Genomic DNA, 57,671 nt, shown 5'->3' with positions numbered 1-57,671 from the left:
CAATCGACCGCGATATTGATTCCACGTATTCGGATGATCACCCGTTTCATTAATAAAGACCTGTCCGCCCGGTTTTTTACTATTCCCAACACTAGCAAATCCACTATTCTGCTCGGCTTCCCATTGAACATCACTCATAGATATACGAGCAACATAATCGCTATTTTCATCAAGAAGCCCAATTTCTACACGCCCCATTTGATCCCAATGCAAGCTTCTTACTCCAACATACGCTTGCATAATAAAATCCTGTAATGGCCCTTGTGGAATATTCTTTTTGGCTATGCAACCATGCCATCCTTTTACTGTAGGTTCACCTAGATACTCAGCCATAAAACGATATCCATCTGTTTTAAACTTCCCTCCACCCGTCATGTCTTCTGTTTTAGGAACATTGGTCCATCCCACGGTAGTTGACATTTCATCCCACAATACGCGCTGATTCCTTTCAACAGGAACTTGATCAGCTTTAAGCGGATATCCAATGCGAAAGTAATTCGTTCCATTCCATACATCAAGAAATGTGGAAGGTTTCGTTACTTCAATTTCTAAAATCGGATTAGATTCCACGCTTCCTTTGTTTTGAACATTTACGATTAACCCTCGGCTTTCTAACTTAAAATCTACTGTTCGGGTTGGTCCTAATTTATAAGGCATTGGACAAATAAACTTTAAAGTACCTTTACCAAGGGTTACAAATTCATCAGGATCAAAGCCTTCATCAATAACAGCTAAATAAGTTCTATCAGGAGTTACGTCAAAGATTAATTCAACAGCTTCTTCTGTAATTAGCCAAGCTGCTATTTCTTCTTTTAATGTTTCTAAATCTGCACCATCTGTCACAATAATTCCAACTGGAACAGGTAAAATACGCATTTCTGTTTGTGTGTTTAATAATCTTGTACCTGGATAACCTGGAACACTTAAAAAATTTCTTTTTAACGGTGCCCATGCTGGTTTTTTCCATCCTTTTTCTATTTGAATAAAATCTTTACGTTCTTTGTTAAATGTAAAAGAACTCATGTTAACACCTCATTTCTTTATAAAATAAAAGAAACCCAAACCTAAAAGTCTGAGTTTCTTTTTGCTTCTCTATCTTGATACTCTGTTGTATATCGATAAGTACCACGTGCAACTTCTCGCCCTTCTAAAATTACAGGTACTTCAATTGCTAATCCACCACCTGGTACTGCAAATTCACCGTTTACTCCTTGCGCTTGATATAATCCATTAGCTTGCACACCTATATTACCCACATTAACTGTTGGTACTGCTGCTTCGCTCATTGCTTGAGATGCGCGGTTTATTATTCCAATTGAATTTTCCATACCAACCGCAAGACCAGCGCCAATTTGTTTACCAACTGCATCGCGCATAAGTCGTGAAGGCGAATGAATATCAAAGAAGTCTGTGAATCCTTTTTTAATGCTACTTCCGATTGAGGCTACTTTATCCCAAACCGCACCAGCCATTGAACCTATACCATTAATTAAACCTTGGATTATATCTTTACCAATGCTTAATAAGTTTACCTGTTTAAGAGTATCAACTATTTTAGGTATTATGTCTGTTACAATTGTAGAACCTAATTGTCCCACCATACTTACAATACCTTTTATTAAAGCCCAAATTAGTTGGACACCAGCTTCAAGGATTTTAGGTAAATTCCTAATTAATTCTCCTGCTAAAGTAACGATTAAATTAAGCGCTGCCCCTATTAATTGAGGTATAACTTGTACAATACCTGCGATTAACATAAGCAAAATTTTGATGCCAGCTTCAAGTATCTTTGGTAGATTTGCAATTAATGTGGATGCTATTTTAACAATTAAATCTAATGCTGCATTAATAAGTTGCGGTAAGACTTGAACTATACCATTGATAATAGCTAACAGTATTTTAACCCCAGCATCGATTATTTTAGGTAGATTCGTAATCAGTGTATCTGCTACTTTTGCAATAAGATTTATCGCTAAATCTATTAATTGAGGTAGAATTTTTATGATTCCATCAATTAAGCTAGTTAAAACTTTAACGCCAGCCTCAATAATCATAGGTAAATTTGCTGTGATCGCTTCAATTAAAGTGGTAATGACTGTAATAATTGCTAAAGCAATCATTGGTAAAGCTTGCGTAATTCCAGTGATTAACGAAACCAATAAATTGATTCCCATTTCAATCAACTGTGGTAAAAATGACATAATTCCATTGATTATTGTTTGGATGATTGTTACTGCAATTGGGATCAACTGTGGAATCATCTGCATAATTCCATTTATTAAGGTCAAGATCAATTGAAGTCCTGTCTCTATAAGTGTAGGTAAGACTTGTACAATTCCAGAGATTAAGGTTTGAACAATTTGGATTCCAGTTTGTACAATCATAGGAAGATAAGTTGCGATCATTTGTGAAATTGTATTTATTATCCCAACTATCGCTTCAAGTATGATTGGAGCCGCTACAACTAACCCATTCACAAGACTTGAAATCATTTGTGATCCAGCTTCAAGAAATTGCGGTAAGGCTGTTGTCACGAAATTAGCTATATTGGTAAAAATATTTGTTATGGTTTCAAGAATAATTCCGGAGTTTGCATTCAAATATTCTGCAATCGCTGGTAAATAACGAGATACAGAGACAAGAACACCAGGAAGCCCACCGATAATTGCACCCGCTATAGTAGGACCAATCATCTTAAAGATTTCACCTAACTGGCTAAAGTCTCCCGAAAAAACAGCTTTCACAGCATCAAAAAGATGAAGACACGCTTCACGTATTTTACTAACTGCTAATCCTATAATCTTTGCTGCATTTTGAAAACCTTCTGGTAAATTTGTAATCCAAACATTCAACGGATCTCCACTTGCAGCTGTCCAGAATAAATATTTACCTAATGAAACAAGTGTATCTATGAAACTTTGTATGCCACTTATCACGCCAGTAATACTATTCTTAAATCCTTCGTTTGTCTGCCATAAATGCCGCATCCAAATGATTAATCCGGTTATAGCCGCGGTGGCGGCTATAACTCCACCTACTACTAATGCTACTGGACCAGCGACAGCCCCAATACTTACACCTACAATTCCAGCGATACTGGACAAGGTTATAAATACTGGGGCTAAAGCCATGCATGCCCCAATTAATATTCCCAGTGTGACAACAATAGTTGTTAATGCTGCGGCTAATGCTGGGTGTGCTGAAATCCAACTCGCAAAGGCTCCAATAATGTTAGCTACTACGCCCAAAAGTGGCTCAAGTGCCATTTTCAAATCGCCCATTGCCTTTTGGAACTTTATAGCTGGACTTGCATCCATTTTCTTTATCATTGCATTTAACTCTTCTTGGCTCACGTTTAAATCAATAACTTTATCTTTTGCGTTTAACAATGTATCTATAATGTTTTGTCCTTGGTCTTCAAACATTGTCATTTTGTTATCGTAAAGGTTTTTTATCCTCTACTTCTTGCACTTCATATTAATGCAAGCTCGGCATACGTTTTCACTGTTAAAGTGTCGCGGTCTCGTGGAGGGATTATATCTTTTCACCCTCTATGCTCTGCCCCTGACTACACTTTGCATAGCCTTCGGTTCAAGTTAGGAATCTCACCCTCCTTGCTTAATACCGCGATTTTATTTCGGCACAATTTATCATCTACCGAAAAGCTTAACACCAATCTCGTTTCGCTTCGTTTCATCTTCAATCTGATTTAACGCTTTAGCAATGTCAGTCATAGCGGCCGAGCCTTCTTTACCGCCCTTTGCTACAGATTGTCCCCATTTTTGCAATTGATCTGCTGATATATTAGTACCTTCAAGAGCTTCTTTCATAGCTTTATCGACACCTTGACCAAATTCAGCCGCTTTAATACGCCCTTCTTTTAGACCCGATATGTTCAACAAGATTCGCAACATCCTGCCAGTTCTCTTATGAACTTCTATATATCACTATACAGACCAGACTATATCATCATCTTTATATAAGATGCTCCCCATTTCGGATGTCATTAGCTTACACCCTACGCTTTTCAGCTAGTCGTTGCACGTTCCTTTGTTAAAGGCTTCGCTCAGTATTGTCTCTTTTGAGAGTTCCACTGAATTAAAAGAGTTTTCTATGAATGTCACCACTCATAGGGACAATTTTTTATCCAATAGGTTGTCAATATTCCAGGTACCTGTATCAACGCCAGCTGCCATAATAGCCTGTACTTCCTCAGCTGTATACCCAGCTCTTGTTAGTTGGCCACCGTATTCAGCAATAATATCTAATTGCTCCGGTGGAAATCCCATTTTTAATAAGGCATTTGTTAAAGCTAAAGCACTTTCGTTGGTTATCCCTAATTCACTACCAACTTCATTTGTCTCTTGGATTAATTCCGTAAAATCTATACCAGCATAAGAAGTTGCTATTGCTGAAGCGCCTTTTACAATAGCTGCATTCGTTTCATCGCTAACATTTTTATTTAAGGCCCATTGTCTACGGGTTCCTTCAAGAGCTTCTTCCACATCTACACCGTATGCTTCAACCCCACGAACTGCTTGTTCAACCGATTTCCTAGATGACTCAGGGACTTCAAAAGTTACATCAATTTTTGTTTTTAGTTTAGACGTATCAAGAGCTTTTTCGATTACACCGGAAATACCACCAGCTGCCATCGCCCCGCCGAGCATATTCTCTAAACCGATGTCTAACTCTTTGAAGCTTTTACCTGCTCTTTCAGCTTCTCGTGAAAGGTCTCTCAAATCATTTCGAACTTGTTGTATTGAATTACCGTCATCCACAGAACGAAGCGTACGTTGTAACTTTTCAATATCAGCTTCTGCTCCCAACGCTTCACGACCAATAAGACCAATTGCCTGGTCTAACTGTCTACTTGTAGCCGTGCCGCTTTTAATTGCATTCACAAGACGATTTCCTAACGCTCCTGCAAAATCATCGACGCTTTTTCCTGTAGCACTAAATAAGGTTTCTAATTGTCTTGCCGAACTTGCTATATTGTCCTGTTCAGCTTTTAATCCAGCAAGTTTGCCTTTTAGACCATTAAGCGATCCTTCTGTAAATTCAATTTCACGCCTAAATGCACGATACTGTTCTTCAGAAATCTTTCCATTTTGAAATTGAGCTTGGACTTGTTGCTCCGCTGCTTTCAATTTGTCTAGCTTTTGTGTTGTATTTTCAATTGCTTGTGTGAGTAATTGTTGTTTTTGAGCTAATGCTTCAACATTACCTGGGTTAAACTTCAAAAGACGTTCAACATCTTTTAATTCTTTAGTCAAATCATTACTATGTTTATTTACATCTTTTAAAGCATTTTGAAGTCCTGTGGTTTCTCCATCAATAGAAATAGTAATTCCTTTAATTCTTCCTGCCATTTCCTCACCTCACTTCTTTAGAAATTGTTAAAGTCTTTTTGCGTTGCTTTACGCGTTTTTTCTTGTGGTGGCTTCTGCATTTCTAAATATTCATCGATATAATCAAGGCACATACCAATAGTCATATCCTCTAAATCAGCTTTTGTAAGTTTGCACTTATAACACAAAACAAGGAACGTCTCAGTGGTGAATACATCACCCTGATTCGCTCCTTGTTGACTATTATTATTGCTATCTACAACTTTTTTTTAGATTGAATCGTGGAAGCTATCATATCTTGAATATCTTCTAAGATTTCAATGATTGGAAATTCATCAAATGAATCTAACCACACCATCGGCTCTGGTATTTTTGGATCAGCCGTTTTCGCCATAGTCCAAACCAGATTATAAAACACCTCAAAATCTACACTATCTAACTTACTTGGATCTAAATTTTCCATATCGATTTTACCAAGCGGCGCTAACTTGAGAAGTTGCGCGAAATAATCTTTTCCGAATTGCGCTTTAAATCGGACTGGTGTTCCTCCTGTGCTTTTCAAACGAACATCTTTACCATCTACAACAATTGTTTTTTCCATTTACTTACGCTCCTTTTGGTGCTGCTGGTGTTTTTACATATACTTTTTTGTACCAGTCGTTATAAATTGCTTGTGTTGTTTTAGCAGTCGTTTTCGTTTTAACCATCGGTCTTCCTCCTGGTGCTAAAACAATTGGGCTAGAAACAAACTTCAGTTCATTTGTATTTGGTTCAGCTGAATTTGTTTTTGTTTTAGATGCAATCGTAGGACGACTTGCTGAACAGTTATACATAACATGACGAGTCGCGTTCACATCGCCATCGAATTCAAATAGTAATGCAAATGATTTTCCTTTAGCATCAGCTAACTCATTTAATACACCGTCTGTTTCATCTAATTGCTCGCCTAATGCATCGATAGCAAATTGTTCCGGAATAGTTGCAATGGATAGCGTTCCATCATAACCTTGGTTATTACTTGCTGCATAGTAAAGCATGTCATCTGCATAGAATTCAATTAAATCACCGCGTGGTTCGAAAGTTAATTCAACTCCACCGGGTAGTGGAATTGGTGTACCAAACTTCACTAAAAACCCTTCAATATCAATTGGCACATAATGTACATTCTTCAAACCGAATGTCACTTTGTTTTCCTTATTCATTTACATCAACCTCGTTTCATATATTTTTTGATACATTTTCTCAGATTCAATAAGCCCCTCAATTGGTGAATCATAAGGAATCTCATGATCGTCTAGGACTTTTTCAAACTTTGCTTCCGCAACTAAATCTTTTCTAGTTGTATAAAGTTCAATATTTAAATCATTTATCTTGTGATAAACCTTGTTATCAGCCATGAGATTGGCTGAACCGTCCACAAGAAAACAAATATAAGGTGGTGCCGGAACAGGATTAGTTGGCGTTGCTGTGAAATGCGAATAAGCCACAGGATAACCTGTAGCTTCAAGAATTTTTGTTAATTCACCTAATTTCATTGCCCAATCGTCCTTTCGATACGTCTTGGCAATTCGTCAATTACATACTCTTCAACTGGACGAATATGCACTTGCGCTGGTACTCGACCACCACCAACTTTCGTATGCCCATTTTCTAAAAGATGTGTTAGTTGTCCTTGTGTATTATGAAGAACAACACCTTTACCTTCTTTTTTCTTGCGCCAACCTTTACGATAAGCACCTGTTTTTTTAGGACTATTTTGCTTTAATTTACCTACAGCAATATCTCCTATTTCATCGATTTCATTTTCTAATTCTTCTTCCACAACATTCGCATATCTTTGTAATTCCCTAGCAAGATCACTCGCAAAATCATTCATACTAAACATGCTCCTTTGCGATAATGGTCAATGTTTGATACATTTCATCATCATTCATTGGCGGTTCGATAATATCAAATATACGACCCTTCATATTGATTCGCATTAATTCTGTGATACCTGTTGTATAAGGAATTATAAAACGATACACCAAAGTAGCCTGTGAAGCCGAAGCCTCAATGTACTCCGAACCTTTTACTGTTTTTATCATCGCCCATGCTTTTTTTACTTCCTTCCAATTATCTGTTTCAACTTCTTGATTCAATTCATCTTTTATTACTTCAGGTTGTTCAATGATAATTCGATTCCTAAAATCACCTGTATTTAATGGCTTTTTGTATTGAAAAGGACGCATTTTAATCACCGTCCAGTTTGATTTCTTCTAAAGCTTTTTCGATACTTAAACTATTAATCTGACTTAAAAAATTCTTGTCAAAATACTCTAAAGCATCGTTATAAACATAACGAGAGCGTTCAAAGACTAACTCCTTGAACACCTCGTCATTGTTTATATCATAATCGCCACAAACCCTGATCAAATCTTTATTGGATGCAAATAGGATGCGTCTTAGGTTATCATCTTCATCATCGCCTAACCGCATCCTATCTTTGAATTGCTGTAATATTTCATTTGAAATTACTGTATCCATTCACATCATCCTTGTGTCGGTGGCGTTACTTCTTCAAGTTTCAATGTATAAACTTGTGAAGTGTATTTATCTTTCGGTTTACCTGTAGCATATTGTTTAGCAATATAAACTGTTGCATCTTCTAAAGCCAGTGTTTCTTCATATTTTTTGATTGGCTCTGTTCCACCCATCGCTGCAACATATTGACCCTTAACAAAGAATAATACTTTCCCTTGAGGTACAAACACCGATTCTGTAAGGATCGGATTAAATGGCAAGCTAGTTACATATACTCCAGCTGCATTTTGAATTGTTGCGTTCGCTTGAATATCAAAAGTATCAAACGGATTAGTTACCATAACTACTTTACCAGCAATATTTTTTGGTCGATCTGCATCCGAACCATCAGCATTTAATTTTTTAGCTAGTAGTTTAACAACACCTTTTAATTCATTGATTGTTTTACGACCTGGTTCAAACGTTAAAGTGCCTACTGGCTTTTTATCTGGATATACTCCATTTACAACACTTCCGCTTGGATCTTTTAATAACCCAATAGGTTCATTTTTACCTGTACCAGCTACAAATCCACGTTCTAAACCTACTTTCATTGCTTCTGTAATCATTGTACGAATATAACGTTCGACCCATACAGGCCCAAGTTTCAACATGTCGTTTGCTAATGGAATAAATGCCGTTAATTTAAGTTGTGAAATGCTATCTTTACGGAATGTAGCATTTAATTGACCTTTAATACCATCAAATAATGGTCCCCATACTGCTGCGCCTTCTGGATCTCCGTAAATAAATTCTGTTACAGCCCCTAAATTTTCTAAACCAATATGTTGTAAGAAAGGATGATCTTCAACTAAATCATCAAAGATTCGTTCTTGAGTTGTTTTAGGTAAAGTTTCAGTAGACTTAAAGCCACCTTCTTCCACAACTGCATTAAAGAACTTCATTTCCTCGCTTGTTAATACATTAGCGCCGCGAGATTGCATAATAGAACGATCTACCATTGATTCATTTACCTGATTCAAAATATCCGAGCGAACATCTATAGCAAGGGCTTCAATCATAGAATTTAATGCTGCCGATTGTTCTTCTGTTGTACCTTCCTGTGTTGCTTTCGCAAAAGCTAATTTCTTCTCTTCAAAGTTATTGAATTTAATAACCATATTTTAATTTCCTCCTAAAGTTAAAAAGAGCTTACTCAGATTCTGTTTTGTATTAACAGGTTCTGGAATAAGCTCTTTTGGATTTGTATTCGTTTGTAAATCATTCAGGATTTCGCTTTTTAACCCTGATAATGCTGTATTTAAATCTTCTTTTGTAATTCTTTGACCTTTGCCCATTGTTCCATTTCTAAAACCATCAATTACTTTCTGCGGGATCATAGTATAAGTGGCACTTGAAGCTGTCATTTTAACTGGATTCTCCATGAACATGATTTCATCTACAAAATTATTTTCTAATGCTTGTTGTGGACCCATCCAAGTTTCTTCAGCCATCATATTAAGTAGTTCTTCTTCTGATTTACCACTTTTAATGACATAGGCGTTTACAATTGCTCGATCTGTTATTTTTAACATCTCAGCCGCCTTTTCCATGTCACGATGATCACCACCATTCCACATAGAAGCATTGTGAATCATGATTTGTGCTGTTGGAGAAATGCGGACTTTATCGGCAGCCATTGCAATAAATGATGCTGCACTTGCTGCTAAACCAACAATTTGAACTTCTACATGACCAGGATAATTTTTTAATGCCGTGTAAATCTCTGAACCTTCATTTACATAACCACCAGGACTATTTATTGATACAACTAATTCCTCGCCATTTGCATTTTCAAGTTCTTTTGAAATCTTACCTGGGCTTGTAGCATCCATTTCAAACCAATCATAAATCCAAGCTTCATCATTAGAAATAATTGGTCCTTTCACGTCAATTTTCACCGTCATTTTCTTTCTCCCCTCCTTCAGATTCATTTAATTTTGTATAGTTCTTCGTAATATGGTGGATATTTAGGTTTGGATCATCAGAATCTTCATAATCTACTTCTGATCGAATCTCATTTCCTGTAAATGCACTTGAAGAAATGAGTTTATCAATACTTGTCGCAAGATCAAATATACTTTGATAGGAAACAGCCTTAACCTCAATTCTTTGCCCCAAAAGATATTCACTCATCTCAAAGAATTTAACGTTCGCTTCATCAGATAGCTTTTTTAATAATGGCCGTACTGTAAAAAGCATATAATTTTTCGTTTGCTTTTCTACATCAGCCATTTCCCCATATATCAAAGCTGTTGGAATACCAATTGCCATAGCTACTTGATTTAAGAAACCATTTGTTACTTTATTGATTTCTTCCACACTTGGACCATTCGCAACACCGTTGTATATCTCGTTATAATTAATACCCTTTTGTTGTGGAACAATAGCTATATCTTTTGAGCCAATCGACTTATACATGTTGTCTATAAACTCTTGTAACTTCGCTATTTGTTCTTCTGTTTTAGCACCAATCATATCCATATCAACTGTGCCACGAACTTGATTTTTACGCTTCTGTGAGTTTAATATCCTACCAAATAAATCACCGTAATCTGCAAATAAACCATCAATAAGTGGAGATAATTTATCATTTCGATACTTTAAATGAATTACTTCGCTTTGTTTAAAACTTCGCTTAAACGTGTAATCTTTTACTGTTACATCTGTAAAAGTATCTTCATATACAGCATATTCGTTATGCTGAAATCCATCAGCAATAAGCAAATCACCATCATCCGCCTGTACAACTAAACACTCATTATCATAAATGAGTTTACGGATAAATCTTTCCCAGAAGGTGCTGGCCGTCATATTCTTATTCGGTCTAATATTTAGGCGATAATAAAGCTCATTCTTCTCAAATGTTTTACCGTTTCTTACCCTGAATTCAGATTGACTAATCGTTCTTCCTAGAAAAGATACGCATGTATCAAGTGCTAATCGTTTCATGTGAAGCCTGTTTGCTGTATCAGCAATCAAATCCAGATCTAGCATAAATTCTAGTTCTTTATTTCTTTTAAATACTGAACCTAACCATCCAATGGTTATCACCCCCCTTTATTAGAATTTAATGTTACCTATAACAAAATCAGTTGCTTCTTGTATCTCATCCGCACGATAAAGAGCATGAACAAAACACTGAAACCCATCTGTTTTTCTACGTACAGGTTCTTTCTTTTCATATATTTTATTTCCATCACCTTTGATAACAACCAACACATTTTGCGTATACCAACGCATTAGCGGATTATCATCAAAAACAATTTGTTTATTTGCAAATGCCATTTCAATACGTGGAGCTAATAAACTATGAATTGCTTTTGGGTTTCGTATAACTTCTATTTCAAACCCCTCTGCTACTAATAATGGCCTTATTGCTTCCATTCTGAAGTTATCAGCTATAATCTTTTTAATTCCATATTGTTCTCGCATTTCTACAAACCAATCAACAATGTGTTGAGGATTAATAGTTGGTTCATCCACAACTGTTAGTAAACCTTGCTCTTCCCACTCTTTTATAGGAGCAAATTTCTGCTTTTTAAATTCACCTGCTTTTTTAGAATATCCGTAATAGATATCAACAAATTCTTTTCGAACAAAGGAATGAGTTTTAAAAATGTATTCACCATTTTGTCTAAATAAAAGACCACATGCTGCAAAGTCTCGAATACTTGCAAAGTCTAATGCCCCTATGCATTCTTGAGCATATAAATCAGGAAATGGACGATTTGTAGCAAGAATTTCTGACCATTTCGCAACAGATCGCTCCAAATTTGTAACCGGCAAGTTCATTCGTTTTGTCATGAACTCCTCTCGGTTGCTTGGATCATCCTCTAAATCCTCGTATTCTTCTTTTATCGTTTCAAGTAATCCCTCAGCATACTCACTTAAAGGATGAGATAACATTGGATTCGCCATTTCCCAATTATCGATATCATCGACTTCTTTTTCATCATTTAATTTACAAATGAACGGAAAGATAGCATTTGGACGGGCTTCACCATTTAAAACTTTCATTGCTTTTTCTTTTTGCTTATCTAGAAATCCGTCTCGTACATACCCGTCTGTACCAATGTAAAATTCGCGTGGGTTTTTCTTTTTCCCTAAACCACTAATGTGGACTCGAACATCTTTATTGCTTTCATATTGATGTATTTCATCAAATACAACCGCGCCATCACGCAAACCATCTTTTGTATCTCCATTAGACGTTCTAAACTTCAATATACTTCCTGTAGCTTTAGAGACAGTTTGAGTTAATGTGGTTTTAAATGCTCGTTGCAATATTTCATTTCGTTTGACGCATTTATGAACTTCATCTGGACTGGTTTTCGCCTGCTCTTCACTGTTTGCAACAACGGAAATGTTATACTCCGTAATACCATGCATTTCACTAATTAAAAAATGAATGATGACTGATATTAATCCGTTTTTACCGCCACCACGTCCTAGCATCCACAAAAATTTCCGGTAAAACACGCGGCCATTTTTCTTATAAAACAAAAAAACGAATGCTATTAAGAATTTCTGAAATGATTGTAACGGGAAGTACCATTTCTCTCCAAAGCGGATACACTTCTCTATCATTTCATCATCAAAATACAAATCGTCTCTGTTCAAAACATATTTTTCTAGATAGTCAATTAACAGTTCTCTTTCTTTGTTGAACTTTATTTTTCCACTTCTATAAAGCTCAATATATTCATCTACATGCTTTTGCCTAATCATATTAAATCACTTGGACTGTATCCCGTATTAGAAGCACCAACTTTAGGAACGAATTTTATATCTCTTCCTAAAGCAATTAAAGAACTATTAATTTTATTCCTCTCACTTATAAGAGGGTGGGCTTTAACAAAAACTTGAGAACCATTTTTTACTGTTACAGATTCACCTTCTTTATTAATGGTCTTATTTATTTTTCTAAATGCTTTGACTAGATCAATGTATCTTTCTACTTTTTCAACTTCGACTAAATCTGTGATATCAATACTATTCATGAGCTGTTCTTTTAACCTCACAATACTAACAGCCATCTACCCACCCCCCCTTACGTGCGTAAAATCGAAAAAAATCTGACAGTTAACCCCCTCCTCCGGTGCCCCTTAGAGCAATTTTTGATGAAATATTTTAAGGGGGGGATTATTATTGCCGATTCATTTTTACCACTTTTCATCATTTTCCCATTTGTTGATTTTCTTTTTGAATGTTCTACCGTGTTCTTTATTATGGCAATCCACACATACTGTTTCGAGATTATCTTTTTGTAATGCAAGTTCTGGATGATGTTCGAGTTCTTTTATATGATGGACAACGAGTAGAATCTTCTTACGCTTCGCACGCTCACTGTATTCATTCGTGTCTGTTTGAACGCGACCGTTTCGTTTACACTCTTGGCATTCATAGTTGTCACGCTTCTTTACTTGCTCGCGTATACACTTCCACTCACCACTGTCATAGAATTTGCGCTTCTGTTGTTTGGTTTTATATTCATTCACTATCCTTTACCTCAACCACACCTGTATCAATCCGCTTCTCTCGATGTTGAATATCAAGGCACTTCTCACAGTAGAAAGTAACGGATACATCTACACCATAACGATTCGCATCAGAATAGAAAGTAGTAGTCCCATTATCTAACACTTGGTACTTATGATCACACATCTATCCTCACTCCTTACTCTTTAAGAATCCATCCATTGTTTTATCTAGCAAACTATTCATCGCTTCTCTCTTTTGCTTTGGTGTTGTATTATCTTCCAACTCATTAAATATTGGGATTGCACTTTCTAATTTCTTTTTATCAATACGTTCGTTTACAAGATCCTGCCCTAACATTGCAATGAATGTTCCGATCACAGCCGCTTGTTCTTGTTTGTTTAATTTAGTTAGATCCATCCTTCATCCCTCCAAAATAAAAAGCGCTCAGTTAATTTGAGCGCTTAATTTTAAATATTTATTTAACTACACCGTGCACAATTCTGTTTCTGTAACTATTAATAGTAGATAACGAATATCTTCTTCCTGTTTCACTTTGTATTATTGTTCTTATCTCCTCAAGATTCTTTTCCTGATTATCTCTTATAATTTGGAAAACTTCCTCGCGCACTCTTTTCTGTTCTTTTTCCCGTTCTATTTCACTCTCTAAAATATTTCCCCTTTTACCCCAATATATTTTTTGGGAATTTTCTTTGTTTTTTTCTTGAGTTAGGATTTCACCAATATTTAAAGTTATATCTTTACTCACTCTATTAATAATTTTATCAACTTCATCTTTTGTATATGTATCTTTTTTCTCAATCTCTTCACTATATACTTGTGCCGTTTCTTCACCAACGCTATTTACTATTGAAGGATCTAATTTTGCGTCTACACTTTTCACATCTATTTGTATATTATTTAATAAATCTACCAAACGGTCATTTACTTGTTTATTATCACTGTCCTGTTTAAGAGCAATAAATATTGCTACACCAGCAAGTGCTATAGAAACTGAACTAGAAATAAATGAAAATAGATTTATTACATCCTGATTATCTCCTAATCTAATAGTTAAAATTAAGATAATGATGCCAGATAAAATCCCTACTACCCAAGCCCAATCTCTATTACTCCACCTTTTATTCTCCATAAGTTATCGCCTCCAAAATACATTATGCGACAATTTGAAATTTTTATCTATAAATTTTTTTATACAAATTTATAAAACCGTTCAAAACATCACCTATATAATAAAAAGCATCTACTATGCGAACACTTCATGTTATTATGATTAAGCTGTATAAATCAGATTGATATGTATGTGAAACGAATGGAAAACAAAGAGTTCCCTGATAAAATTAGCGGTCGCTGTGATAATTGTGACAATACCGCATTCAAAAGTTCCGTTAAAGATTTCATCTTCTTAAGAGAATATCGTCAATGTGGTATAAAGAAAATCATATAGCCATCTCCATGGCTTTTTTCTTTGTAAAATAAAAAGCAGCCGAATGGATGCTTTTATATCAATTATTGATTTGTATTTTATTTACGGTAAATGAAGTTTTATTCTTCTTCCAATCACTTAATGTCGCTACATTCATCTGTGCCAACAATAATAAGTAACTGGAAGAAGAGCAAAAGCTCTCCTTAATAACGGTATCATTCAATCATTACCATCTGCTGGTTTCGGATTTTATGTGCCGTCATTATGAAACCGTTTAGACAACATATAGATTATAAAGGAATCTTTATGAGTTGTGTTTTCCGCCACTTCTCACAATACAAATATATCACGATGATTCCAAAACAGCCGGCACATTTCCTGCCAAAAAGCGGTCACGACTCTGCCACTTATTTTATTCCATACTCATAGCTATCTCTTTTAAAAGACTAGGAGTCCCTGTATTTAATTCATCTTCATCATATTTTTCATTCATCTGTTTTTTTAATTGGTTATATTCTTTAACTACTAACATCGTTAGATCATCTACATATACATACGGACTAACATCAAATGGATTAAGTTTATTTCTTTTATATGCCAATTTTTCAACTAGTTTATGTACTTCTAATAAAAGTTCACTGCTCGCATAACGTGAGTTTTTCATTATAAATTGTATATATTCTTCAGTAGACAGATACCCAGATTCTATCTTAATACAGAATCTAATATCTTCCATTCTACGATCTGATGGAATATCTACTAGCTTAGCTAAAGTCATTGTATATAACGGAGCATAAAGATTTTTAAGTTTTTCTTCTCTCTTCCTTTTCTTTTCTTTCCGTGGCTCGATAAATAAATGTAGGATTGCAAAGGTAATTATTGATGTAATTACAGCACTCGTGATTGCCATTCAATCTACTCCTTATCCATAAAATTTGCAATTCAATTACGGTACGTGAAGTTTTATCCTTCTTCCAGTCACCTAATGATGCTATATCTGCATCAACAATATTAAGTAAATGGAAAAAGAGCAAAAGCCCTTCTCCGTTTACACAACGTGAATTGCAATTGAATGTGAAAACAAGAAACAACTATTCATCCAATTTGCAACCATTTTCATTTCACTTTAATTTAGGACTTTACTTTTCGTGTTTGAACCTAAGCTAGTAATAACTGTCTTATTTCTAAACCGCCTTTTTACATAGACACTTTCTATGATTTTTTCCGCTTCCCCATCTTCCCTAATTGTTTTGCTCTCATATGTCATAACTTCATTAGCTAATGTGTTATATGTAACTTTGATGGTCTCTGTGAAAAAGTCTACGGTATCACTGGAAATCAACGGGATATATACCTCTTCATCTGCTTGTAACATGTAGATATCAAATTTCATACTTTGAATTTCTTTACTTTCGGATACTACGCGCACTTCTACTATAGGTCCAAAACAGTGATTTGACGTTATGTTTTTTATTTTTAAAAATGCACATGGAATTTCATTTAATGCTTTTTTAGAAGTTGGAAGTTTATCATATATAGAACGGATTTCTTCGTAGTTCTTAGTAATAAATAACTTTGAACCTTTCTTATAATGATAACCATCCAGTGCGAAATTTCCCGATATTAAGTCTGTAGTTATAAATGCTCTCAAACTCTTTTTCTTATCTTTATTTGCCATAAATTGATTCACTAGCAGTGTGATCATAGTTCCAGTAAAAGCTAACAATGGCCCATTTTTTACAAGGTAACTCCATAATTGCGCCCACATAATAACTATCCTCCTATCAATATATTATCTTCAAACCAACATTTCAATATTACCATTTATTATATATCTCAACATACAAATATCTTTCTCACTTACCCATATCTTATATTTTGTGTAACTAAGCCAAATGCTATAACTCTTGGCATTCCTAAGTTTATAAGATATTTTATTTCGAATTACACCACACTAAAATTATGTATAACTTCAACAAGGAATTTGGCATACGCTAGGTAATAGACTTACAATTTTTGAAAATGATGTTAAAATATTTATAATATTTATCAAATTGAGCAACATAAGGAGCTGAATAGTATTGATAGAATCAATCATTTCTGATGCATTACGCTTTGCTTTAAATCCAACAGGTATGCTTATAGAAAAAAGTACCCAAGCATTAGTCAATAAAACTAATAATTTACAAGAAAATGGAACTATCGAACAATTGAAAGAAGAATCTCTTAAACAAGAATACGTAAACCAAATGTCTGAATCTCAAGCCCGTGTGTCCCAAGAACTAGCTATTGCTCAACGTATCAGTACAGCTGAGGAAGTAGAGATTGAAGAATTTTATGAAGGGAATCGTTCTGGTGGTGTTGGTGTTCAGACTACTGATGTCGGAATGAATTTAGGTGCACATGGATCTGGTCAGAAAGTTACTAGAAGAATTTATAGATTTAAAGGGTGGCATGATGGTGCAAAAGAAATATTAGAACAACTAAATCAGGCCAATTCCCAAACCCCACCTCACCCTCAGGAAAAGTAATAAAATTTAAAGAGCTCAGATTTTTAGTCTGAGCTCTTTAAATTTTAAATCTAGTCATCGCTTTGTCCATTGCATCTTGATTAACACCTATATATCTTAGTGTTACTCGTTCCGATGAATGATTAAATATCTCCATTAGCAAGGCTATATTCTTTGTCTGCATGTACATATGATACCCAAATGTCTTACGGAGTGTATGTGTTCCTATTTCGTCTAAACCAAACTTTTCTGCCGTGCTTCTAAGTATTTTATAAGCCATACTACGCCCAATTGGCCTATTCTTGCCCTCACGACTTTTAATCAAATACTCCTTGTCTTCTCTTTCGTCAATATACCAACGTAATTCTCTTTTTAATGCTGGTGTCAATTGAATACGTTTCTGTTTACCCGTTTTCTTTTCTCTCATTGAAATATGACTACCCTTTAAATCACCTATTTTAAGCTTTAGAATATCACTTATACGCAACCCTGTATTAATTCCCATCACAAACAAAATATAATTACGTTCATTGTTTTCCTTTAGGTATTCTTTAATATGTTGTATTTGCTCTGGATCACGAATAGGTTGGACAAAGTTCATAGATTCTCCCTCCTATTCTGCTCTTCTGTCTCATATACTTCTAATCTAAGAGCGAAAGCTAGTTTATAAAAAGCATTAGATTTATTTCTTCTATATGTACGTTCACTCATACCAATATCGTTATAAACCATATAATCAAAGACTTCCTCATCTTCCAAATAGCGTTTTACAATGATGTCTCGTTGATTTTTACTAAATCGACTTAACGCTTTATCAATTTGAAAAGATAAACGTTGTAATTTTAATTCTCTTTCACTCATTGCAACATTTGCTAAAGCAACATCTTCAGCTGGCTTTCCTACTATGTTTGTTGGACCGTGATATCTTGCCTCACAAGAGGCTGTAACCTTCATCTCATTTCTAATCATCCCAAATTTTCTATAAATACGAACATTTTCAAGAATCTCTTCCAAACGAGCCTGTGTTGCTTTGCGATCAATTTTAGGTAGGAAAGTTAATTGCGTCATATATAAAAACACCCCTTATCTATTTTGTTAAAAAAACAAAAAAGCGGACACCAAACTACAGAGCAATATCACTAATGCTCTTTATAGTTCGATGTCCGCTGGTTCTTCCAGTAAGACTAAATGTTTAATTGCTATTATTATATCATTTTCTTACGTTTTTTCGCCTTTTACAAGATTATATAAATTATAAATCATTTATCCGATCAAAATCCGATGTATGTATATGAATCTACTTTTATATATATTATTTCTTCGACCTTAATAGCTTCTTTACCTACTATAAGAAATTCTTCCCCATTAATTGGATTTTCAATAAATTTAACTAGTTCATGCTGAATCGTTTCTTCTTGTTTAGATTCAAGAGAATTCAGTTGCTGATTAAGTTGAATATCTCTCTTAGTGTGAATACAAATACTATATTGAAATTTTGGATTTTCTACATCCTCAATATGTTTTAATGAAATGATGTCGGTTAATTTTTTCATTATTTCATCCCCTTTGTAGAAAATAGAGTTTTGGTACAACTATGTTCTAGTAATAATATTATCATTTCTTCTTTAAATCTTCATTATTTCTTTCGTACTTTAAAATACAACTTCTAAATCAAAGGATTTTTTGTAAAATACTCATCTTAATCTATTTTTTCGTTATATAATAAGAATTCCGGTATATAACGATGGTTAAACATGTAAACACTGGTGATTATATATATTTATTCTAGACTAGTTGCAGTGTGGACTTAAAGAAGACAAAGTAAAACATTTTTTATTTTAAGAATTTATGAACGTCAAAAAATTTATAAGAAGAGGTGAAAACTATGAATGAAGTAATTTGTTCAAGATGTTGTGGTTTAGACGAAGGATTAGAAATAATAAATTTAGATATAGATGAATTAAACGAAACTCCTCCTGTCTATATTGTTGGATATGCGGAAGAAGGTGAATACTATTGTGAAGATTGTGGCGATGAATTGTCCCCAACTGAATTCTATATTAATTGTGCAACGGAGAAGGAAGAGATAATAAGAATAGTTTCGGAAAAAATAGGAGAACTTCTTTCTGAAAAATTCGATTACTGTTCTCATTGTTCTACAGGGCAAGAAATAGAAACTTTACTTTATGTTGCCGAGAAAGAGGATATTAGCCATATCAATAATGCAGGTGAAGATTTATATGATTTTTTAACTGAAAATGGTGTTACAGAAAAATATTTTGATTTAGTATTAGAGAGCTTAGTTTGTCCAAAATGTAATTATGGAACAGGTCGTGATCCAAGAGATCCAGACAATGGGAATTTCGAGCTGCTGGATAAAGTATATACAAGTGAAGAAATTGATTCCTTTTGGGGATTTGATGAACAAGCCTTTATTGAAATTGCCAAGAAATATAATATTGATATTGACGCATCAAAATTCTCAGAATTCAGGGATTATTTGTTTGAAAAGCCCCTATTAGCTTATAAGCACGCCCTTGGTAGAGAACTATATAAAACACTGGAAAACATTTATTTACAAAAAGACTATTTTAAATTACAAATTGGCGTGGAGTTATTTCGAGGTCGAAATAGAGGTAAAGATAAGAAGAATTACACTTCTGATGCAATGTGGAATCCTCCAAAAGGCGAAACCTCACATGGTAGATATAACCCAGTAGGCATTTCAGTATTATATTGTACGGATGATATAAAGGGTATTCCATATGAAATAGAACCCAAGAAAAACGAAGTTACAGATGTAGCTACTTTTACTAATTGTAAGGTCCTGAATTTATTAGATATTGATGAAATATTCAATGGATTCGAAGGCTTTTTATCATCAGAAAGCGAAGAAAGCACAAATGTTAGAAAAGGATATTTAATTACTAACTTTATTGCAATTTGCTGTATTGAGATTGGATTTGATGGTGTAAAATATAAAGGAGCTAATGGTTTAGATTACTACAATTATGCTTTCTTTACCTCAAACTCTGAAACATTTAGTATAAGTACAATAACTAAAGAATTCAATTTTATCTCAAACTATGATTTTTCTTAAATCGCTTTAAAATCATATTATCGATAACACTTATCAAGGAAGGATGAGGCACAACACCTCGTCCTTTTTATTATTGATATTTATACTTCTCATCAATTAGACTTTTTATATACCTGCATTTCTATATAAAATAAATAACTCCCTACTACCTGTAAAAATGCTTCTAATACAAATCGAATCATGATTTGTATTTATCAAAATCTTGATCTAATTTACATAAAGTGAAATTTCTAAGGAATTAGACCTTTAATATTCTCTAACGTTTCTTCTAACTACAGTAATTCCCACTTTTTCTCCAACATATTTAATTTTTTACCCCCTTCACATTTCACATCTCCTTTTCTATAAAATTCAAATTATATATCACCCTTTCCCAATTCGTTAGGAAAGAATGTTATTGTGATTATATTTCGCCACTTGTGGCGAAGCTTAATAATGTATTAAATTAACTGCGTTTTCCGCTCATCTATACGAATTACTTTCCCAGATTTATATACAAAAGATTGCTCACCATGCCCAGTATCTGGTGGTTCAATCGAATAAACCTGTCCATCTTTCACAACGTAAATCATATTTCCTACTAAAGAAATTTCAGCTTTCATTTTTGCAACATTTTCAGTGATAACTGCCACCATGACCACTCCTAGTTATGTTATAATTACTTTGTCGAATAATTATGTCGGGAGCAATCTCGGCTTTTTTGTTTGACTACAAATATCGCACAACATTTTCTGGAACAAATGATTGTTCAAGTGATAAATGCAGCCGTATTGGAATCGGCTCTTTGCTATCCCTTGCTCGCTTACATATCTCTTCAGCTTCTTCCCAATCAAACTGTTTATCCTCCACTCGCTTATAACGCCAAATCCCAATTGTATAATCCTCAAATAATTCGTAACGATCATCTGGCGCTGTCGCTGGTTTTAATTCGTCAATCGCCTTTGCTTGGCGTGGTATTTGCACAACCACATCTGCATACCGTAATTTTGAATTCAAACGGTGAATGTGAGCCTTCTCAGGATCAAATGATACAACTGGTTCCACGTCAAAAATTGTTAATTGCTTTGGCATTGTTTTTTTTCCTCCAATACCTGTAAGCTCACAAATAAAATTCCTTCAAGCTGCGTTAACGTTAGTTGATCTAATGTTTGTCCGTTAATTTCTGATAATCCCAATCCCAATAATTTACGAATAATTGCTAGTTTTCTACGTTCTACTTCCTGACGTAACAACATAATTAAGCCTCCTGTTGATGACAAAGCTTTCGGTCTAAATTTACAAACTTACTAAATTCTTTAATGAATGCTAGTTCAACAACACCAACTGGACCGTTTCTCTGTTTCGCTAAAATAATTTCCGTTATATTTTTATTTTCTGTTTCACGGTCGTAATAATCTTCGCGATATAAGAATGCGATTAAATCTGCATCTTGCTCAATTTGACCATTCTCACGTAAGTCTGATAGTAACGGTCTCTTATCTTGCCTGCTCTCCACAGCACGACTTAATTGTGATAATGCAACCACACATACATTTAGCTCTCTTGCCATAAGTTTTAGCTTACGACTAATCTCACCAATCTCTTGCATGCGGTTTCCTTTGTGCTTTGGATCACCTACAATAAGCTGCAAGTAATCAATTGCGACTAGCACCTTTTTGTCTGGGTATTTGCGCTTTAGTTTCCTAGCCTTTGCGTAAACCTCTTGCATCGTTACATTTGCTTTATCGTAAATTTCTAATGGCAAATCATTAATTAACCCCATTGCCTGACTAATCTTTTCCCAATCCTTTAAATTACATAGTTTTTTAGGATTCTTTAATTTCGTAGCATCTATATTTCCAGTACTTGAAATCATCCGCTTAAGCAACTGTTCTTCTCCCATCTCTAGCGAAAAGACGCCTGTTGCTGTATGAGCACTCGCTGCATGGAAAGCAATGTTTAATACAAATGCTGTTTTCCCCATCGAAGGACGGGCACCGACAATAATTAAATCACCTTCTTGTAGTCCTGCTGTCATTCTGTTTAAGTCGTCATAACCAGTTGGTATACCGGTTAAATCTCCTACATCAATTTGCATGTTCTTATACAGATCAACTAGGGTTTGCTTTAGATTAAATTCATCTGAATAACCTGTTTCTTCAATAGCGCTTAGTTCATCAATCGATGTACTAATAGCACTTATATCTCTTTCATGCTGAAGACGATTATATAAGTTGCCAGCAACCTCTTGAGCATGTCGCATCTTCCAAGCTTCAATCACTAAACCTTCATGATACGAGAAGTTTTTAGTTGTTGTTACAACTTCTGTCAGGTTTACAAAGAATTCAATTCCACCAATTTGATTCATAAAGCTTTCATCGAATTTCCCCATGAGAGCAACAAGGTCTATTGGAACCTCAGCATCCTCTAATTCTCTCATCGCTTTAAAAATCACTTGATGTGTTGGTAAAGAAAACTGTTTTGTTTTTAGCTGGCAATCTTTAATTAAATCGCCTTCTTGGATAATGCTACCTAAAACACTTTGTTCAGCTTCTGCGTTACGAATCATATCGTTACTCATTGAACCATCCACCCATTTTGTTGATTAAGTGCTGCAAGTTCTTCATCCGTTGGAATGTTTTTCTCCCATGATTGTTGCTGCTGTATTACGTTCTTAGTAGATTCTGATAAGCCTTTTTGTTGATAAGAAGTTTGCGTCGGTTGTTGAGCCTTTGCTAATCGTTGAGTACGAAATTCTTTATCAGCTGCTTCAACATCTGCTACTGTTTTCAATCCTTTAAGATGCCAATCTCGTAAAATCGTATTTACGTAGGACATGTTTCTCGTATTTTTCTCTAAAGCAATCTCCATAGCTTTTACAACTAGCTCTGCATTTAAATCCTCTATCCAAGCGTGAATACCATCTGCGATAAAAGGTGTAATGAATCCGAAGTTCTGCTCGTAAAAAGAAATTGGATTAACCTCAACAACTTCTTCCGCGCCTGCGCGTTCTTCTTGTTGTTGTTCTTTTTCTTCTTCTTTTTCTTTTTCTTCTTCCTTGCTAGGGTCTTGGAAGCCCCTTATAAGCCCCTCCAAACGTACTAATAAATACTCCTTAATTCTTGGAATCTTAAAGTCTTGTTGCACTTCTAATTCCAAGCAAGTTTCATAGAAATCAACTAAAAAATCCTGGTCCTTCACAGATTGAATTTCTTTTAATACACACTTTTCAATGTTCACATTTTTAATCGGATTGAATTTTAACCAGTTGATTAAGAACAGCTCTTTTGTTTTTTGGTTGTAATTAATTTTCCCGTACTCTGCAAAGCGTTCTAATAGTTTCATAACAGTTTCTCGGTTGTACCCTGTATCAGTTTCAATGATACGAAGTGGAAGCTCATAGATTCCTGATTGAGACGTCTTACTGTTTGTCATCAAATATAAGTAGAAATATTTTTCCTCCGGTGTAAGATCTAAAACAAATGAATCCTGCCAAAATGAAACATGTACTGGTCTATAAACTGCCATATTATTCATCCTCCCGTTTACATATCGCGAATCCGTCCTCTACACGTAATAAGCGATAATTCTTGTATCCTATTTTGAGATATTGGTTTACTAAGTAAATTAGGTGTTGCTCTGAGGTCGCTTGCTGAAATACCTTAGGGTTCAGCAACACTCTATGTAATGATTTGTCTAAAAGCATGCAGCACACTCCGTTGTTATACGAATGCTAATTTGATATAATTAATCCTAAGATCATTTGCAAAACCATTTATCTATCACTCTGCCAAGTGATAGATTTTTTATTTTATACGTGTTACTAATGAGGCGTTAACTCCTCTTGCTCTTAAATCTTTAATCACTACACGATAACTCTTCGATACCTCATGTTCTTCTTTTGTATCACGAAGCATTTTAAATTCTTTCATACATCGCTCCAGTTCTTCTTCCCAGCGATTTGATTCTTCGGTTGATTCTGCATTAAACATGTTATGAATACATGCAACCATACAGTTATGAAGTTTATTCGCGAATGAAAAGTCTCCTGGAAGAACTAGATCATGAAGACGATCACATTTATGTGTCATGAATTACATCTCCTTTCTATTTGAATTGATGCTGTACGCATCGTTACAACCAGAAAGGAACATTGTAGGGGGATGTGAGGAACAATCCCTTTCTGGTCATAACGACAAGCACAGTGGCTTGTCTATTTCTATAAAAATATTTAAAAACCTATTATTTTGGTATAATCTTCCTTGAAGGGAGGTGTACTATATGAAAATGATTAAACTATCCGAAATACTATTTAAATACATGACGACTGAGTATAAAAAACACGAAACTGAAATATTTTCTTTCGAAAGATTCCAGGAACTATGTCCTGATGAAACTGACAAATCAATTTCAAAAGCTTTATTTCATTTACAAGAGGAAGGTTTTGTATCTATATATGAAGCAGACAGTATTGCTTATATGACTACTTTACTTTCAGCAGGAATTGCGTATTATGAAGAAAATACTCTTCTAAAAAAAGGATACAAAGCTGCTAAAGAGATAAAATCTTGGATGCCCTAATCAATAACTATCCAATCATCAGCAATTAGATCATCTGCTCGTGGACTCCATGCCCTGCGTGGCTCAACTTCACCAGGATTTAAAGAATAAGTTTTGCATAAATCATACGTATTTGTTGGTTTAAGTTTGACCCTAAAGGTGTTTATAAAATGTACTCGCGAAATATATCTATTTTGCTTTATTGCCAATTTAGTGGCTTCTTGGATGTTCATAATTTCCCACCTCACTTCTTGTTAAATTAATGTTGTGCACATCGTTACAACCAGAAAGGAACATTGTAGAGGTATGGGAGGAACACTCCCTTTCTGGTCATAACGACAAGCACAGTGCTTGTCCAAAATATTTATATAATGTTATAATTGCTTTATCGATATATTTCTGAGCTACTGTTGTCTAGGCGGTAGCTTTTTCTTTTGCCCATTTATGTTTCAAAATGAATGATGCTTCAATAATTTTGATTCGAATCCCCAACAATTTCTTCTCTTGCTTTAATTCAACTGATTTTGAATCCTCACCAAGCATTTTCGCTATTTTAATCTCACCAGCTAGTTTTGCATCATAGCGAATTAGTTCCTTATATTCTCTTAAACTTGGTTTCTTATAATCTACAGTCATTTTCCTTCCCCCTTTACAGCACCTTTGTTAAAGTCATTAAGCTATCCACCGATTGAATAATGACGTTCTCCGCCATAGCCTTTTGCAACCAACTTCTTTGTATTTGTTCCATAATGCCAAAATGAACCTGCTCAAGAGCTTGTACTACACATTGAGTAGCTTGGATTGTATCGAAGATTTCTTTTGCATGAACTGCGTATTCATATTTCTTCTTTTCGTCCAGCTTCCATGACCTTGTTGCAACTTGTAAGTTCATGATTTCCTTCGCTGCTATAATCCCCTCTTCAGCCTGTTTAATGTAGTTCATCAATTGTAGATTTACATCTTGAGTTAAACGTGGATCTGTAGGCGGTAACCCAACACCATAAATATGTTTAATCGCTTGTTGATTCAACTTTGCTCCTGTTGCATGACACCAATCCATCGCAAGCTCAAATTCTGGTTTAGAAAGTCCAGATTCAATACGGGTTAATCTTTCATGTGTAATACCAAGGTACTTAGATAGTCCTTTCTTCGTTTTCAGCTGAACATTATCACAACATTCTCTAGCATTCTGTAATAATTCCCCTATTGCTGAATTGCAGTATATGCTTGTTCCCATATCTGTTCGCCTCCATATTTAGTTTTCAAATGGTTACAATGAATTTAGTACATATGTAACTTGTCTATTTTTCATGTAAAAAGAGAGGAACTATTCCTCAATGTTTTCTTTCACTTGCATTTCTTTGATGATGGCCCAACCAGCCTTGTAATATGCTTGAAGGAGTTTATCAATATCCTTTTGCGATTTTGGCTCAGGAGCCACAACATGGACTTTCGTTTTTCCAAATTCATAAGTCGCTGCATATTCTTCTTGTTGGCTCATGGTGTCACCTCTTGAAGTGCTTTTTATATGTTTATGCGACTGATCTGTTGGTACTGCCATGTTAGTTGATGGCATTTTCTCACCCCTTTGTACACTATGGTTTACATTTTAATTAAAAAAGATCCTCAACCCGCTTATTTAAAACTTTAGCGATTCTAATGGCAGCCCCGACACTAGGTTGTACTTTCAAATTTTCAATATTAGATAAATATGGCCTTGATACCTTCGCTTTTTTAGAAAGTGAGTCTTGTGACATATTCAATTGTTTACGAATTTTTGCTACATGGTTCATTCAATCACCACCTATGTATTCATTTGATTACAAAATAAATTGTACTCCGTTGAATACATTACGTCAACCATGAAGTACATTGTTTTTTTAGCTTTTTTGTAAACGATAGATTACAATTGTATTCAAGGAGGGACAAGATATGAAAACATTAGGCATGATAATACGTGAATACCGTCAAGAACGTAACCTTTCATTAAGAGAATTTGCTACACGTTGCCAACTAAGCCATTCTTATATAGATAAATTAGAAAAGGGTATAGACCCTCGAAATGGAAAACCTGTTGAGCCAACATTAGCTGTCATTGAGCAAATTGCTAAAGCTATAAATAAAGATAAGACAAATTTATTAGAGGAAATTGGTTATCTTAATAAACCAAACGATATTAAATTATCTCCTAAAGATGAACGTGATATTGCACGTGACTTAGAAAAAACATTAAAGGATTTAGAAAACAGTGATGAAGCGTTAATGTTTGATGGAGAACCAATAGACGACCATACAAAAGAAATGATTCGTATTTCTCTGGAGAACTCAATGCGCATGGCAAAACAATTAGCAAAACAAAAATTCACTCCAAACAAGTATAAAAAAGATTGAACGGAGCGAGAAATGGAAATTAAAGAATACGCACTCAAAATCGCAGAAAAACATGAAACAACAAATCCATTTGAAATTGCTAGACGAAAAAATATTATAGTGTTGTTTGAAGACCTTGGGAATACTCTTGGTTTTTACAACACATACAAACGCTTTAAATTCATTCATATTAATAATCAAATCGACGAAACTACTCAACGTTTTGTGTGTGCTCATGAACTTGGACATGCCCTATTACACCCAAAAGCAAATACCCCATTTTTAAGAAATAAAACTCTGTATTCTGTAGATAGGTTAGAGATTGAAGCAAATACATTTGCAGTCGAGCTCTTATTACCTGATGAAATGATTTCTGAATATCAAGATACTAATCTATCAATTCAAGAAATAGCTGAAATCTATGGGATTCCAGAAAATTTTGCTCGTTTAAAAACCTATTAATATGAATTTAAAATACAACTTTATAAGTTAGGAGTTACATAGATGAAAATATTTTTCTCATTTCTATTTGCAATAGCAATGATAGCCACGTTCATTTTACTAATTACATCATTAGTGTTTCGTTTAAAAAAGAAACCAACCACTAAGAAATACTTTAAGCTTACAGGTATAGCTTTTGTTTTATCTATCATTTCATTAATTGTAGTTAACATGAACATTACACCACAAGAAAAACAAGAAATTCTCGCTAAACAAAAAGCTGAAGAAAAGCTAAAGGCCGAAGAAAAACAAAAAGATAAAGAACAAAAAGAAGCTGATGAAAAGCTAAAAGCCGAAGAGAAACAAAAAGCTAAAGAGCAAAAAGAAGCTGATGAAAAGCTAAAAGCTGAAGAGAAACAAAAGGCTAAAGAGCAAAAAGAAGCTGATGAAAAGCTAAAAGCCGAAGAAAAACAAAAGGCTAAAGAACAAAAGGATGCTGATGAAAAGCAAAAAGAGTTCGTGTCTTACGCTAAAAACATCAGAGGTAGCAGCTTTATTAAAGAAATGAAACTTAACAATAATGAGGCTGAAATTACATTCCATGATTCATTTGCATCCTATAAATCAGCTAACCCTACTAGCTTAAATACAGAAGAACAATATAAACAATATTTTTCAACTGGAAATACTATTGAGAAAATATTTGTAAGCGAACCTGCAAGATTACTAAGACAATTTCCAGATTTAAATGCTGTAAAGATGACTCTTCCATATGAAGGAAAAACATACAATATCAACTTGGATAGAAAATCTTTAAATACACACTTAGGCTTTAAAATTGAAGATTTAAAAGTTGAAGACAAATCTTGGGTCAAAAAGTTTGACGATCCATACGTATATGATAAGACAAAACGTAAGGCATTCTTTACGAAATTTGTTACTATTCAATAAAATATCATTTTTATAAACTTCTCCTAGCCAATGAATTTTTTATTAGAGAAAATATAAACGAAAGAAGTGATTATAATGAATCCTAACGACGTTAAATTAACTCCAAAAGAAAAAGTACATCTAGGCATAGAAGCCTGCTTACAACTAATTCCAACTATCGGTGGGGCTATTTCAACATCTTTCTATGGTTATCAAAAAGAAAAGAAACTTAAGCGACTTGAATCTTTTTATAATGAGCTATCAGAAGAAATGATTGCTCTAAAAACTTCCGAACAAAATTCATCGGCAACTCTTGATATGGATGAACTACTAAGTATCATTGAAGATTTAAATGAAAAAGTTGAACGTGAACATGTTGAAGAAAAACGGAACTATTTTAAAACTTATTTCATAAATAACGTCTTACATCCAAAACAAGTTAACTATGATAACAAAAAATTCTTTTTAGATACTTTAGCAAAGATGACTTTAATAGAGTGCAACAGTATCTTATACCTTTTCGATCAATATGAAAGAGTAATTGTAGATTCCGTTATCTCGGGTGCAACGAGTAATTATGAAAAACTAGGTGCAATGCACCGTTTGCAATCATATGGTTTTATTGAAATGGGAGAGCGATTCAAGACAGATTTCACAGGTAAAATGACTCATGATACCTATGTTAAAATTACTGATTATGGAATAAAATTCGTACAATTTTGCTTAAAAAAGGATTAACCATTTCTATCAAACCTTAAATACGCAACAAAAATAGTGCTACAAATTATAATTAACCATAACCACCAATATTTAACTAACAACTGACCTTGAGTTAAATTAATAAAGTCATTAAAAAATTGATTCATAAAAAACCTCCTCTTTTCATTTTATCAAATGAAGGTAAAAATACATAACTTCATAAATATTTATTCATATAAAGTCCCTTTTGGGGGCTTTATATTTTACTATTAAGTACACTTACTTCTTTAGCATCTTAACTTTCTATATAATAACTACTAACAAGGAGGTCTAATTATGAAAACTGCAATCTATCTACGTAAATCCCGCGCCGATCTCGAAGCTGAAGCACGTGGCGAAGGTGAAACGTTAGCAAAGCACCGCTCTACCCTGCTGAAAATTGCCAAGGAAATGAACTTAAATGTTTTAGCTGTCCGTGAGGAAATCGTTTCTGGTGAGAGCTTAGTGAAACGTCCTGAGATGTTAGCGCTGCTTGAAGAAATTGAAGATAACAAATATGATGTTGTTCTTTGTATGGATATGGACCGTTTAGGTCGTGGTGGTATGAAGGAGCAAGGAATCATTTTAGAAACGTTTAAACGCTCGAATACGAAGATTATGACACCTAGGAAGACTTATGACCTTAATGATGAGTGGGACGAAGAATATAGCGAATTTGAAGCGTTTATGGCACGTAAGGAGTTAAAGATTATTACACGTCGTATGCAACGCGGCCGTATCGCAAGTGTAGAGGCTGGAAATTACCTTGGCACACATGCGCCATTCGGATATGATATCCATCGTTTAAATAAGCGAGAGCGTACGTTAACGATTAATTCAGAAGAAGCTTCTGTTGTAAGAATGATATTTGATTGGTATGCAAATGAAGATATGGGTGCGAGTGCAATTAGAAACAAGTTAAATGACCTTGGCTACAAAAGTAAGTTAGAGAATGATTGGAATCCTTATAGTATCTTAGATATATTAAAGAATAATGTGTACATCGGAAAAGTAACATGGCAAAAGCGAAAAGAAGTAAAACGGCCTGATGCTGTAAAACGTAGCTGTGCAAGACAAGATAAATCAGATTGGATTATTGCTGATGGAAAACATGAGCCTATCATACCCGAAAGCTTGTTTGAACAAGTACAAGAAAAATTAAATTCAAGGTATCACGTTCCTTACAATACGAATGGAATTAAAAATCCACTAGCTGGTATTATTAAATGTAGTAAATGTGGTTATAGTATGGTCCAACGTTATCCGAAGAACCGAAAAGAAACGATGGATTGTAAGCATCGCGGTTGCGAAAACAAATCAAGCTATACGGAATTAATTGAGAAGCGTTTACTCGAGGCATTAAAAGAATGGTACATCAACTATAAAGCTGATTTTGAAAAACATAAGCAAGATGACAAATTAAAAGAAACACAAGTTATTCAAATGAATGAAGCTGCATTACGTAAGCTTGAAAAAGAATTAGTGGATGTCCAAAAACAAAAAGGTAATTTACATGATTTATTAGAACGTGGCGTTTACACAGTCGATATGTTTTTAGAACGTTCGAATGTAGTTTCTGATCGCATTACTGAAATTACTTCCACGATGGAAAACTTAAAGAAAGAAATTAAAACAGAAATTAAGAAGGAAAAAGTGAAGAAAGATACAATTCCTCAAGTAGAGCATGTTCTTGATCTATACTTTAAAACAGATGATCCAAAAAAGAAAAACAGCCTCCTAAAGTCGGTTTTAGAAAAGGCTGTTTATAAAAAGGAAAAGTGGCAAAGGCTCGATGATTTCGAACTTGTGCTTTACCCTAAGCTCCCTCAAGATGGCGACATATAAGCGTTTATGCTTTGTTGTCACCTTGTTGGTGTAATTAGATTTACCCCATTAAGACCTAAAGCATCATTCGTCGATACAGCCAACACAACAGGCTTTCCATTTCTAAGCGTCGCCTTCGCCGCCATTAATACTGGAGAATCTGTCATCGCGTTAGCAAATTTACTCATCGAATTTCCAGTTAAAGGAGCAATTACCATACAATCTAGCGGGATTTTCGGTCCTAATGGTTCTGCTCCGACAATTGAATTTATTGCTTTAAATCCCGTTATTTCTTCAATCCTTTTAATCCATTCTGCCCCTTCGCCAAATCTAGTATTTGTTGATTCGACAGTATAAGAGACAACTGGACGCACTTCCGCACCTTCTGCAATTAACTTTTCTAGATGCGGCATAACTTCCTCATACGTACAATGTGAACCTGTAAATCCGAAGCCAATTCGTTTCCCCTTCAAACTCATTTCTCATCCTCCTCCTTTGCACTTGCATCTGCTATTAATAACTGAGAAAGAACATTCGCTAAAATTTGCCCAGCTGTTTTCGGTGCAACAATTCCAGGAAGACCAGGTGCTAATAGTGCCTTCACGCCTCGCTTTTCCGCATAACGAAAGTCCGTTCCACCTGGCTTAGAAGCCAAATCTATAACTAACGTGTGAGCAGGCATCCGTGAAAGTACACTTGCCGTTACCACGAGATGCGGAATTGTATTAATAACAATATCGATATTGCTTACTTCTTTCTCAATGTCTTGCATATGAAAAGGAGAAAACATCATTTCTGTAATACGAGCAATATGTTCCGAACGTCTCGCTCCAACTTTGACATGTGCTCCTAATGATTGAAAGGCTCTTGCTACACTCATACCAGTTCTACCAAATCCTAAAACCATTACATTCGACCCATGAATTGTGTAATCAGTATGTTGAATAACCATCATTAATGTACCTTCTACAGTCGGAATAGAGTTATAGATTGCAACATCATCACGATCAAATAATTTTACCAGTTTGCGATTTGTAGTAGACACGAGATTTTCCAAGTAAGGTGTACCAATACCTGAATATATAGTAAAGTTTTCTGGCGTCTTTTCAATTTGTTCTTTCGTTATGGAAACTTTTTCATTTGAAAAAATAGTATCTACTTCTCCTTTGGCATTCGTCCCTGCAACCGGCAAAATAATCGCATCTAAAGAAGTGAAATCTAAATCTTGTATACTTTCTTTTGCTGCCCCTGTGAAGCCATGATCTAACTGTTCAAACCCTATTAATGAAAGTTTCGCGTCCAGTTCGACTAGCTTGCGAATTACTTCTAGCTGCCGTGCATCTCCTCCTATGACAGCAATATGCATCTCAGTCAACATTCCCTAATTCACCTTCTTTTTCTTTCATTTATAAGAAAAATGCCTACTTTTTCTTTTTCCTCCACATCATATGTAATGTACGAGTTTGAGGTGATTGAAAAGCAAAAAGCACACGTGATTTATGATTGGTGTGGGCTAATAATCAGTGGGGGACGGACAAAACCCCCACTAATTAAAGTTTCACTTTATATAAAAATAAAAAAGACAACCAAAATGGTCATCTTTCACTCCGATTTTGAATGGTTCGTAAGATCACAAAGTATCATATCATGTCCCACCTTCTTTATTTTGCTCCATTCTACTCTCATTTCTTGCTGTTCTCTTTTAAAACCTCCCCATTTCCCAACAGGTATAATAAGCGCTTGTATTTGTCCATCTCTCTCATCAATTTCTAAATCTGTATGACCTAAAACTCCCATTTTTTCTGCTCTTTCTAAATCCACAATCTCTTTGCCACTTAATTCACTTAAACGCATTAAATCTCCCCCTATCCTACTTTTCATGAAGGTTATCCTATAATAAGTACCTATTCTGCATATCTAAAAAAAATAACCGTATCTCATATAAAAGAGATACGGTTATTTCCAAAAGCGAATGAATTACAAAACCGATTAAAGTTTCATTCCTTTTGGCAGTTTTCCATCTGGACTAATAAGTGCTGCAGAGAATTCATCGGTAAACATGTTGCGAATTAATTCGTCTACATTTTGTTTTGTTACAGTATTTACACTTTCAATAATCTCATCAAGAGAACGATGTTTACGAAGAAGCAGTTCGTTTTTACCGTTACGACTCATACGACTATTGGTACTTTCTAAACTTAACATTAAGTTTCCTTTTAATTGTTCTTTACTATTAACAAGCTCTTTTTCTGTAATACCTGTATTTTTTAACGTATCTAACGTTTCTTGCATTGTTTCATACAGTGTATCTAATTGTTGACTGCCTGTTCCACCGTAAAGCGTTAACATACCTGTATCTTCATAAGAAGAATGGTAAGAAAATACTGAGTATGCCAATCCACGTTGTTCACGTACTTCTTGGAATAAACGGCTACTCATGCTACCACCTAAAATATTATTCAATACAATTAAGTTATAAATATCTTCGTGTCCCATTTGCAAGCCTTTATATCCTAAACATAAATGAGCTTGTTCTGTTTCCTTTTTACGTGATACTTTATTAAAGTGGAAAATTGGGCTATGTACTTGTTCACGATTTGTTGTTCCTTCGTAATTACCGAAATATTGTTCCACAGTTTGAACAAATGCTTCATCAATATTTCCAGCAATTGATACAACTACGTTTTCAGGTGTATAGTGATCTTTAATATATTGACGTAACGTATCACCTGTAAATGTTTCAAGCGTTTCCTCTGTTCCTAAAATAGGATATCCAAGCGGATGCGTTTCATATGTTGCTTTCGTTAACATATCATGCACAATATCATCTGGAGCATCTTCGTACATTTTAATTTCTTCACATACGACATTCTTCTCTTTTTTCAGTTCTTCCTCATCAAATGTTGAGTTAAAGAACATATCCGCTAATACATCTAAAGCATATTTAGCATGCTCATCTAGCACTTTCGCATAGTAACATGTATATTCTTTTGAAGTAAAAGCGTTTACTTGTCCACCAATGCTATCAAATGATTCTGCAATCTCTCTTGCACTTCGCGTTTCTGTCCCTTTAAAGAACATATGCTCTAAAAAGTGCGAAACTCCATTATTTTTTTCATTTTCATTTCTTGAACCTGCATGGATCCATATCCCAATTGCAACCGAGCGTACAGTTGGTATATTCTCCATAACAATTCTTACACCATTTTTACAAGTATATTTTTTAATCAAAAACTTTCCTCCTACTGCCAGTTTCTCTAAATAATTGCTATTGTTTAATGATAACAAGTTTACAGATGAATGTCATGCAAATGTATTTAATCCACACGTTTTTCATCTAGTAATTCTGTAATATTCCCCACTTTATATCCTTGTTCCTTCAAATTTTTAATCATAGTATCTAACGCTTCTGTTGTAGATGAAGTAGGGTGCATTAGCACAATAGCACCTGGATGGATTTTTCGCATTACTCTCTGCAATAGTACATCCGGTTCTGGACGCTTCCAATCAATTGTATCTACAGTCCACATAATCGTCCCCATTTGGAAATCATTCGCTATTTTTACTACCTCATCCCGAAAGCTTCCGCTTGGCGGGGCAAACCATCTCACTTTTTGATTCGTAGCTGCTTCTATCATTCGATTCGTTTTTTGTAATTGATCTCGTATTTCATCCGCAGATAGCGTTTTCATATTAGGATGTGTGTAAGAATGATTTCCTACTTCTTGATTTGCATCCACAATCATTTTTGCAAATCGTAAATTTTCTTTCACCCAACGCCCTTCTAAAAAGAAAGTCGCCTTCACATCATGTTTTTTCAATATCTCTAATATACGTGGCAAATACTCATTACCCCAGGCCACATTAATTGTTAATCCCACCATTTTTTTATTTGGATGTCCTCGATAAATGGGAGCTGGTGATAAATCTGCTAAGTGGACACTTGGTGATACTTCCTTAAATTCAAGTTGTTTGTGATCAAACTTCTTGAGCTTCTTCATATTATTATAGGACGCTTCTATATCCACTTGTCTTCCATTATACCCAGGCGTCGCTTTCCAAATCTTATCAATCATCGCATTTTGCGGTAAGATCTCGTACTGTTTTGCATGCTTTCGAATCTCTTCATGCAAGCTATCCTGTGCAAAGACTGAATAAGAGCCAAAACCCACATATAAAGAAAATATAAATATGTATGCCAATATACGAACTTTCATAAAAAACCCTCCCATTAACTATAAAAAAAGAAACCATTTTCTTCTTATCTTTGTTAATTTGAGCGTTATGATGAAAACTATACCTATACTCACATAAAAATCTATATGAATCACATTTTTTACATAACAAAAAAAGCCAGTTAAACTGGCTTTTACTTATTGCTGCTCTTGTTTATTTTCTTCTTTAGCAGCTTCTTTTTCTTGCTCTTCTTTTAGCAATACTTTTCTAGATAGGTTCACGCGACCTTGCTTGTCAATCTCGATAACTTTAACTGTGATCACATCACCGATTTTCACAACGTCTTCTACTTTACCTACACGCTCAAGTGCAAGTTCAGAAATATGAACTAATCCATCTTTACCGCTGAATAATTCAACGAAAGCACCGAATTTCTCGACACGTTTTACTTTTCCTTCGTAGATTTCACCTACTTGTACTTCGCGAACGATATCTTCGATAATTTTCTTCGCTTTGTCATTCATTTCTTGATTTATTGAAGAAATGAATACTGTACCATCTTGCTCGATGTCAATTTTAACACCAGTTTCTTCAATAATTTTATTGATTTGTTTACCGCTTGGTCCAATAACGTCACGGATTTTATCTGGGTTAATTGTCATTGTAATAATCTTTGGAGCGTAAGCTGATAATTCAGTACGTGGCTCTGCAATAACAGATAACATATGATCTAGAATGTGCATACGACCAACTTTCGCTTGTAGTAATGCCTCTTCTAAAATCTCACGAGATAAACCATCGATTTTAATATCCATTTGCAGTGCAGTTACACCTTGTGCTGTACCTGCTACTTTAAAGTCCATATCGCCTAAATGGTCTTCCATACCTTGAATATCAGTTAAAATTGTGTAATGCTCACCAGATTTAACTAGACCCATTGCAATACCAGCAACTGGAGCTTTAAGCGGAACACCAGCATCCATCATTGCTAAAGTACTACCACAAATACTTGCCTGTGAAGTTGAACCATTTGATTCTAATACTTCAGATACAAGACGTACTGTGTATGGGAAATCTTTTTCAGATGGAATTACAGGCTCAAGAGCACGTTCTCCTAGTGCACCGTGACCAATTTCACGACGACCTGGTCCACGCATCGGTCTTGTTTCACCAACACTAAATGATGGGAAATTGTAATGGTGCATGAAGCGTTTTGATTCTTCTACACCAAGACCATCTAAAATTTGCACATCGCCTAATGCACCTAATGTACAAATACTTAATGCTTGTGTTTGTCCACGTGTGAATAAACCAGAACCGTGTGTACGAGATAAAATACCAACCTCTGATGCTAAAGGACGAATTTCATCACCTTTACGACCATCTGGGCGGATTTTTTCAACTGTAATAAGACGACGTACTTCTTCTTTTACAATTTTATATAAAATCTCATTTACTTGTCCTAATGTGTCAGCGTCAGCTTCTTGAGCTTCGTAATGCTCAATTACACGCTTTTTCACTTCGTTAATTGCATCTTCACGTGCATGTTTCTCATGCACTTGAATTGCAGAATGCATATCTTTCTCAGCCATTTCACGTACAGCTTGATTAATATCAGCGTCAACTTCGTAAAGTTTCACTTCTGATTTCTCTTTACCTACAGCTTGTACAATCTCTTCTTGGAATGCAATCAGACGTTTAATTTCGTCATGTCCAAACATAATTGCTTCTAACATTGTTTCTTCAGGTACTTGATCTGCTCCTGCTTCAACCATGTTAATTGCATCTTTCGTACCCGCTACAACAAGGTGCATATCACTTTGTTCTTGCTGTTCTACTGTTGGATTAATAACGAATTCGCCATTAATACGACCAACTGTTGCACCAGCGATTGGGCCTTCAAATGGAATATCTGAAATCGATAACGCTAATGAAGAACCAAGCATAGCTGCCATTTCAGAAGAACAATCTTGATCAACACTCATTACAATGCTGACAACTTGTACTTCGTTACGGAAACCATCTGCGAAAAGCGGACGAATTGGACGGTCGATTAAACGACTTGCCAAAATTGCTTTTTCACTTGGACGACCTTCACGTTTAATAAAACCGCCTGGAATTTTTCCGACTGCATATAAACGCTCTTCATAGTTTACTGTAAGTGGGAAGAAATCTACATTTTTAGCCTCTTTTGATGCAGTTGCTGTAGATAGAACCGCTGTATCGCCATATCTTACTAATACTGCTCCGTTCGCTTGTTTTGCAAGCTGACCAGTTTCAACTGTTAGCTGGCGACCAGCTAAATCTATCGAGAAGACTTGCTTTTCTTGACTCATTTAAGTACCCCTCTCAATTTAAAGTATTCAATTCTTCTATGTAAATGGATAGTATATCACAATATTCTACCTCTAGTATTGCCGAAAATTAAGTAAGCTATAAAGCGTAGAAGATATATTTTTACCTAACAAAAAAGCGGGAATATTCCCGCTTCTTTGACTATCGACGTAAGCCAAGCTTTGTGATTAATTCACGGTAACGTGTGATATCGCTATTACGAAGGTAAGTTAGTAAGTTACGACGTTTACCAACCATCTTTAATAGACCACGACGTGAATGATGATCTTTCTTGTGAGTACGTAAGTGCTCGTTTAGAGTGTTAATTTGCTCCGTTAGGACAGCAATTTGAACCTCTGGAGAACCAGTATCAGTCTCATGAGTTCTAAATTGTGCAATGATTTCATTTTTACGCTCTTGTGTTAAAGCCATCCTATTTCACCTCCTATTAATTAAACCCCCAATTACCTAGCAAGCGTCGGTGAGTCGCAATGCCAAGCAATGGTTGTCATAAAGTACATAACATAGAATACTACTTTTCATTTGAAAAAGCAAGTGTATTCTTTACGCTCGCAAAATATTCTTGGGCAACTTTTTTATCCCGAGCGATTTGTGCAACTAACTCATCAATACCATTGAACTTTTTTTCTTCTCTTATACGCATGTGCCACTCTACTGTAACACTTTGTTCATATATGTCTTTATTAAATTCAAATAGGTGTACTTCAATCGATAATTGACGCTCATTCTCTTTGAAAGTTGGTTTATATCCGATATTACATACGCCATCATGCCACTCATCATGAACTTTCAGCCTTACTGCGTATACACCTACAGGTGGCAACAAATATTCATCACTTAAACCTACATTTGCAGTCGGAAAACCAATTTGGCGTCCACGCTTATCACCGTGCACAACTGTTCCTTCTACCGTGTATGCTCTTCCTAAAATAGATGGAATTTGTTCCATTTCGCCATTTCGAATTAACTTTCGTAATGAAGTAGAACTTACTTTTTCTTCTTGATATTCAACTTTTTCGATCACGGTCTGTGTAAACTCCCCTCTTGCATGAAATGGTAAAGTCTCCATCTTCCCTTTTCCTAAACGTCCATATGAATAATCAAAGCCTGCTACTACATGCTTTACATTTAAACCAATAATATAATCATCGACAAACTGTTGTGGCAATAATCCAGCAAATGGTTCATCGAATTTCACCACATATAATATATCAATTCCTAAACTTGCGACGATTTCTTCTTTAAGGCGCATCGGTGTAATGTACTCCACATGCGCTTCTTTTTTTCCTAATACAACAGATGGGTGTGGATGAAACGTCATGACAGCACTTTTACATCCTCTTTCATCCGCTATTTTTTTCGCTGTTCGAATTACACGTTGATGTCCTAAATGAATGCCATCAAAATATCCTAATGCCATTACAGTAGGTGGTAATTCTATTTTATTTTGTTCATGTGGATGAGTTAAATGAATAAGTTTCACGCTTGAATTCACCTTTTTCTGTAATAATCCTTCCAATAATTCATTATAGCTTTAGTTCTTGATTATTCACAAGTACTTTCATTGGCTTTAGCATACCAGGGTGTTTTGGATGGTGCTCATAAATTGCTAAGCAACGATCATTTTTATCAAATACTGTAATAAATGGTGCTGTTGTTTCTAATTCATTCTTTAAGAACATACCATTTTTTATTTTCTCTGCTTGCTTTTCATCTACAACCATTTTTGGAAACTTACTTAGCGCCTCATCAATTGAAATGAAAATAGACTCTACTGTTCCATTTTGCACGTTTTCTTCAATTTCTTCAAATGATATGCAATCTTCTAGTAAAAATTCACCAGATGCTGTTCTTACAAGGTGAGACATATGTGATGGAAAACCAAGTTTTTCACCAATCATTACTGCTAGCGTTCTTACATATGTTCCTTTACTACACGTTACACGGAAACGGAATGAAACGTTTTCCCCTTCAAAAACTTCATGTTCATCAAGTAATACAAATTCATGAATTGTAATTGTACGAACTGGACGTTCAACTTCTTGTCCTGCTCTTGCATATTCATATAATTTTTTCCCGTTAACTTTTACAGCTGAAAACATCGGAGGCATTTGTTCAATCGTACCTGTTAATTCTGCAAGAACTCCTTCTACTTCTTTACGAGTAATAACACGGTCAACATTTTTTGTTTCCACAACTTCACCAGAAGCATCTTCAGTTGTTGTTGAAAATCCTAATGTCACTTCACCTTCATATGTTTTCGTTTCACTCGTTAAAAACTGTGCAATCTTCGTTGCTCGTCCAACACAAATAGGTAATACTCCTGTTACATCCGGATCTAATGTTCCCGTATGACCAATTCGTTTCTCACGTAAAATCTTTCTTAATTTAAATACACAATCATGTGATGTCATGCCTTTTGGCTTATGTAATAATACTACACCTTCCATATATGTTCACCTCATCATAATTCTTTCATAGTAAATATCCAAAACTTATTTTGCATTGAAAAAATGGATAGACAATTGTCTATCCATTATTCTTCACGTTTACCTTCTTTATTAATTTCATGTAAAAGTGTATCAATTCGATGACCATATCCGATAGACTCATCAAATTCAAAGGAAATTTCCGGTGTTTTACGAAGACGAATACGTTGGCCAATTTCTGAACGAATGAAGCCTTTTGCCTTCGCTAAACCTTTTAATGTACTTTCTTTCTGTTCTTCATCACCTAAAACAGAAATATATACTGTAGCAATTTGTAAATCTCCACTCACTTGTACATCTGTTACTGTAACAAATCCGACACGTGGATCTTTAATTTTACGACTGATGATGTCGCCTAATTCTTTTTTCATTTGCTCGCCTACACGGTTCGCACGTAATTTCATAATTCTTCACCTCATTCAATACCATTCCAATTGTGTTATCGTACGTTCAATTTCAGGAAATGAATCGATATACTCAAGTACACGATTCATTTCTTTTTCACAGACAACACGATTTGAGGATACGGAAACAATTGCAATTTCTGTACGTTGCCATACATCTTGATGCCCAACTTCAGAAACAGCTACATTATAGCGCTGTTTCACACGAGTTAACACACGTTGCAAAATTGCTCGTTTCTCTTTTAAAGAATGCACATCGTAAATCATACACTCGAATGAGAGTGAAGCGATAATCATCGCTTCACTTCTTCCATAATGTACGCTTCAATGATGTCCCCTTCTTTAAGGTCATTATATCTCTCAATTGTAATACCACACTCATAGTTTTGTGCAACTTCTTTTACGTCGTCTTTGAAACGTTTTAACGTATCAAGTTGTCCTTCGAAAATTACTACGCCATCACGGATAATACGAACGCCACTATCACGTGTAATTTTACCGTCTATTACGTAACAACCTGCGATTGTTCCAACTTTTGTTACTTTGAACGTTTGACGAACTTCCGCTTGACCGATTACTTTTTCTTCGAATTCTGGATCCAGCATACCTTGCATTGCTGATTCGATTTCTTCGATTACTTTATAGATAATACGGTGTAAACGAACATCAACGTTCTCTAATTCAGCTGTACGCTTCGCATTTACATCAGGGCGTACGTTGAATCCAATTATAATTGCATTAGATGCAGAAGCTAAAATAACATCTGATTCTGTAATCGCACCTACGCCTGTATGGATAATTTTCACTTTTACGCCTTCAACATCAATTTTACGAAGTGATGCTGCCATTGCTTCTACAGAACCTTGTACGTCTGCTTTCACAATTAAGTTAATTTCTTTTACATCGCCCTCTTGGATTTGTTGGAATAAATCTTCAAGGCTTAATTTAGATTTCTCACCACGTTGTGCAACTAATGCTTCTTGTGCACGTGATTCACCGATTTGACGAGCTTTCTTCTCATCAGCGAATGCCATGAAACGATCGCCCGCTTGTGGTACTTCATTTAAACCTGTAATTTCAACAGGAGTTGATGGACCGGCAACTTTTACACGACGACCAATATCACTTACCATTGCACGAACACGACCGAATGATGTCCCAACAACGATTGGATCTCCAACTCGAAGTGTACCGTTTTGAACAAGTAATGTCGCGATAGTTCCTTTACCTTTATCAAGCTGCGCTTCAATTACAGTACCAGTTGCATAGCGATTTGGATTTGCTTTATATTCTTCTACTTCACTTACAAGAAGAATCATTTCTAGCAAGTTGTCAATTCCCTCGCCTTGAATTGCAGAAATTGGTACGAAAATTGTGTCTCCGCCCCAAGCTTCTGGAACTAATTCATATTCTGTTAATTCTTGCATTACACGATCAGGATTTGCCGCTGGTTTATCCATTTTATTCACAGCCACAATAATTGGTACTCCAGCTGCTTTCGCATGGCTAATCGCTTCTACTGTTTGTGGCATAACACCGTCATCAGCTGCAACAACCAGAATTGTAATATCCGTTACTTGCGCACCACGAGCACGCATCGTTGTAAATGCCGCGTGACCAGGCGTATCTAAGAATGTAATTTTCTTATCGTTTACTTCAACTTGGTATGCACCAATATGTTGAGTGATCCCGCCAGCTTCGCCAGCAGTTACTTTTGAATTACGAATAGAGTCAAGTAAAGTTGTTTTACCATGGTCAACGTGTCCCATAATTGTAACAACAGCTGGACGTTCTTTTAAGTTTTCTTCATCATCTTGCTCATCGATGAATGTTTCAAATTCAGTTTCACTTACAACTACTTCTTCTTCTACTTCAATACCGTAATCAGTAGCAATTAACTCAATTGTATCTTTATCTAAATCTTGGTTAATTGTTGCCATAATTCCTAGCATGAAGAGCTTTTTAATAATTTCAGATGGCTCTTTGCTTAACTTTTTAGCAAGGTCACCTACTGTAAGGCTTCCAGAGAAAGTAATTTTATCTGGTGTTTCTACTATTTGCGTTTGTTGTCTTCCAGCAAAGTTATCTTGACGTTTGTCTTCATTTCCTTTGCCTTTTTTCTTCTTCTTATTGCTGTTCTTTTTACTGCGAACAACTTTCTCTTCTACTTCAAACTCATCTGCAACAGAAGGTTTTTCCGCTCCAGTGTTATATTGATTATCTAATTTGTTTACTACTTCATCTTCTAACATTGTCATATGATTCGAAACCTCGATATTCATCTCTTTTAGTTTTGTCATAAGATCTTTACTTGAGATATTATTTTTTTTTGCATATTCATGTACTCGAATTTTACTCATACCTTCACCCCCGGTAATTTGTATCGAGCATGCTACGTAGCTTTTTCGCAAAGCCTTCATCTAACACAGCTACAACGACTCGCTCGTCTCTCCCAATCGCATGCCCTAATTGTTGTCGATTTTCGACTTTTCTCATTGGTATGTTGTAGTACGTGGTTTTATCAATGATACGTTTTGTAGTGTTCGCTGACGCATCTTCAGAAAGCAATACAAGCTTTGCTTTGCCACTTCGTACTTCTTTTAAAACGAGTTCTTCACCCGAAATAATTTTTCGAGCGCGGTTTGCTAGTCCTAAAAACGATTTCCAATCGGACACTTATTTCGACTCCTTCTCAACAAGCTCAAGAAGCTCTTCGTACAGAGAACTGTCGATTTTCGCTTTTAGATGATGTTCCAAAATATTTTTCTTTTGGGCTTGAATAATGCATTCTTTATCTTTTGACAAATATGCACCTCGTCCTGATTTTTTTCCTGATAAATCAATAGACACTTCGCCCTCTTTGGAACGAACAATGCGAACGAGCTCTCGTTTTGATTTCATCTCTTGCGTCGCAATACATTTTCGTAACGGAACTTTTCGATTGCTCATACTCATCACCTCTACTCGATTTCGTCTTCAACTGAATCGAATCCGAATGCGATTACGCTATCTTCTTCTGTCACAATACCAAGTTGTTTCGCATCAGACTCACTTTTAATATCAATTTTCCAGCCTGTTAATTTAGCTGCAAGGCGCGCATTTTGTCCACGCTTACCAATTGCTAATGAAAGCTGGTGGTCTGGAACAACAACAGTTGTTGCTTTTTCTTCTTCATCTACAAGTACTTTAACGACTTGTGATGGACTTAAAGCATTCGCAACATATTCAACTGGATCATTTGACCAGCGAACGATGTCAATCTTTTCACCTTTTAGTTCATCCACAACGCGTTGTACACGTTGTCCTTTCGGTCCTACACAAGAACCTACTGGATCAACATCGATATTCTCTGCATATACAGAAATTTTAGAACGGTCGCCTGCTTCACGTGCTACAGAGCGAATTTCTACAGTTCCATCATAAATTTCTGGAACTTCCATTTCGAATAAACGTTTTAAAAGACCAGGATGTGTACGTGATACGTAAATTTGTGGTCCTTTCGTTGTCTTTTCTACTTTTGTAATAAATACGCGAATACGATCATGTGGTTTATATTGCTCATTTGGCATCTGCTCACTTACAGGTAATAAAGCTTCTACTTTCCCTAAACTTACATAGATGAAACGAGCATCTTGACGCTGTACAATACCAACCATAATGTCTTCTTCACGATCACTAAATTCTGAATAAATAACACCACGTTCCGCCTCACGAACTCGTTGTGTTACAACTTGTTTTGCAGTTTGCGCTGCAATACGACCAAAATCTTTTGGCGTTACTTCAATTTCTAGTACGTCGCCATCTTGGTAGTTTGGATTAATTTGTCTCGCCTCTTCTACAGAGATTTCAAGACGTGGATCAAACACATTATCAACAACGTCCTTACGTGCTAAAACTTGAATTGTTCCCACTTCTGGGTTAAAGCTCACACGAACGTTTTGTGCTTGGTTAAAATTGCGTTTATAAGCAGAGATTAATGCTGCTTCAATTGCATCAATAATAATATCTTTACTAATACCTTTTTCTGACTCTAATACGAGCAAAGCATCTAACAACTCAGTGCTCATGAAGATCCCCCTTCTTACTAAAACGTAACAGCAAGTCGCGCATTTGCAACTTTATCCATTGGAATTTGGATTTCTTTTTTACGTGTTTTAATTGTTAATAGTAGTGTAATTGTAGTACCGTCGTAGGAAAGTAGCTTTCCTTCAAACATCTTTTCACCATCAATCGGCTCATATGTTTTAATTGCCACTTGTTTTCCTACCGCTTGCTGGAAGTCTTTCTCTTTCTTTAATGGGCGTTCCGCTCCAGGAGATGATACATCCAAAAAGTAAAGATGAGGAATTGGATCCTCTTTATCTAAAGCTTCGCTTAAACGTTCACTTACCGCACCGCATTCTTCAATGTCGACTCCCTTTTCAGAATCGATGAATACGCGTAAGAACCAGTCTTGTCCTTCTTTCACATACTCTACATCTACAAGTTCAAGATTTAACTCTTCAACGATTGGCTGCGCAAATGCTTCTACAACTTCTGTGACTTTCTTATCCATAAACAGCCTCCTTCCTGCCGCCATGTACCATTTACAAGAAAAGATTCCGTTCATAAAGACGGTATATCTTATTCTTTCTCGTTAGCTAACAAAAGCCCCTGCCGTTAAGCAGGGAATATCTGTCTTAGTATTACCAAATTTAAGAAGTAAAACTTGTAACAAAATATGTATATACGACAGAAATATCTTTACTATCTACAGAAATAAAATGTAGATAGTAACACGAAAGAGTGGGTTTCCCCACTCTCTTTTTCACAAAATATACATGACATGGTTATCTCGGTTTATAGTATACCATAGCAAATGTTGATTTGCAAAGACTTTTCCTACCTATTAGAACAGTGACAATTGGTTTTGATCCGGTAAATCTCCTAGACAACCTTGACTATCTAAATACTCAATAATCGTTTTAGAAACCTTACTACGTTGCTGTAAGTCTTCTTTTGATAAGAAATCACCATTTTTACGAGCTTCAACGATACTGAAAGCTGCGTTTGTACCAAGACCAGGCACTGCATTAAATGGAGGAATTAAAGTATCCCCATCAATAATAAATTCGGTTGCATGCGAGCGGTATAAATCAACCTTTTGGAATGAGTAGCCACGTTCACACATTTCAAGCGTCATTTCTAGTACCGTTAATAAACTCTTCTCTTTCGGTGCTGCATCCAATCCTTTTTGTGCAATTTCATCAATTCTTACACGTATGGATGCTGAACCTTTCGCCATCGCCTCTACATCAAAGTCATCTGCACGAACTGTAAAGTATGCCGCATAGAATAAAAGTGCGAAATGTACCTTAAAGTATGCGATACGTACAGCCATAAGTACGTAAGCAGCCGCATGGGCTTTAGGGAACATGTATTTAATTTTCTTACATGAATCAATATACCAACCTGGTACATTGTTATTTCTCATGTCCTCTTCCCATTCTTCTGGTACACCTTTACCTTTACGCACCGACTCCATGATTTTGAAGGCTAATGATGGATCCAAGCCTTGATAAATTAAATATACCATGATGTCATCACGACAACCGATAACTTCACTCAGTGTACACGTACCGTTATAAATTAATTCGTTCGCATTACCTAGCCATACATCTGTACCATGAGACAGTCCAGAAATTTGGACAAGCTCTGAAAACGTCGTTGGTTTCGTTTCTTCTAACATTTGTCTTACGAATTTCGTACCAAACTCTGGTATACCAAGTGTACCTGTTTTACAGTTAATTTGTTCTTCCGTTACTCCTAAAGATTCTGGACCTGAGAAAATCTTCATTACTTCCGGATCATCCGTTGGAATTGTTTTCGGATCAATACCACTTAAATCTTGAAGCATACGAATAACGGTCGGATCATCGTGTCCTAATATATCAAGCTTCAATAAATTATCATGAATGGAATGGAAGTCAAAGTGCGTTGTTCTCCACTCAGCCCCTATTGAATCAGCGGGAAACTGAATTGGCGAAAAGTCGAAAATATCCATGTAGTCTGGCACAACGATAATACCACCTGGATGCTGTCCGGTTGTACGCTTTACTCCCGTACATCCCGCTACTAAGCGATCGATCTCTGCATTTCGAATTGTTAAGTTATGATCATTAGCATAACCTTTTACATACCCATAAGCGGTTTTTTCTGCAACCGTACCAATTGTTCCAGCACGGTATACGTAATCCTCACCGAACAGTACTTTCGTATAGTTATGGGCACGCGGTTGGTATTCTCCGGAGAAGTTCAAATCGATATCGGGCACCTTATCTCCTTTAAATCCAAGGAACGTTTCGAACGGAATATCATGTCCATCTTTCACGTATGAAACATTACATGTTGGACATTCTTTATCTGGCAAGTCAAAACCAGAACCTACAGAACCGTCATTAAAGAATTCTGATTGTTTACACTTTGGACATACATAGTGCGGTGGTAATGGGTTTACTTCTGTAATTTCCATCATCGTTGCAACAAATGATGACCCTACCGATCCACGCGAACCTACTAGATAGCCGTCTACTAACGATTTTTTCACAAGCTTATGCGAAATTAAATAAATAACGGCGAATCCATGTCCAATAATACTTTTCAATTCTTTTTCCAAACGAGCTTCTACAATTTCCGGTAGTTCTTCACCATAAATACTGCGTGCCATTTTATAACTCATATCACGGGTTTCATCATCAGCACCTTCAATTTTCGGTGTGTATAAATCATCTTTTACTGGATGAACATCACCAATTAATGATGCAATCTTTTGTGTATTTGTTACAACAATTTCTTTCGCTGTATCTTCACCTAAGAATGAAAAACAATCTAGCATTTCATCTGTTGTACGGAAATGTACAGGCGGTAATGAATGGCGATTTAACGGATTTGCTCCGCCCTGTGAACTTACTAAAATTTTACGATACATCGCATCTTCTGGATCTAAATAATGCACATTCCCCGTAGCAACAACTGGTTTATCTAACGTCTCACCTAGTTTTACTAAGTTAGAAATAATTGTTTTTAATTGTCCTTCATCTCGAACAAGTTCACGTTCTACTAAATGACGTAACACCTCTGGAGGCATAACCTCAATATAGTCATAGAACTGTGCAATTTCTTCTACCTCTTCAGGTGCTTTTTGCATCATCGCTTCAAACACTTCACCTTTATCACAAGCCGTGCCTACTAATATACCTTCGCGATATTTTTTTAATAATGATCGTGGTACACGTGGTACACGGTAAAAGTAATTCAGATGAGAATAGGAAACAAGTTTATATAAATTTTTCAATCCAACGTCTGATGTGGCAAGTAATGTCATATGACTTGGACGCCCACGTTTATATGCATCCCCTTGCCCCATACTATCGTTTAGTTGATCGTGATATTCGAATCCCTTTTCAATCACATCTTTCAACATTTTCACAAGTAAATATCCCGTTGCTTCTGTATCATAAATCGCACGGTGATGTTGCGTTAATTCGATATCAAGCTTTTTACACATCGTATTTAACCGATGATTTTTCATTTCCGGGAATAAGAACCGTGCAAGTTCTAACGTATCAATAACTGGATTTTTCGTTTTTTCTAGCCCGGCCTTTTTAAAGCCGACATTAATGAATCCCATATCGAAGCTTGCGTTATGAGCAACAAGTGTATGGTCACCCATCCATTCCTCAAACTTCTTAAACACTTCGGCCACTTCTGGTGCATCAGTTAACATATCATCAGTAATACCTGTTAATTCAATAATCGTCGCCGATAATGGTTGATGGGGATTTGCGAAAGATTCAAAGCGATCAATAATTTCGCCACCTTTTACCTTTACAGCAGCTAACTCAATGACTGTGTCATATACAGCAGATAATCCTGTTGTCTCAACATCAAAGACAACATATGTTTCTTCTGCCAGTAGACGATGTGCTTCGTTATAAGCGATCGGTACACCATCATTAACTAAATTTGCTTCTACACCGTATAGAACTTTAACTCCAGCCTTTTTACCAGCAGAATATGCTTCTGGGAATGACTGCGCAACAGCATGGTCTGTAACTGCAATAGCCTCATGCCCCCATTTACCTGCTTGAGCAACAAGCCTAGAAACAGGAGTAACAGCATCCATTTGGCTCATTGGAGTATGAAGGTGAAGCTCTACACGTTTTTCGCCTTCTGGCGCTTTATCTTTACGAGACGGCCCTGTTATTTCATTAATATCATTTGCAATCATTACTAAATCTCGAACGAATGTATCATTTTGAACAGAACCACGTGCTTTCACCCACATTCCTTTTTTCAAGGATTGTAGCATTGGAATATCTTCTTTATCACGAGAGAACATTTTGATCATAATAGAATCCGTATAATCTGTTATTTTTAAGGTTAATAACGTACGACCACTACGAAGCTCTTTTGTTTCTACATGGAAGACATACCCTTGAACCGTTTTTCTTCTTTCTTCATCTTGAATTTCTCGCATCGGTGTAATCTCTTCATCTGGCTTAATAAGATACCCGAGTACAATCGGTCCTTCATGCACAACACTGCTTTCTTCAGCCTGCTTCTTCGCCATTTCTTCCATAGCTTGTATAACACGTTGACGGTCTTCTTGCTGAGTTTGCTCACGAAACTTTTGCATCTCTTCTGCATTTTGCTTTATATGTGTGTCTAACTGAAAACGTGGGAATCCAAAAGCTTCGTATTGATCACCTACTGTTTTCGCAACGTTTTTCTTTAAGGCTGTAGATTCCAGTTCATTATTCACATTTAATAGTAACTTCACGCCATTGACCTGCGGAAGTTGCTTCTTTAAGTATGCGAACATAGGTGAAAATGTAATTCGTTCCGTACAAAGCGGCCAATACGCTTTAACTTCTTCTTCTGTAAATTGTTTATTCTCTGTTTCTAATGCAAATGTTGTTCTTGCAATATGAGAAAATGATTGCTTAAGCTTTGTTTCTAGCAATTCATATAATTCTGTCGGCAAAATACGTGGCACTTGTAAGTCAAAATGCCAACTTTTATTCGCTTTATCAATAACTAGCTTTTCAATACCACCGCCATGTAAATATTGATTTATAAGGTCTTCTGGTATTTGCAACTGCTGGAGCAAAATTTGAAATCGCTCTTGTTGTTCATTTGTTAATGACATAAGCACTCTCCTTCCATTTGCTATTATAAATTGAAACGTACTACAAAGAAAGATTTCTACCTTCTTCTTTTACAAAATACGTTTACAAAGAAAGAGAAGGTACCTCATTACGAGGTACCCCTTCTTATTTTAAAATATTTGCAATATATGTTTGAAGTTCTTCTACTTTCACTTCTTCAGACTCGCCTGTAGCACGTACTTTCACTTCTACAATACCTTCATCTGCTTTTTTACCAACTGTAACGCGGACTGGAAGGCCGAATAAATCTGCATCTGCAAATTTAACACCTGCACGTTCTGCACGATCATCTAGTAATACTTCGTATCCTTGCTCTTGTAATGAGTTGTAGATGTTTTCACCCATTTCGCGTTGTGCATCAGATTTCATATTTACTGGAATTACATGCACATGGAACGGTGCAACAGCTTTTGGCCAAACTAGACCGTTCTCATCATTAAACTGCTCTGCAATTGCTGCCACTGTACGAGATACACCAATACCGTAACAACCCATAATAAGTGGTTTTGTTTTTCCGTTTTCATCTAGGAATGTTGCGTTCATCGCTTCACTATAACGAGTTCCTAATTTGAATACATGACCAACTTCAATGCCACGCGCGAAAAGAATTGTTCCGTTTCCATCTGGAGATTGATCTCCTTCTTGGATGAAACGTAAATCTGTATATTGACTTACTTTAAAGTCACGTTCTGGATTTACATTTACATAATGGAACCCTTCTTCGTTCGCTCCTGAACATCCGTTTACAATTGATGCTACAGCATGGTCAGCAATAATTTCTACATCGCCTGTCACACCAATCGGTCCTAATGAACCAACTTCACAATTTAATAATTCTTTTACTTCTTCATGAGAAGCAAGTTCAACAACTGAAGCGCCGTATACATTTTTCACTTTTACATCGTTTACTTCATGATCACCACGAACAAGTACAACTACTAATTTCTCGTCTACTTTAAATACCATAGACTTAATGCACTTTTCCGCTTCAATGTTTAAGAATGCAGATACTTCTTCAATTGCTTTTTGATCTGGTGTTGCTACTTTTTCAAGTGCCTTTTCTGCTTCGTCACTCTTCGTATACGTAGCTACAACAGGAGCCATTTCAATGTTCGCTGCATAATTAGATGTATCAGAGTATGCAATTGTATCTTCACCAACATCTGATAATACCATAAATTCATGTGTATCTTTTCCGCCCATTGCTCCAGAATCAGCAATAACCGCACGGAAATTCAAGCCACAACGAGCAAAGATGTTAGAGTATGCTTTATATAAGCGATCATACACTTCATCTAAACTCTCTTGCGTAGCGTGGAAAGAATATGCATCTTTCATTAAAAACTCTCTTCCGCGTAATAAACCGAAACGAGGTCTTTGTTCGTCACGGAACTTTGTTTGAATTTGATATAGTGTTAACGGTAATTTTTTATATGATTTTACTTCATCACGTACAAGATCAGTAATTACTTCTTCATGTGTCGCCCCTAATGCAAATTCACGAGCGTTACGATCTTTCATACGCATTAATTCAGATCCGTAAGAATACCAACGGCCTGATTCTTGCCATAATTCTGCAGCTTGCATAGCTGGCATTAATAATTCTACAGCTCCTGCGCGCTCCATTTCTTCACGAACAATACGTTCTACTTTGTGTAATACTTTTAGACCAAATGGTAGAAAACTATAAATACCTGAAGCATTTTGACGCATAAACCCTGCGCGAAGTAATAATTGATGACTCTTAATTTCAGCATCGGCTGGAACTTCACGTAATGTAGGACTGAATACCATACTTTGTTTCATTGATTCGCACCTCTTCATTTTACTCTTACACGCAGTAAAACCCCTCACCTCGAGTTAGGTGAGGGATTTTATTCTACGAGCTTTATTTCATTATAAACTTCATCTTATTTTACAAGAAAAACTTACGGATGTCATTCCATGTTACAACTAACATAAGCAACATTAATAATGCAAAACCAATAAAGTGAACCATTCCTTCTTTTTGACGATCAATCGGTTTGCCTCTTAACGCTTCAATTAAGAAGAAGAACAAACGTCCACCGTCTAAAGCTGGGACTGGTAATAAATTAAATAAACCAAGGTTAATACTTAAAACTGCTGCTAAACTTAGTACACGCGTAAATCCATACTCTACAACTTGATCTGTTAGATTATAAATTCCTACTGGACCTGACAACTCATTAATAGAAAATTGACCCGTTACTAATTTCACAAGAGAATCAAAAATTAGTTTCGTCCATTGGTACGTTTGTTCAAATCCTGATTTGATAGAACCCATCACTGTTTTCTCTACAGGAGAGTAAACACCAATTCTACCAACTTCTTCTTTTCCTTCTTTATCAACCGTTGGTGTTACTTTTACATTAAATTGCTCACTATCACGCTTTACTTGTAACGTAATTTCTTTATTTGGGTTTTCACGAACAATTGATACAACATCTTTCCATGTACTAGTGTTCTTCCCATTAATCGCTTGAATTGTATCATTTTCTTTTAATCCAGCTTGTTCTGCAGCACTATTCTCCATTACTTTTCCGACCATCGGTTTGTCAACAGGAACTCCTTGTACAAATCCAAGAATCACAAAAATAACAAATGCTAGAATAAAGTTCATTGCAGGACCTGCAAAAATTGTTAGAGCACGTTGGCCCAACTTTTTAGAGCCAAATTGTCTATTATACGGAGCGATTTGGATTTCTTCTCCCGCAGAAATGATACGAGCTTTTTCATTCACTCGGAATGTTTGCTGCTCTTCCTCGTACTCTTCATATCCCGAAATTGTAAGATTGTGTTCTAAATCAGCTTGTTCGACTTCAATGACACGAACATTTGGATATTTTTCATGTCCGTCAAAAACTAATTTCACAACTTCGTCTTTTTCATTTAATACAAGGCCAACCTTTTTCCCGGGCTTTAACTCAACTGTATCCGCATCCTCGCCAGCCATTCTTACATAGCCACCAAGGGGCAGTAATCGAATCGTATACACCGTTTCATTCTTCTCAAATGAGAATATTTTCGGACCAAAACCAATCGCAAACTCGCGGCACAAAATACCTGCTCTTTTTGCGAAATATAGATGCCCTAGCTCATGGAAAAATACGAGTGCACCGAAAATTAATATAAAGGCAATCGCTGTATTCAATTCCATAACCACCTTTGCTAAATTTGTTCCATCACAAACCGTCTTGTGGCTGCATCAATTTCCTGAATTTCCTCTAAGCTCGGACGCGCAATGACATTGTGATGGTGCATTGCTTTTTCAATGAGGTCTTCAACCGTTAAGAAACCAATTCTCTTTTGTAAAAAAGCTTCAACAGCTACTTCATTTGCCGCATTCATTACAGCTGGCATACTTCCACCTGTTTTTCCAGCTTCATACGCGAAACGTAGACAACGGAAACGTTCTTGATTCATTTTCTCAAAATGCAATGTTCCCATTTCCCATAAATTTAACTGTTTCGTGTCTGAAAGAGGTAATCTATCAGGATATGTAAGCGCGTATTGAATTGGTACTCGCATATCAGGTGAGCCAAGCTGCGCCATTACACTACGATCTTCAAATTCAACCATAGAATGAATAATACTTTCTTTATGTAGAACAACATCGATTTGCTCATAAGGGATACCAAAAAGCCAGTGTGCTTCAATTACTTCTAGCCCCTTATTCATCATTGTAGCAGAATCAATTGTAATTTTCGAACCCATTGACCAGTTTGGATGACGAAGCGCATCTTCTACGGTCACATGATGCAATTCATCTCTCGTTTTATCACGAAAACTTCCGCCTGAAGCAGTGATAATTAGTCGAGAGATCCTTTTTTCATTTTCACCATTCAAGCATTGAAAAATAGCTGAATGTTCACTATCTACCGGAAGTAACGAAACGTTATGTTTTCGTGCTGCTTCCATTACAAGATGCCCTGCAGTTACTAAAGTTTCTTTGTTTGCAATTCCAATTGTTTTTTTTGCCTCAATTGCGCGGAGTGTCGGTAACAACCCTACGCTACCTACTACAGCATTCACTACAATTTCTGTATCTGGGTGTAACGCTACTTCTAATAAGCCTTCGCTACCATATACGACTTTTGTATTACCAGAAACAGCTTGTAATTTTAAAACATCTTCCTCTCTTTGCACAGAGACAATTTGCGGAGAAAATTCTTGAATTACCTTTACTGCGTAGTCAACATTTTTCCCTACAGAAAAAGCAACGAGACGGAATTGGTCTGGGTGCGAGCGTAACACATCTAATGTTTGTGTACCGATTGATCCGCTTGCACCTAATAAACTAATGTTTTTCATGACTCCAACCCCTCGTTCATTTATTAATTATATTGTAATAAGAAGTATAGAATTGGTAACACAAATAACCAACTATCTGTTCGATCTAATATACCACCATGCCCAGGTAAAATTGTACCTGAATCCTTTACACCATAATGGCGTTTAAATGCAGATTGCACTAAATCACCAATTTGTCCAAAAATAGAAATGATAATCGTCAGAACGATTAAAACTCCTACATTCGCTTCAACTGGGAAGAACATGTTGTAAACAAGTGCAACAACAACTCCGCAAACAATACCGCCTAATGAACCTTCAATCGTTTTATTCGGACTAATTTCTGGCCACAATTTTCTTTTTCCAAATGCTTTTCCTATGAAATATGCACCTGAATCAGTTGCCCAAATGACAAATAGTGCACAGAACACATATTTGATTCCCAATATTCTCGTTTCATTTAAATATAAGAATCCCATTCCAACATATGTCGTTGCCATAAGTAAAAATGAAGCATTGTCAAAAGTAAATGTATTCTTAGAAAGGACTGTATATGATAAAAGTAATAAAACAATCACAAATGTGATTTCTAATTTACCTAATCCAATCCATGTAAACAGCTCTGATGCACTACTTGGAATTAAAATAACCCACAATAATACTGCAGCTAAAACTGTCGGTACCGAAATAAGCGTAAGCTTGTTCATACGAATTAATTCATATAAACCTATAGAAGCAAGTGCATACACTAAAACTGTAAAAGGCACACCACCGTAAATTACGATGGGAATGAATAGCGCGGCAGCAATCACTCCAGTAATAATTCTCTGTTTCACTACCAAACCCTCTCTTTCTACACGCCTCCGAATCTGCGCCCTCTATGCTGAAAGTCTGTAATCGCATTTAGCAAATGTTCCTCCGTAAAATCTGGCCAATACACATCTGTAAACCAAAATTCTGAATAAGCAATTTGCCATAACATGAAATTACTAATACGTAGTTCTCCGCTTGTACGGATTAACAACTCTGGATCAGGTAAAGAACTCGTCATTAAGTAAGAAGAAATTATTTCTTCATTTATTTCTTCAGTACGAATTTTTCCTTCCTCACTATCTTTCATCATATGTTGCACAGCAGAAACGATTTCATCTCGACTTCCATAGTTTAACGCGAAATTAAGAATTAATCCCGTATTCTCTTTCGTATCTTCCATGGCTTTTTCCATCGCTCTGCGCGTATGCGTAGGGAGACGATCTTTTTGCCCTATTACTCGGACTTGTACGTTTTCTTCAATCAATTCTGGTAAAAATGTACCTAGAAATTCTTCTGGAAGTTTCATCAAATAATCAACTTCCTTTTTCGGTCTTTTCCAGTTCTCAGTCGAAAAAGCATAAAGAGTTAATACTTTCACACCAAGTTTACTTGCAAATTTTGTAATTTTCTTCACAACTTGCATGCCTTCATGATGTCCAGCAATGCGAGGCATCGCTCTTCTCTTCGCCCATCTTCCATTACCATCCATAATAATAGCAATATGTTCTGGGATATATCCTTTTTTCACTTCTTCAATGAGATGATCAAACGATGTGACCTTTTTAGCTTTAAAAAAAGGAAACTTTTTAAACATCATTCATACCCTCCAACAAGCAGACGTATGCCTAAAAGTGTAAAAAGACCCCCTTAAGAAGAGGGTCATATTTGCGAAGTTATCGCTATTACACTTCCATGATTTCTTTTTCTTTGTTTTTTGCGATTTCGTCAACTTTTGCAATATATTTATCTGTTTCTTTTTGGATATCTTCAGTATATCCTCTTAAATCGTCTTCTGTAATTTCGCCAGCTTTTTCAAGCTTCTTAAGATCGTCATTACCATCACGACGTACGTTACGAACAGCAACTTTTGCTTCTTCAGCATATTTTTTCACAACTTTTACAAGATCACGACGACGCTCTTCTGTTAATGCAGGGAATGCAATACGAATTACAGTTCCATCATTAGAAGGGTTTAAGCCTAAATCTGCTTTTAAAATTGCTTTTTCAATATCACCGATAGAAGTTTTATCATAAGGTTGAATTACAAGTAAACGCGCTTCTGGAACTGTAATGTTCGCTAATTGCACAACTGGTGTTGGTGCACCATAGTAATCAACTTGTACCTTATCTAATACAGACGAGCTTGCACGACCAGCGCGAACTGTTGCTAATTCACGAGAATAAGCAGCAACTGCTTTTTCCATTTTTTCATTTGAAGACTTCAATACTTGTTGTCCCATATTTATTTCCCCCTTACAACTGTTCCAATATTTTCGCCTAAAACGGCACGTTTAATATTACCTTTTTCCATAACCGAGAATACAATTAATGGAATATCATTATCCATACATAAAGAAGAAGCTGTAGAATCCATTACACCTAAACCTTCTTTTAATACATCTAAGTAAGTAAGTGTTTCGTATTTCGTAGCTGTTGGGTCAATAGATGGATCTGCACTATATACGCCATCTACATTGTTTTTCGCCATTAAAATAACGTCCGCTTCGATTTCCGCTGCACGTAATGCTGCTGTTGTATCTGTAGAGAAGTATGGGTTACCAGTACCTGCTGCAAAGATAACAACACGTTTTTTCTCTAAGTGACGGATTGCTTTACGACGAATGTAAGGCTCTGCCACTTGACGCATCTCAATTGAAGTTTGTACGCGAGTTTGAATTCCAATGTTCTCCAAGCTATCTTGAAGAGCTAATGAATTCATAACTGTTGCTAACATGCCCATGTAATCTGCTCCTGCACGATCCATGCCCATTTCACTTCCAATTTTCCCACGCCAAATGTTACCGCCACCAACAACAACAGCAACCTCTACATCAAGTTCTGCAATTTCTTTCACTTGTTCCGCAACTGACTTAATAACAGCCGGGTTAATTCCAAATCCTTGCTCGCCAGCTAAAGCTTCTCCGCTCAGCTTTAAAACGACACGATTATATTTCGGTGTACTCATAATGAACCTCCAATTGCTTACATCTTTATTTTAAAAAAGGGAACACAATGTGTTCCCTAATCTGTATTAGTTGTTACCTTTTACTTGGTTCATTACTTCTTCAGCAAAGTTGTCTTCGCGTTTTTCGATACCTTCACCAACAGCGTAGCGAACGAATCCTTTTAATGTTCCGCCTTTAGACTCAACGAATTGACGAACTTTCATATCAGGGTTTTTAACGAATGCTTGGTCAAGTAAGCAAATCTCTTCAAAGAATTTGCCAAGACGGCCTTCTACCATTTTTGCAACGATTTTTTCAGGCTTGCCTTCGTTTAAAGCTTGTTGTGTTAATACTTGACGCTCATGCTCAACTTCTTCAGCTGTTACAGCATCGCGGTCGATGTATTTAGGGTTAACTGCTGCAATGTGCATTGCTACATCTTTAGCAGCTGCTTCG

The 57,671-nt window shown here is 35.8% G+C and carries 66 protein-coding genes and 3 pseudogenes (2 of these 69 cut by a window edge); 9 read left to right on the top strand and 60 right to left on the bottom strand.

The window, feature by feature from the left end; genetic code table 11:
* The 19 genes and pseudogenes from BAU28_RS14365 to BAU28_RS14280 all read right to left on the bottom strand — a co-directional run.
* Positions 1-1,023, bottom strand: partial view of a distal tail protein Dit gene (locus BAU28_RS14365; RefSeq protein ID WP_071718903.1) — the 5' portion only. 435 nt of this gene lie to the left of the window's left edge; the window shows 1,023 of its 1,458 coding nt (coding positions 1-1,023); its start codon is at positions 1,021-1,023; the stop codon falls past the left edge of the window.
* Between the two features lie 41 nt (positions 1,024-1,064).
* Positions 1,065-3,431: a phage tail family protein gene (locus BAU28_RS14360; RefSeq protein WP_071718902.1), complete on the bottom strand. Its 2,367-nt coding sequence runs from the start codon at positions 3,429-3,431 to the stop codon at positions 1,065-1,067.
* A 219-nt stretch (positions 3,432-3,650) separates the two neighbouring features.
* The gene (locus tag BAU28_RS14355; RefSeq protein ID WP_244158112.1) at positions 3,651-3,902 is read right to left on the bottom strand and encodes a hypothetical protein; all 252 of its coding nucleotides are present in this window, start codon (positions 3,900-3,902) and stop codon (positions 3,651-3,653) included.
* A gap of 243 nt (positions 3,903-4,145) precedes the next feature.
* Positions 4,146-5,372: pseudogene (locus BAU28_RS14350) on the bottom strand (hypothetical protein); the annotation flags it as partial.
* A 235-nt stretch (positions 5,373-5,607) separates the two neighbouring features.
* Positions 5,608-5,952, bottom strand: coding sequence for a hypothetical protein (locus BAU28_RS14345; RefSeq protein ID WP_071718899.1), 345 nt, complete (start codon positions 5,950-5,952; stop codon positions 5,608-5,610).
* 4 nt (positions 5,953-5,956) lie between these two features.
* Positions 5,957-6,553, bottom strand: a complete 597-nt coding sequence (locus BAU28_RS14340) for a major tail protein (protein WP_071718898.1) — start codon at positions 6,551-6,553, stop codon at positions 5,957-5,959.
* Positions 6,554-6,886, bottom strand: coding sequence for a hypothetical protein (locus BAU28_RS14335; protein ID WP_071718897.1), 333 nt, complete (start codon positions 6,884-6,886; stop codon positions 6,554-6,556).
* Positions 6,883-7,227 carry an HK97 gp10 family phage protein gene (locus tag BAU28_RS14330; RefSeq protein ID WP_071718896.1) on the bottom strand — a complete coding sequence of 115 codons (345 nt, stop codon included), beginning with the start codon at positions 7,225-7,227 and terminating at the stop codon, positions 6,883-6,885. Before BAU28_RS14330 ends, BAU28_RS14335 begins: the two co-directional genes overlap by 4 nt.
* A gap of 1 nt (position 7,228) precedes the next feature.
* The gene (locus tag BAU28_RS14325; RefSeq protein WP_071718895.1) at positions 7,229-7,582 is read right to left on the bottom strand and encodes a phage head closure protein; all 354 of its coding nucleotides are present in this window, start codon (positions 7,580-7,582) and stop codon (positions 7,229-7,231) included.
* A gap of 1 nt (position 7,583) precedes the next feature.
* Positions 7,584-7,877: a hypothetical protein gene (locus BAU28_RS14320; protein WP_071718894.1), complete on the bottom strand. Its 294-nt coding sequence runs from the start codon at positions 7,875-7,877 to the stop codon at positions 7,584-7,586.
* Positions 7,878-7,882: 5 nt separating this feature from the next.
* Complete coding sequence (locus BAU28_RS14315) at positions 7,883-9,034, bottom strand: phage major capsid protein (protein WP_071718893.1); 1,152 nt, start codon at positions 9,032-9,034, stop codon at positions 7,883-7,885.
* Positions 9,035-9,037: 3 nt separating this feature from the next.
* Positions 9,038-9,820, bottom strand: coding sequence for a head maturation protease, ClpP-related (locus BAU28_RS14310; RefSeq protein WP_071718892.1), 783 nt, complete (start codon positions 9,818-9,820; stop codon positions 9,038-9,040).
* Positions 9,804-10,967: a phage portal protein gene (locus tag BAU28_RS14305; RefSeq protein ID WP_071718891.1), complete on the bottom strand. Its 1,164-nt coding sequence runs from the start codon at positions 10,965-10,967 to the stop codon at positions 9,804-9,806. The genes BAU28_RS14310 and BAU28_RS14305 overlap by 17 nt, the downstream gene beginning before the upstream one ends.
* Positions 10,968-10,976: 9 nt before the next feature.
* Complete coding sequence (locus BAU28_RS14300; RefSeq protein WP_071718890.1) at positions 10,977-12,644, bottom strand: terminase TerL endonuclease subunit; 1,668 nt, start codon at positions 12,642-12,644, stop codon at positions 10,977-10,979.
* Positions 12,641-12,952, bottom strand: coding sequence for a P27 family phage terminase small subunit (locus tag BAU28_RS14295; protein WP_000301149.1), 312 nt, complete (start codon positions 12,950-12,952; stop codon positions 12,641-12,643). Before BAU28_RS14295 ends, BAU28_RS14300 begins: the two co-directional genes overlap by 4 nt.
* Before the next feature lie 126 nt (positions 12,953-13,078).
* Positions 13,079-13,414 (bottom strand): HNH endonuclease, encoded by a 336-nt coding sequence (locus BAU28_RS14290; RefSeq protein WP_071718889.1) that lies wholly within the window; start codon positions 13,412-13,414, stop codon positions 13,079-13,081.
* The gene (locus tag BAU28_RS30425) at positions 13,407-13,580 is read right to left on the bottom strand and encodes a hypothetical protein (RefSeq protein WP_165615164.1); all 174 of its coding nucleotides are present in this window, start codon (positions 13,578-13,580) and stop codon (positions 13,407-13,409) included. Before BAU28_RS30425 ends, BAU28_RS14290 begins: the two co-directional genes overlap by 8 nt.
* Positions 13,581-13,586: 6 nt before the next feature.
* Positions 13,587-13,814 (bottom strand): hypothetical protein, encoded by a 228-nt coding sequence (locus BAU28_RS14285; protein WP_071718888.1) that lies wholly within the window; start codon positions 13,812-13,814, stop codon positions 13,587-13,589.
* A 58-nt stretch (positions 13,815-13,872) separates the two neighbouring features.
* On the bottom strand, positions 13,873-14,547 hold the full coding sequence (locus BAU28_RS14280; RefSeq protein ID WP_071718887.1) for a hypothetical protein: 675 nt from the start codon (positions 14,545-14,547) through the stop codon (positions 13,873-13,875).
* 165 nt (positions 14,548-14,712) lie between these two features.
* Here BAU28_RS14280 and BAU28_RS31570 point away from each other — a divergent pair, with 165 nt between their 5' ends.
* On the top strand, positions 14,713-14,862 hold the full coding sequence (locus tag BAU28_RS31570; RefSeq protein WP_420271227.1) for a DUF8096 family protein: 150 nt from the start codon (positions 14,713-14,715) through the stop codon (positions 14,860-14,862).
* A gap of 391 nt (positions 14,863-15,253) precedes the next feature.
* Here BAU28_RS31570 and BAU28_RS14275 read toward each other — a convergent pair whose 3' ends face one another.
* Both BAU28_RS14275 and BAU28_RS14265 read right to left on the bottom strand, forming a co-directional pair.
* Positions 15,254-15,751, bottom strand: coding sequence for a hypothetical protein (locus tag BAU28_RS14275; RefSeq protein WP_131801204.1), 498 nt, complete (start codon positions 15,749-15,751; stop codon positions 15,254-15,256).
* 216 nt (positions 15,752-15,967) lie between these two features.
* Positions 15,968-16,609: a hypothetical protein gene (locus tag BAU28_RS14265; protein ID WP_071718885.1), complete on the bottom strand. Its 642-nt coding sequence runs from the start codon at positions 16,607-16,609 to the stop codon at positions 15,968-15,970.
* Positions 16,610-16,922: 313 nt separating this feature from the next.
* Here BAU28_RS14265 and BAU28_RS14260 point away from each other — a divergent pair, with 313 nt between their 5' ends.
* On the top strand, positions 16,923-17,372 hold the full coding sequence (locus BAU28_RS14260) for a hypothetical protein (RefSeq protein WP_071718884.1): 450 nt from the start codon (positions 16,923-16,925) through the stop codon (positions 17,370-17,372).
* 37 nt (positions 17,373-17,409) lie between these two features.
* Here the strand turns inward: BAU28_RS14260 and BAU28_RS14255 are convergent, their stop codons facing one another.
* The 3 genes from BAU28_RS14255 to BAU28_RS14245 form a co-directional block, all read right to left on the bottom strand.
* The gene (locus BAU28_RS14255; protein WP_071718883.1) at positions 17,410-17,952 is read right to left on the bottom strand and encodes a site-specific integrase; all 543 of its coding nucleotides are present in this window, start codon (positions 17,950-17,952) and stop codon (positions 17,410-17,412) included.
* Positions 17,949-18,419, bottom strand: a complete 471-nt coding sequence (locus BAU28_RS14250; protein ID WP_071718882.1) for an ArpU family phage packaging/lysis transcriptional regulator — start codon at positions 18,417-18,419, stop codon at positions 17,949-17,951. The genes BAU28_RS14255 and BAU28_RS14250 overlap by 4 nt, the downstream gene beginning before the upstream one ends.
* Before the next feature lie 203 nt (positions 18,420-18,622).
* Positions 18,623-18,904, bottom strand: a complete 282-nt coding sequence (locus BAU28_RS14245; RefSeq protein WP_071718881.1) for a hypothetical protein — start codon at positions 18,902-18,904, stop codon at positions 18,623-18,625.
* A gap of 332 nt (positions 18,905-19,236) precedes the next feature.
* On the opposite strand from BAU28_RS14245, the gene BAU28_RS14240 reads away from it, so the two are divergent.
* The gene (locus BAU28_RS14240; RefSeq protein WP_071718880.1) at positions 19,237-20,451 is read left to right on the top strand and encodes an RES domain-containing protein; all 1,215 of its coding nucleotides are present in this window, start codon (positions 19,237-19,239) and stop codon (positions 20,449-20,451) included.
* 440 nt (positions 20,452-20,891) lie between these two features.
* Here BAU28_RS14240 and BAU28_RS14235 read toward each other — a convergent pair whose 3' ends face one another.
* From BAU28_RS14235 to BAU28_RS14210, 6 genes and pseudogenes are all read right to left on the bottom strand, one after another.
* Entirely contained in the window at positions 20,892-21,083 is a 192-nt protein-coding gene (locus tag BAU28_RS14235; RefSeq protein WP_071718879.1) for a DUF3954 domain-containing protein, read from the bottom strand.
* Positions 21,084-21,159: 76 nt separating this feature from the next.
* Positions 21,160-21,522, bottom strand: a complete 363-nt coding sequence (locus BAU28_RS14230) for a cell division protein SepF (protein ID WP_071718878.1) — start codon at positions 21,520-21,522, stop codon at positions 21,160-21,162.
* Positions 21,497-21,686 (bottom strand): annotated as a pseudogene (locus BAU28_RS14225) (hypothetical protein). Before BAU28_RS14225 ends, BAU28_RS14230 begins: the two are co-directional and overlap by 26 nt.
* A 2-nt stretch (positions 21,687-21,688) precedes the next feature.
* Positions 21,689-23,011, bottom strand: a complete 1,323-nt coding sequence (dnaB, locus tag BAU28_RS14220) for a replicative DNA helicase (RefSeq protein ID WP_071718876.1) — start codon at positions 23,009-23,011, stop codon at positions 21,689-21,691.
* Positions 23,008-23,958, bottom strand: coding sequence for a DnaD domain-containing protein (locus BAU28_RS14215; protein ID WP_071718875.1), 951 nt, complete (start codon positions 23,956-23,958; stop codon positions 23,008-23,010). The genes dnaB and BAU28_RS14215 overlap by 4 nt, the downstream gene beginning before the upstream one ends.
* Positions 23,959-24,236: 278 nt before the next feature.
* Entirely contained in the window at positions 24,237-24,521 is a 285-nt protein-coding gene (locus BAU28_RS14210) for a hypothetical protein (RefSeq protein WP_071718874.1), read from the bottom strand.
* A 190-nt stretch (positions 24,522-24,711) separates the two neighbouring features.
* Between BAU28_RS14210 and BAU28_RS14205 the strand changes: the two genes are divergently transcribed.
* Positions 24,712-25,011, top strand: a complete 300-nt coding sequence (locus tag BAU28_RS14205) for a lactate permease (RefSeq protein WP_071718873.1) — start codon at positions 24,712-24,714, stop codon at positions 25,009-25,011.
* Here the strand turns inward: BAU28_RS14205 and BAU28_RS14200 are convergent.
* The 5 genes from BAU28_RS14200 to BAU28_RS14180 all read right to left on the bottom strand — a co-directional run bounded on the left by BAU28_RS14200 (position 25,008) and on the right by BAU28_RS14180 (position 26,783).
* On the bottom strand, positions 25,008-25,223 hold the full coding sequence (locus tag BAU28_RS14200) for a Thoeris anti-defense Tad2 family protein (RefSeq protein WP_071718872.1): 216 nt from the start codon (positions 25,221-25,223) through the stop codon (positions 25,008-25,010). The genes BAU28_RS14205 and BAU28_RS14200 overlap by 4 nt on opposite strands.
* A gap of 181 nt (positions 25,224-25,404) precedes the next feature.
* On the bottom strand, positions 25,405-25,626 hold the full coding sequence (locus BAU28_RS14195; protein ID WP_071718871.1) for an RNA polymerase subunit sigma: 222 nt from the start codon (positions 25,624-25,626) through the stop codon (positions 25,405-25,407).
* 13 nt (positions 25,627-25,639) lie between these two features.
* The gene (locus BAU28_RS14190) at positions 25,640-26,227 is read right to left on the bottom strand and encodes a sporulation sigma factor-processing peptidase (RefSeq protein ID WP_071718870.1); all 588 of its coding nucleotides are present in this window, start codon (positions 26,225-26,227) and stop codon (positions 25,640-25,642) included.
* Positions 26,228-26,317: 90 nt separating this feature from the next.
* Positions 26,318-26,566, bottom strand: a complete 249-nt coding sequence (locus BAU28_RS14185; protein ID WP_071718869.1) for a hypothetical protein — start codon at positions 26,564-26,566, stop codon at positions 26,318-26,320.
* Positions 26,567-26,603: 37 nt separating this feature from the next.
* Complete coding sequence (locus BAU28_RS14180; protein ID WP_070173703.1) at positions 26,604-26,783, bottom strand: helix-turn-helix transcriptional regulator; 180 nt, start codon at positions 26,781-26,783, stop codon at positions 26,604-26,606.
* Between the two features lie 139 nt (positions 26,784-26,922).
* On the opposite strand from BAU28_RS14180, the gene BAU28_RS14175 reads away from it, so the two are divergent.
* The 5 genes from BAU28_RS14175 (at position 26,923) to BAU28_RS14155 (ending at position 31,314) form a co-directional block, all read left to right on the top strand.
* Entirely contained in the window at positions 26,923-27,381 is a 459-nt protein-coding gene (locus tag BAU28_RS14175) for a helix-turn-helix domain-containing protein (protein WP_071718868.1), read from the top strand.
* A gap of 12 nt (positions 27,382-27,393) precedes the next feature.
* Entirely contained in the window at positions 27,394-27,822 is a 429-nt protein-coding gene (locus tag BAU28_RS14170) for an ImmA/IrrE family metallo-endopeptidase (RefSeq protein ID WP_071718867.1), read from the top strand.
* 42 nt (positions 27,823-27,864) lie between these two features.
* Entirely contained in the window at positions 27,865-28,752 is an 888-nt protein-coding gene (locus BAU28_RS14165) for a hypothetical protein (protein ID WP_071718866.1), read from the top strand.
* Between the two features lie 75 nt (positions 28,753-28,827).
* Positions 28,828-29,469, top strand: a complete 642-nt coding sequence (locus BAU28_RS14160) for a hypothetical protein (protein ID WP_071718865.1) — start codon at positions 28,828-28,830, stop codon at positions 29,467-29,469.
* Positions 29,470-29,766: 297 nt separating this feature from the next.
* A complete protein-coding gene (locus BAU28_RS14155; RefSeq protein WP_071718864.1) occupies positions 29,767-31,314 on the top strand; it encodes a recombinase family protein in 1,548 nt (515 codons plus the stop codon).
* Between the two features lie 32 nt (positions 31,315-31,346).
* On the opposite strand, the pseudogene dpaB reads toward BAU28_RS14155, so the two are convergent.
* The 25 genes and pseudogenes from dpaB to tsf all read right to left on the bottom strand — a co-directional run.
* Positions 31,347-31,772 (bottom strand): annotated as a pseudogene (dpaB, locus tag BAU28_RS14150) (dipicolinate synthase subunit B); the annotation flags it as partial.
* Positions 31,769-32,671, bottom strand: a complete 903-nt coding sequence (gene dpaA / locus BAU28_RS14145; RefSeq protein ID WP_002173077.1) for a dipicolinic acid synthetase subunit A — start codon at positions 32,669-32,671, stop codon at positions 31,769-31,771. The pseudogene dpaB and the gene dpaA, both read right to left, overlap by 4 nt.
* 224 nt (positions 32,672-32,895) lie before the next feature.
* Positions 32,896-33,147, bottom strand: a complete 252-nt coding sequence (locus BAU28_RS14140; RefSeq protein WP_048371618.1) for a YlmC/YmxH family sporulation protein — start codon at positions 33,145-33,147, stop codon at positions 32,896-32,898.
* A gap of 135 nt (positions 33,148-33,282) precedes the next feature.
* Positions 33,283-34,524, bottom strand: coding sequence for a M16 family metallopeptidase (locus tag BAU28_RS14135; protein WP_002173079.1), 1,242 nt, complete (start codon positions 34,522-34,524; stop codon positions 33,283-33,285).
* Positions 34,525-34,610: 86 nt separating this feature from the next.
* Positions 34,611-35,510, bottom strand: coding sequence for a polysaccharide deacetylase family protein (locus tag BAU28_RS14130; RefSeq protein WP_071718863.1), 900 nt, complete (start codon positions 35,508-35,510; stop codon positions 34,611-34,613).
* 156 nt (positions 35,511-35,666) lie between these two features.
* The gene (gene pnp, locus BAU28_RS14125) at positions 35,667-37,805 is read right to left on the bottom strand and encodes a polyribonucleotide nucleotidyltransferase (RefSeq protein WP_071718862.1); all 2,139 of its coding nucleotides are present in this window, start codon (positions 37,803-37,805) and stop codon (positions 35,667-35,669) included.
* 160 nt (positions 37,806-37,965) lie between these two features.
* On the bottom strand, positions 37,966-38,235 hold the full coding sequence (rpsO, locus tag BAU28_RS14120) for a 30S ribosomal protein S15 (RefSeq protein WP_001229392.1): 270 nt from the start codon (positions 38,233-38,235) through the stop codon (positions 37,966-37,968).
* 100 nt (positions 38,236-38,335) lie between these two features.
* Positions 38,336-39,307: a bifunctional riboflavin kinase/FAD synthetase gene (gene ribF / locus BAU28_RS14115; RefSeq protein ID WP_071718861.1), complete on the bottom strand. Its 972-nt coding sequence runs from the start codon at positions 39,305-39,307 to the stop codon at positions 38,336-38,338.
* Between the two features lie 43 nt (positions 39,308-39,350).
* Positions 39,351-40,274 (bottom strand): tRNA pseudouridine(55) synthase TruB, encoded by a 924-nt coding sequence (truB, locus tag BAU28_RS14110; protein ID WP_048371625.1) that lies wholly within the window; start codon positions 40,272-40,274, stop codon positions 39,351-39,353.
* An 86-nt stretch (positions 40,275-40,360) separates the two neighbouring features.
* Positions 40,361-40,717, bottom strand: coding sequence for a 30S ribosome-binding factor RbfA (gene rbfA, locus BAU28_RS14105; RefSeq protein WP_000776443.1), 357 nt, complete (start codon positions 40,715-40,717; stop codon positions 40,361-40,363).
* A gap of 15 nt (positions 40,718-40,732) precedes the next feature.
* Positions 40,733-41,014: a DUF503 domain-containing protein gene (locus BAU28_RS14100; protein ID WP_017151268.1), complete on the bottom strand. Its 282-nt coding sequence runs from the start codon at positions 41,012-41,014 to the stop codon at positions 40,733-40,735.
* The gene (gene infB / locus BAU28_RS14095; protein ID WP_071718860.1) at positions 41,011-43,077 is read right to left on the bottom strand and encodes a translation initiation factor IF-2; all 2,067 of its coding nucleotides are present in this window, start codon (positions 43,075-43,077) and stop codon (positions 41,011-41,013) included. Before infB ends, BAU28_RS14100 begins: the two co-directional genes overlap by 4 nt.
* Before the next feature lie 4 nt (positions 43,078-43,081).
* Positions 43,082-43,393: a YlxQ family RNA-binding protein gene (locus tag BAU28_RS14090; RefSeq protein WP_001286519.1), complete on the bottom strand. Its 312-nt coding sequence runs from the start codon at positions 43,391-43,393 to the stop codon at positions 43,082-43,084.
* On the bottom strand, positions 43,394-43,666 hold the full coding sequence (rnpM, locus tag BAU28_RS14085) for an RNase P modulator RnpM (protein ID WP_000071123.1): 273 nt from the start codon (positions 43,664-43,666) through the stop codon (positions 43,394-43,396).
* A gap of 11 nt (positions 43,667-43,677) precedes the next feature.
* Positions 43,678-44,784, bottom strand: coding sequence for a transcription termination factor NusA (nusA, locus tag BAU28_RS14080; RefSeq protein ID WP_002173086.1), 1,107 nt, complete (start codon positions 44,782-44,784; stop codon positions 43,678-43,680).
* 17 nt (positions 44,785-44,801) lie between these two features.
* Positions 44,802-45,272 carry a ribosome maturation factor RimP gene (gene rimP, locus BAU28_RS14075; protein WP_000359095.1) on the bottom strand — a complete coding sequence of 157 codons (471 nt, stop codon included), beginning with the start codon at positions 45,270-45,272 and terminating at the stop codon, positions 44,802-44,804.
* Positions 45,273-45,605: 333 nt separating this feature from the next.
* Positions 45,606-49,907 (bottom strand): PolC-type DNA polymerase III, encoded by a 4,302-nt coding sequence (locus tag BAU28_RS14070; protein WP_071718859.1) that lies wholly within the window; start codon positions 49,905-49,907, stop codon positions 45,606-45,608.
* Between the two features lie 124 nt (positions 49,908-50,031).
* Entirely contained in the window at positions 50,032-51,732 is a 1,701-nt protein-coding gene (locus BAU28_RS14065) for a proline--tRNA ligase (protein ID WP_071718858.1), read from the bottom strand.
* A gap of 109 nt (positions 51,733-51,841) precedes the next feature.
* Positions 51,842-53,098 carry an RIP metalloprotease RseP gene (rseP, locus tag BAU28_RS14060; protein WP_002173089.1) on the bottom strand — a complete coding sequence of 419 codons (1,257 nt, stop codon included), beginning with the start codon at positions 53,096-53,098 and terminating at the stop codon, positions 51,842-51,844.
* A gap of 17 nt (positions 53,099-53,115) precedes the next feature.
* Positions 53,116-54,258: a 1-deoxy-D-xylulose-5-phosphate reductoisomerase gene (dxr, locus tag BAU28_RS14055; protein WP_002173090.1), complete on the bottom strand. Its 1,143-nt coding sequence runs from the start codon at positions 54,256-54,258 to the stop codon at positions 53,116-53,118.
* Between the two features lie 23 nt (positions 54,259-54,281).
* Positions 54,282-55,073, bottom strand: a complete 792-nt coding sequence (gene cdsA / locus BAU28_RS14050) for a phosphatidate cytidylyltransferase (RefSeq protein ID WP_071718857.1) — start codon at positions 55,071-55,073, stop codon at positions 54,282-54,284.
* A gap of 17 nt (positions 55,074-55,090) precedes the next feature.
* Entirely contained in the window at positions 55,091-55,867 is a 777-nt protein-coding gene (uppS, locus tag BAU28_RS14045; protein ID WP_002173092.1) for an isoprenyl transferase, read from the bottom strand.
* 85 nt (positions 55,868-55,952) lie between these two features.
* A complete protein-coding gene (gene frr / locus BAU28_RS14040) occupies positions 55,953-56,510 on the bottom strand; it encodes a ribosome recycling factor (protein WP_000531505.1) in 558 nt (185 codons plus the stop codon).
* A gap of 2 nt (positions 56,511-56,512) precedes the next feature.
* The gene (gene pyrH / locus BAU28_RS14035; RefSeq protein WP_002173093.1) at positions 56,513-57,235 is read right to left on the bottom strand and encodes a UMP kinase; all 723 of its coding nucleotides are present in this window, start codon (positions 57,233-57,235) and stop codon (positions 56,513-56,515) included.
* Positions 57,236-57,301: 66 nt separating this feature from the next.
* Positions 57,302-57,671, bottom strand: the end of a protein-coding gene (gene tsf, locus BAU28_RS14030; protein ID WP_001018579.1) for a translation elongation factor Ts. 518 nt of this gene lie beyond the right edge of the window; only the last 370 of its 888 coding nucleotides appear in the window; the start codon falls outside the window, past its right edge; its stop codon occupies positions 57,302-57,304.

Origin of the sequence: Bacillus paramycoides, from assembly GCF_001884235.1 — a bacterium.
In the GTDB taxonomy this organism is placed as follows: domain Bacteria; phylum Bacillota; class Bacilli; order Bacillales; family Bacillaceae_G; genus Bacillus_A; species Bacillus_A paramycoides.
Note: the sequence above shows the minus strand (reverse complement) of the source record. Positions and strands in the feature narration are given on the sequence as shown.

Bases quoted from the DNA above. Each gene is read 5' to 3' on its own strand.
- BAU28_RS14160 (WP_071718865.1), top strand. From the start codon at position 28,828: ATGAATCCTAACGACGTTAAATTAACTCCAAAAGAAAAAGTACATCTA.
- BAU28_RS14195 (WP_071718871.1), bottom strand. From the start codon at position 25,626: ATGACTGTAGATTATAAGAAACCAAGTTTAAGAGAATATAAGGAACTA.
- BAU28_RS14340 (WP_071718898.1), bottom strand. From the start codon at position 6,553: ATGAATAAGGAAAACAAAGTGACATTCGGTTTGAAGAATGTACATTAT.
- BAU28_RS14230 (WP_071718878.1), bottom strand. From the start codon at position 21,522: ATGCCAAAGCAATTAACAATTTTTGACGTGGAACCAGTTGTATCATTT.
- uppS (WP_002173092.1), bottom strand. From the start codon at position 55,867: ATGATGTTTAAAAAGTTTCCTTTTTTTAAAGCTAAAAAGGTCACATCG.
- nusA (WP_002173086.1), bottom strand. From the start codon at position 44,784: ATGAGCACTGAGTTGTTAGATGCTTTGCTCGTATTAGAGTCAGAAAAA.
- BAU28_RS14155 (WP_071718864.1), top strand. From the start codon at position 29,767: ATGAAAACTGCAATCTATCTACGTAAATCCCGCGCCGATCTCGAAGCT.
- BAU28_RS14070 (WP_071718859.1), bottom strand. From the start codon at position 49,907: ATGTCATTAACAAATGAACAACAAGAGCGATTTCAAATTTTGCTCCAG.
- BAU28_RS14255 (WP_071718883.1), bottom strand. From the start codon at position 17,952: ATGAACTTTGTCCAACCTATTCGTGATCCAGAGCAAATACAACATATT.
- BAU28_RS14205 (WP_071718873.1), top strand. From the start codon at position 24,712: ATGAAAATGATTAAACTATCCGAAATACTATTTAAATACATGACGACT.
- BAU28_RS14170 (WP_071718867.1), top strand. From the start codon at position 27,394: ATGGAAATTAAAGAATACGCACTCAAAATCGCAGAAAAACATGAAACA.
- BAU28_RS14280 (WP_071718887.1), bottom strand. From the start codon at position 14,547: ATGGAGAATAAAAGGTGGAGTAATAGAGATTGGGCTTGGGTAGTAGGG.
- BAU28_RS14185 (WP_071718869.1), bottom strand. From the start codon at position 26,566: ATGCCATCAACTAACATGGCAGTACCAACAGATCAGTCGCATAAACAT.
- BAU28_RS14065 (WP_071718858.1), bottom strand. From the start codon at position 51,732: ATGAAACAAAGTATGGTATTCAGTCCTACATTACGTGAAGTTCCAGCC.
- rbfA (WP_000776443.1), bottom strand. From the start codon at position 40,717: ATGAAATTACGTGCGAACCGTGTAGGCGAGCAAATGAAAAAAGAATTA.
- BAU28_RS14300 (WP_071718890.1), bottom strand. From the start codon at position 12,644: ATGATTAGGCAAAAGCATGTAGATGAATATATTGAGCTTTATAGAAGT.
- BAU28_RS14250 (WP_071718882.1), bottom strand. From the start codon at position 18,419: ATGACGCAATTAACTTTCCTACCTAAAATTGATCGCAAAGCAACACAG.
- BAU28_RS14190 (WP_071718870.1), bottom strand. From the start codon at position 26,227: ATGGGAACAAGCATATACTGCAATTCAGCAATAGGGGAATTATTACAG.
- truB (WP_048371625.1), bottom strand. From the start codon at position 40,274: ATGGAAGGTGTAGTATTATTACATAAGCCAAAAGGCATGACATCACAT.
- BAU28_RS14285 (WP_071718888.1), bottom strand. From the start codon at position 13,814: ATGGATCTAACTAAATTAAACAAACAAGAACAAGCGGCTGTGATCGGA.
- BAU28_RS14100 (WP_017151268.1), bottom strand. From the start codon at position 41,014: ATGATTATCGCTTCACTCTCATTCGAGTGTATGATTTACGATGTGCAT.
- BAU28_RS14310 (WP_071718892.1), bottom strand. From the start codon at position 9,820: ATGACGGTGAAAATTGACGTGAAAGGACCAATTATTTCTAATGATGAA.
- BAU28_RS30425 (WP_165615164.1), bottom strand. From the start codon at position 13,580: ATGTGTGATCATAAGTACCAAGTGTTAGATAATGGGACTACTACTTTC.
- pyrH (WP_002173093.1), bottom strand. From the start codon at position 57,235: ATGAGTACACCGAAATATAATCGTGTCGTTTTAAAGCTGAGCGGAGAA.
- BAU28_RS14360 (WP_071718902.1), bottom strand. From the start codon at position 3,431: ATGACAATGTTTGAAGACCAAGGACAAAACATTATAGATACATTGTTA.
- BAU28_RS14275 (WP_131801204.1), bottom strand. From the start codon at position 15,751: ATGGCAATCACGAGTGCTGTAATTACATCAATAATTACCTTTGCAATC.
- rimP (WP_000359095.1), bottom strand. From the start codon at position 45,272: ATGGATAAGAAAGTCACAGAAGTTGTAGAAGCATTTGCGCAGCCAATC.
- pnp (WP_071718862.1), bottom strand. From the start codon at position 37,805: ATGAGTCAAGAAAAGCAAGTCTTCTCGATAGATTTAGCTGGTCGCCAG.
- BAU28_RS14335 (WP_071718897.1), bottom strand. From the start codon at position 6,886: ATGAAATTAGGTGAATTAACAAAAATTCTTGAAGCTACAGGTTATCCT.
- BAU28_RS14165 (WP_071718866.1), top strand. From the start codon at position 27,865: ATGAAAATATTTTTCTCATTTCTATTTGCAATAGCAATGATAGCCACG.
- infB (WP_071718860.1), bottom strand. From the start codon at position 43,077: ATGAGTAAAATTCGAGTACATGAATATGCAAAAAAAAATAATATCTCA.
- BAU28_RS14210 (WP_071718874.1), bottom strand. From the start codon at position 24,521: ATGACACATAAATGTGATCGTCTTCATGATCTAGTTCTTCCAGGAGAC.
- BAU28_RS14265 (WP_071718885.1), bottom strand. From the start codon at position 16,609: ATGTGGGCGCAATTATGGAGTTACCTTGTAAAAAATGGGCCATTGTTA.
- BAU28_RS14140 (WP_048371618.1), bottom strand. From the start codon at position 33,147: ATGCGTTTAAGTGAATTAAGTGGCAAAGAGATTGTGGATTTAGAAAGA.
- BAU28_RS31570 (WP_420271227.1), top strand. From the start codon at position 14,713: ATGTATGTGAAACGAATGGAAAACAAAGAGTTCCCTGATAAAATTAGC.
- BAU28_RS14175 (WP_071718868.1), top strand. From the start codon at position 26,923: ATGAAAACATTAGGCATGATAATACGTGAATACCGTCAAGAACGTAAC.
- BAU28_RS14315 (WP_071718893.1), bottom strand. From the start codon at position 9,034: ATGGTTATTAAATTCAATAACTTTGAAGAGAAGAAATTAGCTTTTGCG.
- dxr (WP_002173090.1), bottom strand. From the start codon at position 54,258: ATGAAAAACATTAGTTTATTAGGTGCAAGCGGATCAATCGGTACACAA.
- BAU28_RS14320 (WP_071718894.1), bottom strand. From the start codon at position 7,877: ATGGATACAGTAATTTCAAATGAAATATTACAGCAATTCAAAGATAGG.
- frr (WP_000531505.1), bottom strand. From the start codon at position 56,510: ATGGGACAACAAGTATTGAAGTCTTCAAATGAAAAAATGGAAAAAGCA.
- dpaA (WP_002173077.1), bottom strand. From the start codon at position 32,671: ATGTTGACTGAGATGCATATTGCTGTCATAGGAGGAGATGCACGGCAG.
- BAU28_RS14330 (WP_071718896.1), bottom strand. From the start codon at position 7,227: ATGAATGATTTTGCGAGTGATCTTGCTAGGGAATTACAAAGATATGCG.
- BAU28_RS14200 (WP_071718872.1), bottom strand. From the start codon at position 25,223: ATGAACATCCAAGAAGCCACTAAATTGGCAATAAAGCAAAATAGATAT.
- BAU28_RS14240 (WP_071718880.1), top strand. From the start codon at position 19,237: ATGAATGAAGTAATTTGTTCAAGATGTTGTGGTTTAGACGAAGGATTA.
- rnpM (WP_000071123.1), bottom strand. From the start codon at position 43,666: ATGAGCAATCGAAAAGTTCCGTTACGAAAATGTATTGCGACGCAAGAG.
- BAU28_RS14245 (WP_071718881.1), bottom strand. From the start codon at position 18,904: ATGAAAAAATTAACCGACATCATTTCATTAAAACATATTGAGGATGTA.
- BAU28_RS14130 (WP_071718863.1), bottom strand. From the start codon at position 35,510: ATGAAAGTTCGTATATTGGCATACATATTTATATTTTCTTTATATGTG.
- BAU28_RS14295 (WP_000301149.1), bottom strand. From the start codon at position 12,952: ATGGCTGTTAGTATTGTGAGGTTAAAAGAACAGCTCATGAATAGTATT.
- BAU28_RS14215 (WP_071718875.1), bottom strand. From the start codon at position 23,958: ATGGCAGTTTATAGACCAGTACATGTTTCATTTTGGCAGGATTCATTT.
- BAU28_RS14180 (WP_070173703.1), bottom strand. From the start codon at position 26,783: ATGAACCATGTAGCAAAAATTCGTAAACAATTGAATATGTCACAAGAC.
- dnaB (WP_071718876.1), bottom strand. From the start codon at position 23,011: ATGAGTAACGATATGATTCGTAACGCAGAAGCTGAACAAAGTGTTTTA.
- BAU28_RS14345 (WP_071718899.1), bottom strand. From the start codon at position 5,952: ATGGAAAAAACAATTGTTGTAGATGGTAAAGATGTTCGTTTGAAAAGC.
- BAU28_RS14325 (WP_071718895.1), bottom strand. From the start codon at position 7,582: ATGCGTCCTTTTCAATACAAAAAGCCATTAAATACAGGTGATTTTAGG.
- rpsO (WP_001229392.1), bottom strand. From the start codon at position 38,235: ATGGCTTTAACACAAGAGCGTAAAAATGAAATCATTGCACAATTTAGA.